52 protein-coding genes, 2 tRNA genes and 2 pseudogenes (2 of these 56 only partly in view) are annotated in these 56,710 nt (G+C 61.0%); 33 read left to right on the top strand and 23 right to left on the bottom strand.

Translation table 11 applies throughout. The features are described 5' to 3' along the window. From AC6I6U_RS32240 to AC6I6U_RS32230, 3 genes are all read left to right on the top strand, one after another. Positions 1-404 carry the final stretch of an MFS transporter gene (locus AC6I6U_RS32240; protein WP_497879959.1) on the top strand. Its footprint begins 910 nt before the window's first position, so only the last 404 of its 1,314 coding nucleotides appear in the window; its start codon lies off the left edge, out of view; the stop codon is at positions 402-404. 114 nt (positions 405-518) lie between these two features. After that, positions 519-803, top strand: coding sequence for a hypothetical protein (locus tag AC6I6U_RS32235; protein ID WP_497879958.1), 285 nt, complete (start codon positions 519-521; stop codon positions 801-803). 45 nt (positions 804-848) lie between these two features. Next, on the top strand, positions 849-1,547 hold the full coding sequence (locus AC6I6U_RS32230) for a metallophosphoesterase (protein WP_497879957.1): 699 nt from the start codon (positions 849-851) through the stop codon (positions 1,545-1,547). Here the strand turns inward: AC6I6U_RS32230 and AC6I6U_RS32225 are convergent. Next, positions 1,528-1,752, bottom strand: a complete 225-nt coding sequence (locus AC6I6U_RS32225; protein ID WP_497879956.1) for a DUF6555 family protein — start codon at positions 1,750-1,752, stop codon at positions 1,528-1,530. The two genes, AC6I6U_RS32230 and AC6I6U_RS32225, sit on opposite strands and share 20 nt — an antisense overlap. Before the next feature lie 174 nt (positions 1,753-1,926). On the opposite strand from AC6I6U_RS32225, the pseudogene AC6I6U_RS32220 reads away from it, so the two are divergent. Together AC6I6U_RS32220 and AC6I6U_RS32215 are read left to right on the top strand one after the other, a co-directional pair. Next, positions 1,927-2,703, top strand: a pseudogene (locus AC6I6U_RS32220) (PAS domain-containing protein); the annotation flags it as partial. 108 nt (positions 2,704-2,811) lie between these two features. Next, positions 2,812-3,243, top strand: coding sequence for a methyl-accepting chemotaxis protein (locus tag AC6I6U_RS32215; protein WP_497883154.1), 432 nt, complete (start codon positions 2,812-2,814; stop codon positions 3,241-3,243). A gap of 54 nt (positions 3,244-3,297) precedes the next feature. Here the strand turns inward: AC6I6U_RS32215 and AC6I6U_RS32210 are convergent, their stop codons facing one another. Next, positions 3,298-3,780 carry a RidA family protein gene (locus tag AC6I6U_RS32210; protein WP_497879955.1) on the bottom strand — a complete coding sequence of 161 codons (483 nt, stop codon included), beginning with the start codon at positions 3,778-3,780 and terminating at the stop codon, positions 3,298-3,300. A 177-nt stretch (positions 3,781-3,957) separates the two neighbouring features. On the opposite strand from AC6I6U_RS32210, the gene AC6I6U_RS32205 reads away from it, so the two are divergent. The 7 genes from AC6I6U_RS32205 (at position 3,958) to AC6I6U_RS32175 (ending at position 11,918) form a co-directional block, all read left to right on the top strand. Beyond that, positions 3,958-4,845, top strand: a complete 888-nt coding sequence (locus AC6I6U_RS32205) for a Dyp-type peroxidase (protein ID WP_497879954.1) — start codon at positions 3,958-3,960, stop codon at positions 4,843-4,845. Positions 4,846-5,081: 236 nt separating this feature from the next. Next, the gene (locus AC6I6U_RS32200) at positions 5,082-5,540 is read left to right on the top strand and encodes a carboxypeptidase regulatory-like domain-containing protein (RefSeq protein ID WP_497879953.1); all 459 of its coding nucleotides are present in this window, start codon (positions 5,082-5,084) and stop codon (positions 5,538-5,540) included. A 149-nt stretch (positions 5,541-5,689) separates the two neighbouring features. Then, positions 5,690-6,784, top strand: coding sequence for a D-alanine--D-alanine ligase (gene ddlA, locus AC6I6U_RS32195; RefSeq protein ID WP_497879952.1), 1,095 nt, complete (start codon positions 5,690-5,692; stop codon positions 6,782-6,784). Positions 6,785-6,979: 195 nt separating this feature from the next. After that, the gene (locus AC6I6U_RS32190) at positions 6,980-7,711 is read left to right on the top strand and encodes an AraC family transcriptional regulator (protein WP_497879951.1); all 732 of its coding nucleotides are present in this window, start codon (positions 6,980-6,982) and stop codon (positions 7,709-7,711) included. A gap of 85 nt (positions 7,712-7,796) precedes the next feature. Beyond that, positions 7,797-9,278 (top strand): efflux transporter outer membrane subunit, encoded by a 1,482-nt coding sequence (locus AC6I6U_RS32185; protein ID WP_497879950.1) that lies wholly within the window; start codon positions 7,797-7,799, stop codon positions 9,276-9,278. Beyond that, a complete protein-coding gene (locus AC6I6U_RS32180; protein WP_497879949.1) occupies positions 9,275-10,417 on the top strand; it encodes an HlyD family secretion protein in 1,143 nt (380 codons plus the stop codon). Before AC6I6U_RS32185 ends, AC6I6U_RS32180 begins: the two co-directional genes overlap by 4 nt. Further along, positions 10,407-11,918, top strand: coding sequence for a DHA2 family efflux MFS transporter permease subunit (locus AC6I6U_RS32175; RefSeq protein ID WP_497879948.1), 1,512 nt, complete (start codon positions 10,407-10,409; stop codon positions 11,916-11,918). Before AC6I6U_RS32180 ends, AC6I6U_RS32175 begins: the two co-directional genes overlap by 11 nt. Before the next feature lie 47 nt (positions 11,919-11,965). Here the strand turns inward: AC6I6U_RS32175 and AC6I6U_RS32170 are convergent, their stop codons facing one another. The 4 genes from AC6I6U_RS32170 to AC6I6U_RS32155 form a co-directional block, all read right to left on the bottom strand. Then, positions 11,966-12,373, bottom strand: a complete 408-nt coding sequence (locus tag AC6I6U_RS32170; protein WP_497879947.1) for a PIN-like domain-containing protein — start codon at positions 12,371-12,373, stop codon at positions 11,966-11,968. Beyond that, positions 12,370-12,957 carry a DUF433 domain-containing protein gene (locus AC6I6U_RS32165; protein WP_497883153.1) on the bottom strand — a complete coding sequence of 196 codons (588 nt, stop codon included), beginning with the start codon at positions 12,955-12,957 and terminating at the stop codon, positions 12,370-12,372. Before AC6I6U_RS32165 ends, AC6I6U_RS32170 begins: the two co-directional genes overlap by 4 nt. A gap of 315 nt (positions 12,958-13,272) precedes the next feature. Beyond that, positions 13,273-13,349 (bottom strand) — tRNA-Met (locus AC6I6U_RS32160). 115 nt (positions 13,350-13,464) lie between these two features. Beyond that, positions 13,465-14,676 (bottom strand): methyl-accepting chemotaxis protein, encoded by a 1,212-nt coding sequence (locus AC6I6U_RS32155; RefSeq protein WP_497883152.1) that lies wholly within the window; start codon positions 14,674-14,676, stop codon positions 13,465-13,467. A 1,183-nt stretch (positions 14,677-15,859) separates the two neighbouring features. Here AC6I6U_RS32155 and AC6I6U_RS32150 point away from each other — a divergent pair. From AC6I6U_RS32150 to AC6I6U_RS32140, 3 genes and pseudogenes are all read left to right on the top strand, one after another. Continuing rightward, positions 15,860-17,077, top strand: a complete 1,218-nt coding sequence (locus AC6I6U_RS32150; protein ID WP_497879946.1) for an MFS transporter — start codon at positions 15,860-15,862, stop codon at positions 17,075-17,077. A 148-nt stretch (positions 17,078-17,225) separates the two neighbouring features. After that, positions 17,226-18,326 (top strand): annotated as a pseudogene (locus tag AC6I6U_RS32145) (cache domain-containing protein); the annotation flags it as partial. Between the two features lie 87 nt (positions 18,327-18,413). After that, positions 18,414-19,181: a methyl-accepting chemotaxis protein gene (locus AC6I6U_RS32140; RefSeq protein ID WP_497883151.1), complete on the top strand. Its 768-nt coding sequence runs from the start codon at positions 18,414-18,416 to the stop codon at positions 19,179-19,181. A 97-nt stretch (positions 19,182-19,278) separates the two neighbouring features. Here the strand turns inward: AC6I6U_RS32140 and AC6I6U_RS32135 are convergent, their stop codons facing one another. Further along, positions 19,279-20,061: an SDR family NAD(P)-dependent oxidoreductase gene (locus tag AC6I6U_RS32135; RefSeq protein WP_497879945.1), complete on the bottom strand. Its 783-nt coding sequence runs from the start codon at positions 20,059-20,061 to the stop codon at positions 19,279-19,281. Between the two features lie 211 nt (positions 20,062-20,272). Here AC6I6U_RS32135 and AC6I6U_RS32130 point away from each other — a divergent pair, with 211 nt between their 5' ends. Continuing rightward, positions 20,273-21,421, top strand: a complete 1,149-nt coding sequence (locus tag AC6I6U_RS32130) for an aldose epimerase family protein (protein ID WP_497879944.1) — start codon at positions 20,273-20,275, stop codon at positions 21,419-21,421. A gap of 87 nt (positions 21,422-21,508) precedes the next feature. Here the strand turns inward: AC6I6U_RS32130 and araH are convergent, their stop codons facing one another. The 5 genes from araH to araD1 all read right to left on the bottom strand — a co-directional run bounded on the left by araH (position 21,509) and on the right by araD1 (position 27,102). Beyond that, a complete protein-coding gene (araH, locus tag AC6I6U_RS32125; RefSeq protein WP_497879943.1) occupies positions 21,509-22,477 on the bottom strand; it encodes an L-arabinose ABC transporter permease AraH in 969 nt (322 codons plus the stop codon). Positions 22,478-22,486: 9 nt separating this feature from the next. Then, positions 22,487-24,031, bottom strand: a complete 1,545-nt coding sequence (gene araG / locus AC6I6U_RS32120; RefSeq protein WP_497879942.1) for an L-arabinose ABC transporter ATP-binding protein AraG — start codon at positions 24,029-24,031, stop codon at positions 22,487-22,489. A 61-nt stretch (positions 24,032-24,092) separates the two neighbouring features. After that, positions 24,093-25,097: a substrate-binding domain-containing protein gene (locus tag AC6I6U_RS32115; protein ID WP_497879941.1), complete on the bottom strand. Its 1,005-nt coding sequence runs from the start codon at positions 25,095-25,097 to the stop codon at positions 24,093-24,095. Positions 25,098-25,172: 75 nt separating this feature from the next. After that, entirely contained in the window at positions 25,173-26,051 is an 879-nt protein-coding gene (locus tag AC6I6U_RS32110; protein WP_497879940.1) for an SMP-30/gluconolactonase/LRE family protein, read from the bottom strand. A 58-nt stretch (positions 26,052-26,109) separates the two neighbouring features. Next, positions 26,110-27,102 carry an AraD1 family protein gene (araD1, locus tag AC6I6U_RS32105; RefSeq protein ID WP_497879939.1) on the bottom strand — a complete coding sequence of 331 codons (993 nt, stop codon included), beginning with the start codon at positions 27,100-27,102 and terminating at the stop codon, positions 26,110-26,112. A 191-nt stretch (positions 27,103-27,293) separates the two neighbouring features. Between araD1 and AC6I6U_RS32100 the strand changes: the two genes are divergently transcribed. Further along, the gene (locus AC6I6U_RS32100) at positions 27,294-29,030 is read left to right on the top strand and encodes an IlvD/Edd family dehydratase (protein ID WP_497879938.1); all 1,737 of its coding nucleotides are present in this window, start codon (positions 27,294-27,296) and stop codon (positions 29,028-29,030) included. Positions 29,031-29,138: 108 nt separating this feature from the next. Next, positions 29,139-29,876, top strand: coding sequence for a FadR/GntR family transcriptional regulator (locus AC6I6U_RS32095; protein WP_497879937.1), 738 nt, complete (start codon positions 29,139-29,141; stop codon positions 29,874-29,876). A gap of 3 nt (positions 29,877-29,879) precedes the next feature. Here AC6I6U_RS32095 and AC6I6U_RS32090 read toward each other — a convergent pair whose 3' ends face one another. From AC6I6U_RS32090 to AC6I6U_RS32070, 5 genes are all read right to left on the bottom strand, one after another. Further along, positions 29,880-30,677 (bottom strand): IclR family transcriptional regulator, encoded by a 798-nt coding sequence (locus AC6I6U_RS32090; RefSeq protein WP_497879936.1) that lies wholly within the window; start codon positions 30,675-30,677, stop codon positions 29,880-29,882. An 80-nt stretch (positions 30,678-30,757) separates the two neighbouring features. Continuing rightward, on the bottom strand, positions 30,758-32,068 hold the full coding sequence (locus AC6I6U_RS32085) for an MFS transporter (protein WP_497879935.1): 1,311 nt from the start codon (positions 32,066-32,068) through the stop codon (positions 30,758-30,760). Between the two features lie 92 nt (positions 32,069-32,160). Continuing rightward, on the bottom strand, positions 32,161-33,309 hold the full coding sequence (dgoD, locus tag AC6I6U_RS32080; RefSeq protein ID WP_497879934.1) for a galactonate dehydratase: 1,149 nt from the start codon (positions 33,307-33,309) through the stop codon (positions 32,161-32,163). 48 nt (positions 33,310-33,357) lie between these two features. Next, positions 33,358-33,978, bottom strand: a complete 621-nt coding sequence (locus AC6I6U_RS32075) for a 2-dehydro-3-deoxy-6-phosphogalactonate aldolase (RefSeq protein WP_497879933.1) — start codon at positions 33,976-33,978, stop codon at positions 33,358-33,360. Positions 33,979-34,012: 34 nt separating this feature from the next. Then, positions 34,013-35,008, bottom strand: coding sequence for a 2-dehydro-3-deoxygalactonokinase (locus AC6I6U_RS32070; RefSeq protein WP_497879932.1), 996 nt, complete (start codon positions 35,006-35,008; stop codon positions 34,013-34,015). Positions 35,009-35,852: 844 nt separating this feature from the next. On the opposite strand from AC6I6U_RS32070, the gene AC6I6U_RS32065 reads away from it, so the two are divergent. The 15 genes from AC6I6U_RS32065 (at position 35,853) to cysC (ending at position 52,815) form a co-directional block, all read left to right on the top strand. After that, complete coding sequence (locus tag AC6I6U_RS32065) at positions 35,853-37,379, top strand: B12-binding domain-containing radical SAM protein (RefSeq protein WP_497879931.1); 1,527 nt, start codon at positions 35,853-35,855, stop codon at positions 37,377-37,379. Between the two features lie 3 nt (positions 37,380-37,382). After that, positions 37,383-38,375: a GHMP family kinase ATP-binding protein gene (locus AC6I6U_RS32060; RefSeq protein WP_497879930.1), complete on the top strand. Its 993-nt coding sequence runs from the start codon at positions 37,383-37,385 to the stop codon at positions 38,373-38,375. A gap of 2 nt (positions 38,376-38,377) precedes the next feature. Further along, positions 38,378-39,331 (top strand): GDP-L-fucose synthase family protein, encoded by a 954-nt coding sequence (locus tag AC6I6U_RS32055; RefSeq protein ID WP_497879929.1) that lies wholly within the window; start codon positions 38,378-38,380, stop codon positions 39,329-39,331. After that, the gene (locus tag AC6I6U_RS32050; RefSeq protein ID WP_497879928.1) at positions 39,324-40,157 is read left to right on the top strand and encodes a transketolase; all 834 of its coding nucleotides are present in this window, start codon (positions 39,324-39,326) and stop codon (positions 40,155-40,157) included. Before AC6I6U_RS32055 ends, AC6I6U_RS32050 begins: the two co-directional genes overlap by 8 nt. Then, complete coding sequence (locus tag AC6I6U_RS32045; protein WP_497879927.1) at positions 40,154-41,134, top strand: transketolase family protein; 981 nt, start codon at positions 40,154-40,156, stop codon at positions 41,132-41,134. Before AC6I6U_RS32050 ends, AC6I6U_RS32045 begins: the two co-directional genes overlap by 4 nt. A gap of 37 nt (positions 41,135-41,171) precedes the next feature. After that, on the top strand, positions 41,172-42,341 hold the full coding sequence (locus tag AC6I6U_RS32040) for a DegT/DnrJ/EryC1/StrS family aminotransferase (protein ID WP_497879926.1): 1,170 nt from the start codon (positions 41,172-41,174) through the stop codon (positions 42,339-42,341). Between the two features lie 3 nt (positions 42,342-42,344). Further along, entirely contained in the window at positions 42,345-43,070 is a 726-nt protein-coding gene (locus tag AC6I6U_RS32035; protein WP_497879925.1) for a sugar phosphate nucleotidyltransferase, read from the top strand. Positions 43,071-43,146: 76 nt separating this feature from the next. Further along, a complete protein-coding gene (locus AC6I6U_RS32030) occupies positions 43,147-44,085 on the top strand; it encodes an NAD-dependent epimerase/dehydratase family protein (RefSeq protein ID WP_497879924.1) in 939 nt (312 codons plus the stop codon). Between the two features lie 37 nt (positions 44,086-44,122). Further along, positions 44,123-44,932, top strand: coding sequence for an ABC transporter permease (locus AC6I6U_RS32025; protein ID WP_497879923.1), 810 nt, complete (start codon positions 44,123-44,125; stop codon positions 44,930-44,932). 5 nt (positions 44,933-44,937) lie between these two features. Beyond that, entirely contained in the window at positions 44,938-46,260 is a 1,323-nt protein-coding gene (locus tag AC6I6U_RS32020) for an ABC transporter ATP-binding protein (RefSeq protein ID WP_497879922.1), read from the top strand. Positions 46,261-46,474: 214 nt separating this feature from the next. Continuing rightward, on the top strand, positions 46,475-48,229 hold the full coding sequence (locus AC6I6U_RS32015) for a hypothetical protein (RefSeq protein ID WP_497879921.1): 1,755 nt from the start codon (positions 46,475-46,477) through the stop codon (positions 48,227-48,229). Further along, positions 48,226-50,154 (top strand): glycosyltransferase, encoded by a 1,929-nt coding sequence (locus tag AC6I6U_RS32010; RefSeq protein ID WP_497879920.1) that lies wholly within the window; start codon positions 48,226-48,228, stop codon positions 50,152-50,154. The genes AC6I6U_RS32015 and AC6I6U_RS32010 overlap by 4 nt, the downstream gene beginning before the upstream one ends. Positions 50,155-50,156: 2 nt before the next feature. Further along, on the top strand, positions 50,157-51,164 hold the full coding sequence (locus AC6I6U_RS32005) for a hypothetical protein (protein ID WP_497879919.1): 1,008 nt from the start codon (positions 50,157-50,159) through the stop codon (positions 51,162-51,164). 11 nt (positions 51,165-51,175) lie between these two features. Beyond that, a complete protein-coding gene (locus AC6I6U_RS32000) occupies positions 51,176-52,096 on the top strand; it encodes a glycosyltransferase family 2 protein (protein WP_497879918.1) in 921 nt (306 codons plus the stop codon). A 68-nt stretch (positions 52,097-52,164) separates the two neighbouring features. Beyond that, entirely contained in the window at positions 52,165-52,815 is a 651-nt protein-coding gene (gene cysC / locus AC6I6U_RS31995; protein ID WP_497879917.1) for an adenylyl-sulfate kinase, read from the top strand. Between the two features lie 74 nt (positions 52,816-52,889). Here cysC and ychF read toward each other — a convergent pair whose 3' ends face one another. The 6 genes from ychF to ispE all read right to left on the bottom strand — a co-directional run. Continuing rightward, on the bottom strand, positions 52,890-53,990 hold the full coding sequence (ychF, locus tag AC6I6U_RS31990) for a redox-regulated ATPase YchF (protein WP_497879916.1): 1,101 nt from the start codon (positions 53,988-53,990) through the stop codon (positions 52,890-52,892). 23 nt (positions 53,991-54,013) lie between these two features. Beyond that, positions 54,014-54,598, bottom strand: a complete 585-nt coding sequence (gene pth / locus AC6I6U_RS31985; protein ID WP_497879915.1) for an aminoacyl-tRNA hydrolase — start codon at positions 54,596-54,598, stop codon at positions 54,014-54,016. 171 nt (positions 54,599-54,769) lie between these two features. Continuing rightward, positions 54,770-55,363 (bottom strand): 50S ribosomal protein L25/general stress protein Ctc, encoded by a 594-nt coding sequence (locus AC6I6U_RS31980; RefSeq protein WP_497879914.1) that lies wholly within the window; start codon positions 55,361-55,363, stop codon positions 54,770-54,772. Positions 55,364-55,498: 135 nt separating this feature from the next. Next, a complete protein-coding gene (locus AC6I6U_RS31975) occupies positions 55,499-56,440 on the bottom strand; it encodes a ribose-phosphate pyrophosphokinase (protein ID WP_003171603.1) in 942 nt (313 codons plus the stop codon). Positions 56,441-56,486: 46 nt separating this feature from the next. Further along, positions 56,487-56,561, bottom strand: a tRNA-Gln gene (locus AC6I6U_RS31970). A 35-nt stretch (positions 56,562-56,596) separates the two neighbouring features. Then, positions 56,597-56,710: the final stretch of a 4-(cytidine 5'-diphospho)-2-C-methyl-D-erythritol kinase gene (gene ispE, locus AC6I6U_RS31965; RefSeq protein ID WP_497879913.1), read on the bottom strand. 738 nt of this gene lie beyond the right edge of the window; the window shows 114 of its 852 coding nt (coding positions 739-852); its start codon lies off the right edge, out of view — the gene reads right to left on this strand; the stop codon is at positions 56,597-56,599.

Here is a 56,710-nt window from a genome sequence, read left to right as displayed (position 1 = left end):
TGGCCGACCGCATCGGCGCCTGGCGTGCAGTGTTGTTCTACAGCCTGCTGCTGCCGGTGGGCATCGGCCTGCTTTATGCCTGTCTGATCAGTGGCGGGGCCTGGATCAGCCTGGCCTATGCAGTGGCCGGATTGGCCTGTGGCGTGGTCGGCGCGGTGCCGTCGGTGATGGTCAGGTTGTTCCCCAGCCGCATCCGCGTATCCGGTATTTCGTTCACCTATAATATTGCCTACGCTCTCTGGGCGAGCACCACGCCGTTGCTGCTGATCGGCCTGATGCCCTGGAGCCCCTGGGTTTGCGTGGGATATTGCCTGGTCATGGGTGCGGTGGGCTCGTTCACGGCGCTGTATTTTGGTGGGCGGATCGCGATGAGTGCCGATTCGCAGGCGTGTACCGGGCATTGAGGCCCGGTAGAAGACTCCCGGATTTTCGAGGGGGCGAGGTTCTGACATCCCGGACAGCACAACGCACGGAGTGGCGGCGTCGGTTCGGGCATTTTCCCCAAGAGGCATATCGAAATGGATTTTCGTGTCCTTCTGGCCGTCGGCATTGCCTGCGGCTGTTTCCTGGCGACCCCGGGCATTGGCCCGACCGATAGACCCCAGCATCGCCAGGTGTTGCGCCCCAGGATTGCGCAGACGATCACCCCCGTGACGCAGACGGGGTCCGTGCTTGAGTCCTCTTCCCTCAAGAGCGCGGTATTTCGTACGATTCATTACCAACGGCAAGTCGAAGGCGTACCTTTGGAGGGCGGCCTCGACGAACTGCCACTCAAGCGACATCTGCCGGTGTGGGTGTTCTGAGCCGCAGCTCGCGCAGGCCTGCATTGGGTAGAGGATCAACGGTTCATGGCTGGATTTGCACACTATCCGCTCAATACCCTGGGGCGGGACTTTGCCGTCGGTGATATCCACGGGCATTTCGGTCGGCTGCAGGCGATCTTGGACCAGGTGCAGTTCAACCCCGAGTGCGATCGTCTGTTCAGCGTCGGAGACCTGGTCGACCGTGGGCCACAGAGCGAGCAGGCCCTGGAGTGGTTGGAGCGGCCGTGGTTTGCCGCGGTGCAGGGCAATCACGAAGCGCTGGCGATCCAGCATGCGCAGGGCCTGACGCTGGACCGCGAGATGTACCGCGCCAGTGGCGGCGGATGGTTTCTCGACAGCAGCCCGAAGCAACAGCGTCTGTTTGCCGAGCGCTTTGCCCAACTGCCGATTGCCTTGGAGGTCGAGACCCGGCTTGGGCCGGTGGGGCTGGTTCATGCCGACAGTCCCTTCGAGACCTGGACAGCCCTGCGTGATTACCTGCTGGGGAACTCCCTGGTCGAGATCGCGGTGGAAGAGGTCTGTCTGTGGTCACGCCGCCGTGTGAGAAACCATGACGCCAGCGGTATTCGCGAGGTGCGGGCAGTGCTGGTCGGACACACCACGCAACGCCAGCCCACAGTGCTGGGCAATGTCTATCACATCGACACGGGCGGCTGGAGCGATGGTGGTTTCACGCTGGTGGAACTGGACAGCCTGGGTTTTATCAGGCCTGACGCCAACTGACCGCCTCGATGCCGAATTTCTCGGCCATTGGCTTGCTGGTCTTTTTCACCTGTTCGCGACCGAACCTGCCTATCCTGCCGACGCCAGCATCGCAGCTGGCCCAGTGCCAGGCCTCGGCATTGTCCATGCGCTCGCTGCGAATGACGAAGGACTTGGGGGTACCGTGAAGGGTGTAGTCGATTACGAATAGTTTTGCCGTGCTCATGGATCTGAAACTCCTCCCTGTTGTTCTGAAGTGATCCCCCTGTGCCGGAAAAATTCCATCGGTTAGCCGAGCGGTCTGGCGTGCTAAATAACTCGGAATAATCCTTCAGAAAAACTCTCGGTAGCCGATGAAAATTACAGATAGCGCTACTTCCCCTTGCCATCGGTGCACACCATGTTCAACAAACGCTTGAAGCAGGAGCTGTCGGCTCTTCGCGAAGAATTGTCCAGTCTCCAGCAGGTCAGGGAGAGTCTTGAACAGGAAATGCTCGTACTCACCCTGGACGCCGATGGCCGCATCCATTCCGTCAACCAGAATTTCATCAAGGAAATGCTCCACCAGAGCAGTGCGCTGGTCGGTCGGCATTTCGACGACTTCGTGCCGGCATACCTGAAAGGCTCGGACTTTCACCAGCGCTTCAAGAATGCCCTGGCCCGCGCCGAACATTTCAGTGGCGCCATCCGTCTGTTGCGCGGCAATGGCCAGGAAGCCTGGCTGCGTTCGATCATGCAGCCGATCCGTGGTGCCGATGGTCGAGTCAGGCATTTCTCGATCTATTCCAACGACCTGACTCGCACCATCGAAAGTTCTCGCGAACATGAGAACCTGATCGGTGCGTTGCTGCGGTCCACGGCAGTGATCGAATTCAACCTGGATGGGGAGGTACTGACCGCCAACGACCGTTTCCTCAATGGCATGGGCTACAGCCTGGCGCAGATCAAGGGCAAGCATCACAGCCTGTTCTGCGAACCGGGGGAGGCCAGGAGTCCCGAGTACCAGGCGTTCTGGAAACGTCTGAATGCCGGCGAGTTCATCGCCGGTCGCTTCAAGCGCGTGGACAGCCATGGCCGGGTGGTCTGGCTGGAGGCCTCCTACAATCCGGTACTCGATTCCAACGAGCGGCTTTACAAGGTGGTGAAGTTCGCCACGGTGATCACCGACCAGGTGAATCAGGAGCAGGCAGTGGCCGAGGCGGCGAATATCGCCTACAGCACGTCGCTGCAGACCGACGCCAGTGCCCAGCGCGGCACCACGGTGGTGACCCAGGCGGTCGACGTGATGCGCGACCTGGCCCAGCACATGCAACACGCCGGAGAGGGGATCGAGGCGCTCAACGCCCAGTCGCAAGTGATTGGCACCATCGTCAAGACCATCAGCGGCATCGCCGAACAGACCAACCTGCTGGCACTGAACGCGGCCATCGAGGCGGCGCGGGCCGGCGAGCAGGGGCGTGGTTTCGCGGTGGTGGCCGATGAGGTCCGTCAGTTGGCTTCGCGAACCAGCCAGGCGACCGACGAAATCGTCACGGTGGTGCGCCAGAACCAGGACATGGCCCGTGACGCGGTGTCGCTGATGAACAGTGGCAAGACCCAGGCCGAGGAAGGCCTGGCACTGGCGGCCGAGGCCGGTTCGGTGATCGTCGAGATCCAGGACGGCGCCCAGCGGGTGGTCAGCGCAGTCGGGCAGTTCGCCAACCAGTTGAGCACCTGATCAGGTGGGCTGGCGGCGCAAGAGCGGTCAGCCCGTGCGCCGTCCGTCGCGGGCTCAGGGTTTGAGCGCCACCACCATATCGATTTCTACCGAGGCATTCTTCGGCAACTGGAACACCCCGACCGAAGTCCGGGTATGCACCCCGGCTTCGCCGAAAATGCTGTACAGCACCTCCGAAGCCCCATCGGCGACTTCACTCTGCTGGGTGAAGTCCTCGGCGCTTTGCACGTAGACGCTGATCCGCAGGATCCTGCGGATGCGCTCCAGGTCGCCATCGAGCATCTGCCGCAGAATCGCCAGGGCGCGCATGGTGCTGATCCGGGCGCCGTGCCGGGCCTGTTCCAGGCTGGTCTGCGTGCCCACCCGACCGGTGACCATCACCGTGTTGTCGATACGCGGAATCTGCCCGCTGACATAGATCTCGAGGTCATTCTGCACCGCCGGCACATAGTTGCCGCCAATCTTCATTTCGCCTTCGAAACTGTGGCCGAGCTGATCGGCAACCTGGGCGAAGCGTTCGTTTCGGGACTGCGGCATCGTTGTCGTCCTGCTGAGGAGTGGGCGTAGTGGGGCCTGGTCAGCCTTGGCGTGCATCAGATCACACGGCTCTCAGGCGCTCAATCATCCGCGAGCACTCACACTCGACTCAGCGCTTCCACGCAAGCGCGGTCGCCATAACACAGGTAAACTTGCGCCTTTCCCAAAGGAGCTCCCATGAGTCACTACCAGCCCGGCATCCTCGCCAAGCCTGTGCCGCCTCAGGCACGCCATCTGTTTTTCGTCCTGGAGTCCGTCGAGGCGCTGCCGGCTGCGCTCGACAAGCTTTCGCAGCTGGTGGATGGGAAAAACGCCGTGGTCGGTTTTGGCGAGTCGCTGGTACAGGCGCTGGGGGCTCGTGTCGAGGGGCTGCGGGCGTTCCCGGTGATCAGTGGCGCGGCTGTGGATAACCCTTCCACCCAGCAGGCGCTGTGGTGCTGGCTACATGGCGAGGACCGGGGCGAGCTGCTGCATCGCAGCCGTGAACTGGAACTGGCGCTGGCTCCGGCACTGAAATGTGTGCAGATGACCGAGGCCTTCCGCTACAAGACCGGCCATGACCTGACCGGCTACGAGGATGGTACCGAGAACCCGGTGGACGAGGCTGCCGTCGTGGCGGGGATCGCCGCGGGGGATGTCGCCGGCCTGCGTGGCGGCAGCTTCGTCGCGATCCAGCAGTGGCAGCACGACCTGGATGGCTTTGCCGCCATGCCGTCCCATGAGCAGGACAACATCATGGGCCGTCGCAAGAGCGACAACGAGGAATTGGACGATGCGCCGGAGTCGGCCCACGTCAAGCGCACCGCTCAGGAAAGCTTCGCCCCCGAGGCGTTTGTCGTGCGCCGCTCCATGCCATGGGCGAACGAGCACGGGGCCGGCCTGATGTTCACTGCGTTCGGTTGCACCCTCGACGCCTTCGAGGCCCAGTTGCGGCGCATGAGCGGCGCGGAAGACGGCATTGTCGATGCCCTCTACCGTTTCAGCCGGCCGATCACCGGTGGCTACTACTGGTGCCCGCCATTGAAGGATGGGTATCTGGATCTGAGCATACTGCTGGCCGGTTAAACCGAGCGGTTCGCAGTTGTGTGAAAAAAACGCCTGGTGCCCAGCATCGGGCGTTTTTTTTGGCCCGCCGACTAGACTTGCAGGGTAACTGGCGCGCAGTTGAATCCGGTCGGCGATGCATTCGCACTCTTGGCCCGTCACCCGGTTGCATGCCTGGCCATGGCAAAAGGCGGCAATGCTCCGTTTGCCGAGTGCAAGAGTGCGGCTCGGGCCCCTCGGGGCCGGGAGTGTTTCTCATGTTGTCCATACGTTCCCCCTTGTTCGTGGCGCTGGCTGTCATGCTGCTGGCCACGGGAGCCATCCGCGCGCAGGCGGCCCCTGCCAGCAGCGAGCCGATCGACATGCAGGCGGTGCAACTGGCGCCCCAGCAGCAGAACGGCGTGGAATACCTTAGCGGTGGCATTGGCGAGGATGAGTTGAAAGCAATGGCCCAGACCCGCGGCTACAACCTGCATGTCGTTTCTTCCACAGGGCCGCAGGACAAGTACCTGGCCGATGTGAACATCACGATCAACAAGGCCAGTGGCGAGTCGGTGCTGAGTCTGGTCCAGGTTGGCCCGCTGGTCTACGTGAAGCTACCGATGGGGCACTATCAGGTCATCGGCAGCCATGACGGGCATGAAATCCGGCAGAATATCGTCATCGAGGGCAAGGGTACCCAGACGGTGAACGTGCATTGGAAGGATGCCTATTGAATGGCCGTCGCGACGCTTGCCAGCCGTGATGAAGGGCCGCACCGGCGAGCCGGATCGGTGATGGGGGGATGCGGATTTCACGGCTTGCGCATAGGCTGCGCACTGAGGGAGAGGTCTCCCGTAAACGCATTGGGAAACGAGGCTGGATGATGGGCAGGTTGCGAGTCGGGATTATTTTCGGTGGGCTGGGCGCGGAACACGAGGTGTCGCTGCAATCGGCGAAAAACGTGGTCGATGCGCTGGACCGCGAACGCTTCGAACCGGTGCTGGTCGGTATCGACAAGCAGGGGCGCTGGCACCTCAACGACAGCTCCAATTTCCTGCTCAATGCCGAGAACCCGGCGCTGATCGCGCTGAACCAGTCCAACCGCGAGCTGGCGGTGGTACCGGGCAGGGCCGGCCAGCCACTGGTCGAGACCGGCAGCCAGGCCTTGCTGGAGCAGGTCGACGTGATCTTCCCGATCGTCCACGGCACCCTTGGCGAAGACGGCTGCCTGCAGGGCCTGTTGCGCATGGCCGACCTGCCGTTTGTCGGCTCCGATGTGCTCGGTTCGGCCGTGTGCATGGACAAGGACATCAGCAAGCGCCTGCTGCGTGACGCCGGCCTGGCGGTGACCCCGTTCATCACCGTCAACCGTGTCACGGCTGCGCGGCTGGACTTTGACCAGGCCCAGGCGAAGCTTGGCCTGCCGATGTTCATCAAGCCGGCCAATCAGGGTTCCTCGGTGGGCGTAAGCAAGGTCGAGGATGCCGAGCAGTTCCAGGCGGCGATGGCGCTGGCCCTGGAGTTCGACGAGAAGGTGTTGGTGGAGTCGGCGGTCAGCGGTCGTGAGATCGAATGCGCGATCCTCGGAAACGACCATCCGATCGCCAGCGGTTGCGGTGAAATCGTCGTGCGCAGTGGTTTCTATTCCTACGACAGCAAGTACATCGACGCCCAGGCTGCTGAAGTCGTGGTGCCAGCGGCTATCAGCGAGCAGGCCAGCGAGCGTATTCGCAGCGTGGCGCTCGAAGCGTTCCAGGTACTCGGTTGCTCCGGCCTGGCCCGCGTCGATGTGTTCCTCAGCGACAACGGCGACGTCTTGATCAACGAGATCAACTCGCTGCCTGGCTTCACTCGCATCAGCATGTACCCCAAGCTCTGGCAGGCGGCAGGGATGACCTACAGTGAGCTGGTCAGCCGACTGATCGATCTGGCGCTGGAGCGGTACGCAACGCGACACGGGTTGAAGAACAGTCGTTGAAACGACGGGCGTGACGTGATCGCTTTCCTGGGCGTTTGTCGCCATGGGCAAGCGATCTCGCCATTGCGCGTTGTTTGAGCGATTTTGCCGCAGTTTTTCCTGAATGCCGGGGCATCTTGGCAATCGCCTGCCGTCGCGGTTGGATAGCATGGGTTCTATCGAATGGGCCTGGACGGCGTGGGCGAGAGGCGAAACATGCAGACCCTGATCAGCGATTATCAACACGGCGAGGTGGTGGGCAGCCATTGTCACAATGAAGCGCAACTGGTCTATGCGACCCGGGGCGTGATGTACGTGTGCACGGAGCAGGGCAGTTGGGCCATTCCCAGTGGCCATGCGCTGTGGGTTCCGGCCGGCGTCGCCCATGAGATTCGCATGAGCGGCGAGGTGCGCATGCGCACGCTGTTGATTGATCCGGCGCTGCATCCGGTGGTCGCGGCCCAATGCCAGGTGATCCAGGTGTCGAACCTGTTGCGCGAATTGATCCTCGCTTCGGCCCGAGGCGGTGCCGAGGAGCAGCGCTACCATCTTGGCGCGTTGATCCTGCTGGAATTGCAGTCTGCCCGGCAGGTCGACCTGTATATCCCGGCGCCCCGTGATGCCCGCCTGCGCGCCCTGTGCACGCGCTTCATCGACCAGCCCGCCCAAGAGTGGACGCTGGAACAATGCGGCGCCCAACTGAACATGAGCTCGCGGACCTTCGCCCGGTTGTTCCAGCGCGAGCTGGCGATGTCCTTCGGCGAGTGGCGAACCCGCGCGCGGCTGGTGCTCAGCCAGCAAAGCCTGGCCCAGGGCGCGTCGATCCTGGATGTGGCGCTCGAGTTCGGCTACCAGAGCGCCAGCGCCTTTGCCGCGGTGTTCAAGCGCGAGCTGGGGCATACGCCGCGGCAGTACCGCATGAATGAGCCGACGGGTTGTCCCGTTTGATGTCGTGGTTGTCCCGATCACGGGAGAAACGCACCTAGGCCGCCACTTACTCTGGGATTCACGATTCTGACTGTGAACTCCCTCGATGCACTCATTCCACTCCTGCCGCGCCAGGCCCATCGCCCTGTGCGCATTACTCGCCTCGTTGACCGCCTGCGGCGGCACTTCGGCACCTTCATCGTTGGCTCAGCCCGTGGCCGGCCAGCACGACAATCCCCTGGTCGCCTTGCCAACCGGTGCAAGCGACCAGCCGCTGCCCGAGCGCTGGTGGCAGTTGTATCAGGACCCGGTCCTCGACGGGCTGGTACGGCAGGCCCTGCTGCACAACCAGGATCTGGCCCAGGCGGATGCCAATGTCCGGGCCATGCTGGCAGGCATCGGCGAGCTCGACGCGCAGCGCTGGCCGTCGACGCAGACGAACCTCGCGGCGCAATACGGCAAGACCGCCAACGACCAGACCCTCGCCGAGGCCACGGACAGCCATGCACCGGCGCAGTGGGCGTTCGAGCCGGGCATCGAGCTGGCCTACCAGGTGGATATCTGGGGCCAGGTCCGCCGTTCCATCGAGCGGGCGCGGGTGCAGGCGGATGCAGCGAGTGATGCCCGTGATCTGCTGCGGATCAATGTGGCGGCGCAGACCAGCCGTGCCTATCTGGATCAGTGCACCTATGGCGCGCAGCTGGACGTGACCCACCATTCGTTGCAGACCGTGGAACACAGCCTGGAATTGACCGAGACCCAGCGCAGGGCCGGTATTGCCACCGAACTGGATACCCTGCGCCTGCGTAGCCTGCGTGATCGCTTGCGGGCCGAGTTGCCGCTGCTTGATGCCCGCCGGCGGGTGGCGGCCTATGAGTTGAAGATGCTTACCGGCCAGGCTTCTGGCAGTGACCCGCAGTGTGCCGCCATCCCCAGGTTGGCGGCGGCGTTGCCCACCGGCGATGGCTGGCACCTGCTGGAGCGTCGCCCGGACATCCGCCAGGCCCGGCGCAACCTCGAGGCGGCGGTATTGGCCAGCGATATCGCCAGGGCTGATCTCTATCCCAAGGTGAGTTTCGGCGCTTCCCTGACGTCATCGGCCCAGTCCCTGCACGAACTGGGCGACAGCCGTTCGGTGATGTTTGGCATCGGTCCGCTGATCAGCTGGGAGTTCCCCAATATCAAGGCCAACCGCGCGCGAGTCGACAAGGCCCAGGCGCTGGAGCAGGCGCAACTGGCCGGCTTTCGTGGTGCGGTCCTCGCGGCCCTTGCTGATGTGCGCCAGACCTTGGCGCTATTCGACGGCCAGCGCCAGCGGGCGGCGGCGTTGCAGGAAGCCTTGCAGGACAGCGAGCGCAGCTATGCCCTGGCCCAGACCAGTTACCGCGCCGGCACCGTCGATGGCCTGCAACTGCTCGACAGCGAGCGCGAGCTGATGCGCGTGCGCGCCCGCGAGGTCGAGGCGCGGGGCAACCTGGCGCGCAGCGAGATCAACCTTTTCCGCGCCCTGGGCGGCGGCTGGCAGCCGCTCGCCGTCAGTCACACCACCACGCAATCACCGAGTCTTGAAGCTGGAGTAGAACCATGAACGTTGCCGTCGATGAACAGACCCTCGCCCAGGGCGAGCAAGTGCGCAAAAAGGCCCGGCGGCGGCGCCTGATGCTGCTCGGCGCTGGCATCGCGGTGCTGGGGGGACTGGGGTTCGGGAGCTGGTGGGCGATCACCGGCCGCTACCTGGAAAGCACCGACGATGCCTATGTGCGGGCCGACTGGGTGGCGCTCAGTGCCCGGGTACCGGGGTATGTGGCCGAGGTGCTGGTGCAGGACGACCAGCCGGTGAAAGCCGGTGATGTCGTGGTGCGCCTGCAGGACCGCGATTACCAGGCCCGTCTGGCCCAGGCGCAGGCTGCCGTTGCCGAGGCACAGGCGGCCCTGGTCGCCGGCCGGGCGAGTCGCCAGGTCGCCGCCGAGCGCGTCGGTCTGCAACAGCAGGCCATCGCGGTGGCCGAAGCGCAGGTGCGCAGCGCTACGGCGGAAAGCCATCGCGCCGGACTGGATCAGCGTCGCTATCAGGGCCTGGCCCGGGATAACGCCGCCACCGTGCAGCGCCTGGAAAGTGCCACGGCCAGCGCCCAGCAGGCCCAGGCGGCAGTGCAGGGTGCCCAGGCCGGTCTGCGTCGACAACAGGCGCAGTTGGGCGAGGCCCGTGCCCGCCTGCAACTGGCCGACGCGCAGATCCAGCAGCAGCTTGCGGCACACGCCAGTGCTATCGCCCGTGCCACGCTGGCCGAACAGGATGCCGGGGATACCCTGGTCCGTTCACCCATCGATGGCGTGGTTGGCCAGCGCCGGGTCCGGGCCGGGCAGTACCTGGTCGCCGGGCAGCCGATGCTGGCGGTGGTCCCGGTGCGCCAGGCCTATGTGGTCGCCAACTACAAGGAAACCCAACTGGCGGACATGCGCCCCGGCCAACCGGTGGAAATCCACGTCGACAGCTTCTCCCAGCGACCCTTGCACGGCCGGGTCGTCAGCTTCTCGCCAGGCTCGGGCAATGTGTTCGCGCTGCTGCCTTCGGACAATGCGACGGGCAACTTCACCAAGATCGTCCAGCGTTTCCCCGTACGCATCCAGCTCGATGCCGGGAGCGAGGTGCTGCCGATCCTGCCCGGCATGTCGGTCACCGCCATCGTCGACACTCATCGCAGGGAGACGCGTGATGAGCACTGAGGCGTCGGTCCCGCTGCGAGCCTGGGTGGCGGTGCTGGGCGGGTTGCTGGGCTGTTTCATGGCCGGCATGAACGTCCACGTCACCAGCGCCGCCCTACCGGAAATCGAAGGTGCGCTGGGCGCCACTTTCGAGGAGGGCTCATGGATTTCCACCGCCTACCTGGTGGCGGAAATCATCATGATCCCGCTGACCGCCTGGCTGGTGGAAGTGTTCTCCCTGAGGCGGGTGATGTGGGCCGGTTCGCTGATCTTCCTGCTGGCTTCGATCGCCTGTTCCTGGGCGCCGAACCTGCCGGTGATGATCGCCATCCGCATCATCCAGGGCGCGGCCGGTGCGGTGCTGATTCCGTTGTCGTTCCAACTGATCATCACCGAGTTGCCGGCCAGCCGGATGGCCATGGGCATGGCGCTGTTCAGTCTGGCCAACAGCGTCGCCCAGGCGGCCGGGCCGTCTATCGGCGGTTGGCTGACGGATGCCTATTCGTGGCGCTGGATCTTCTACCTGCAACTGTTTCCCGGTATTGCCCTGTTGCTGGCGGTAGCCTGGGCGATCGAGGCCAAGCCGATGAACCTGGCGCTGTTGCGCCGGGGCGACTGGCTGGGGATCGGTGCCATGGTGGTGGGCCTGGGCGGGCTGCAGATCGTCCTGGAGGAGGGCGGGCGCAAGGACTGGTTCGGCTCCGGCGAAATCCGCTGGCTGTCACTGGCGGCAGGGGTTGCCTTGCTGGTGTTCGTGCTGTCGCAGCTGTATGGCCGGCGCGCCTTCATCAACCTGCGCCTGCTTGGGCACTACAACTTCGGCGTGGCCAGCGTGGCGATGTTCATTTTTGGCGGTGCGACGTTCGGATTGGTGTTCCTGGTGCCCAATTACCTTTCCCAGGTGCAGGGCTACAACGCCCATGAAATTGGCGTCAGCCTGATTGCCTACGGCGTGGTGCAGCTGCTGCTGGCGCCGTTGATGCCGCGGCTGATGGGCTGGTCGAGCCCGAAGATCATGGTGGCGACCGGGTTCCTGATCATGGCCCTGGGCTGTTGGCTGGGGGTGTTCCTGGATGCCGATAGTGCGGCGAACGTGATCATTCCTTCTACCGTGGTGCGAGGCATCGGCCAGCCATTCATCATGGTGGCCCTGTCGGTGCTGGCGGTGGCCGGGTTGGACAAGCGCCAGGCCGGTTCGGCCTCGGCGCTGTTTTCGATGCTGCGCAATCTCGGCGGTGCGGTGGGCACGGCGGCACTCACGCAAATCGTGGCGATGCGCGAACGCTTTCATTCCGAGCGTATCAGCGAAGGGGTGACCGCCTTTGCTCCAGTCGTCCAGGAGCGCCTGGGGCCGACGGTGGGCGACTGGCAGCCGGACCAGCAACAGGCATTGGCGTTGCTGAACAAGACGATGCAGCACCAGTCCTGGCTGATGGCCTATGGGGACGCCTTTTTTGTCGCCTGTGTGGCGTTGCTGGGTTGTGCCTGTGCGGCGTTGTTGATGCGGCGTCAGGGAAACTAGGGGTTGTAAGCGCCGTAGATACGACACGTAACCCACGCTGAGCCGGATTAGATCTTCAACTGCTCGAACTTTCCGGGTGCTGAGAACTTCCAGGCAACCTTGAACGCTGCGCCGCCGGATATCAGCTCTGCCTGCCGTATTATGGCAGGCCACCACCGAACGAGATTTTCAGCCTTGCTCCAGTAGGTCATTTGTCCCCACTGTTTTGCGAGGCAGAAGACCGGCAGCCCGCACTCTCTAAAGGCTTGTCTCTCCGCATTGCCTTTGGAAAATTTGTCTTGAGACACGACAGCCCAGCCACCTTCAGTGCTTAACTGCGTGATCCAGTGCATGTCACTGGTATTTGCCGGAAACTTGTCTCTCAGTGGAACTACCGCATGATTTTCAGCCCTGCAAAGCTCATGCAAGGCTCTGGCAATAGCAGGCGGAAGGTTGTGATCGATCAGGAAGTTCAAGCGGCAATCCCATGCTCGAAGGCCACTGCTGCATTGACTGCCGCAATCGGGATTTCAAAAGTCATAGAGACACGCTTTGTATTCTGTCCTTCAGCCAGATAAGCATGATAAATCGAAGCGGTGTCGACTCCGCTGGAGGATAGAACTGGCTTGCCAAAATTGCGATTGGGGTCAAGGACCACGGCCTTGCTTCGCTTGATGGGGTACCAGCGTTGTGCCTTCCCTTCACCGGTGTAATCAATCCCTTCATAGAGCGAGGGGCCAATTACCTGCCTGAATGCATACTGCCGCTTCGCAAGGTCAAGAATCGCCTCGTCACCCGTTTCATCGAAAACGGTCGCAAAGATACTCCTGCCATCGGTTTGGAAGCGCTTGCAGGTGAATGGGTAGGGTTGATTGAATATCTCCCTGGCTTGTCTTGATGCAGCGCGGATGGCCTGAAGACTTACGCCGTGTTTCCGAAAGGCATGCACAAACCTGATCTCCAGCAGATCGTGGAAGCCAAGTAGCTTTTGCTCGGAAAAATCCAGCTCCGGGATCCACAGGCCAGAATGCTCGATACCTTCCGACTTGTAACCAAACATCCACCTGCGGATGTCTTTGGCCGGTATGCCTGTGTATAGGCCAGCCTCTGCCGGGGTGTACACCCCCACCCCAATGAGGCGACTTGCTGCGTCTGCTGTTTTCATGCATCCCCCCATTGTTCGTTGGTTAACCAGAGGATCCATTCTGGTTATGAACGGGGTTTCATTCAACAGATCCCGGATGGGCAGCAGCCAGATAAGGTCACCATTTATGACAGCGGGAGTACCTTGCCGAAAACAACGAAGGGGTCAACGCCAGCACTTTTCGCCAGGCATAAAAAACGGCCTACCTTGCGGTAAGCCGTTTTTAGTACTTGGTGGCTACACAGGGACTTGAACCCCGGACCCCAGCATTATGAATGCTATGCTCTAACCAACTGAGCTATGTAGCCAAGTGGCGCGCATTATTCGCTGAGAACGATGATGTGTCAAGCAAATATCTGAAAATTTTCTCTACGCTATCAAAAACTTAACGCCCAACGATGAAATTCGTGGGCGTTGCTCGTTTCAACTCAGGCGGAAGCGTCCGGTGTTGTCGCTCAGGGCCCTGCTGCCTTCGCTCAGGGTATCCGCCGCGCGGTTCACTGCGCGTGCGCCTTCAAGCAGGCGTACCGCAGCCTGGTCGACCTGCTGGATGTTGCCGCTGACCTCGTCCGCGGTGCTGGCTTGTTCGTCCACGGCGGTGGCGATCTGGGCGAGGGTGTCGGTCACGCTCTGTACTGCGCTGGCGATTTCCACCAGGCGCTGGCCCAGGCCGGTCACCGATTCGGCATCGGTCTGCGCCTGGACGCAGGCAGCTTCCATCAGGGCCACGGCCTGGCTCACGGTGGCTCGCAGGCTGTCGACGGTGCTGGCGATCTGCGCAGTGGAACTTTGGGTACGCTGCGACAGGCTGCGCACTTCATCCGCGACCACGGCAAAACCTCGTCCCTGTTCGCCAGCCCGTGCCGCCTCGATGGCGGCGTTGAGGGCGAGCAGGTTGGTCTGCTCGGCCACGCCGCGGATGGTGTCGACCACCAGCTGGATCTGCTGGCCCTGTTCGCTGACCCGGCCCAGGGCGGTCGCGGTTTCGTTCAGGCGCTGGTTGAGCTGCTGGATGCTGGCGGTGGTGCGCTGGCTGTCGCGGCTGCTTTCCGAGGCGATGCGCCGGGTATTCTGGGCGCTGCCGGAGGCCTGTTCGCAGCTCTGGGCGACGCCCTGGGAGGTGGCCGCTAGCTGCGTGGCCGCCGCAGCGATCTGGCTGATCTGTTGCTGCTGCGCCTCGACCTCGTTGAGTGCACCACTGGAGTGGCTGTTGAGGGCACGCACGGCATCGCCCAATTGCAGGGTTTCGTGGTCGACGCCTTGCAGGCTGCTGCGCAGTTGCACCACGGCCACGTTCAATGCCGTGCTGATGGCCGCCAGTTCGTCACGCCCTTCGACCGGCACCTGCAGGCAGAGGTTGCCGTCACGCAGGGATTCGGCCAGCACGGTGATGCCGCTGGCACTGCGACGGATCGAGGCCTGCAGGCAGATGAACAGGTACAGCGCGGCCAGCAGCAGGCAACCGAAGATCGCCGCCACCAGGCTGAACTGGCGGGTGGCCGAGCCGTGGTAATAGTCCAGGCGGCTGTCGAGGGTGTTCAGCGAGTCCTGGCGCAGGCTGGCCAACTGGCTGAGCAGGGTATCCAGGGCTTTCTCGAAACCCTCGGGCTTGAGAGTGATGCTGCCGCCGAACATGCCGTCGTCCAGGGTCTTGAGGCCCTCGTCCAGGTGCTTGAGGCTTTCCTGGTAGCGTCCGGCCCAATCCTGCAGGGCCGGTGGCAGGCGGGTTTCCAGTTGGGCGCCGGTCTTGACCAGTTGGTCACGGGCATCGCCGATGCGGCTGCGCAGGTCCTTGAGTTGCAGGCGGCTCTGCAGGCTGAACTGGCCCGACACCACCGAGGCCTGGCCGACGCTGGCCAGGCGGCCGACCCGCTCGATCAGGTCGGGGGCGTATTGGGTGGAGATCTGCGTCAGCAGGTAGGTTTCCATCCAGGAGGCGAGGATCAGCCGGCTGTCCATGGCGATCTGCTCGCGCAGGCCTTGCAGCGCGCTCAGGGCGGCGGTGAAGCGGTCATAACCGTCCGGCCACCAGCCGACCTTGCTCAGGCTGGCGGAGTCGAGGCCGGACAGCGTGGCTTGCAGGGCCTGGTAACGTTTCAGGGTCTCGGTCCCGGCCCCCTCGTTCTGCAGGGTCTGGCCCAGTTGTTCGATAGCCTGGTTGATTTCCGGCTGGGCCTTGTCCAGCAGGGCCATGGCGGCGAGGGTGGCCGGGGTCGGTTGGCGATTGGTTTCCGTGGCTTTCCAGCGGGCGGCCCGGTCACGCTGGGCGGCGAGCAGGTTGTCGAGGTTGTCCAGGGCGAGCAATTGGCGAACGCCGGCGCGTTCCTCGCCGATCAGGGCGAGTTTGCCGCGGTAGTCCTGGCCGATCATGTACAGGCTGCCCATCAGCGGGACGATGAACAGCAGGAACAGCACCTGGAACTTGCGGGCAAAACCGAATCGTCCGAGCAGTCGCATTCCCGGTGATAAAAAAGCGTGCATTGCCGACCACTCCTCAAGGCATCCAGCACCATTACAGTGCGCTCATGACGGGTAGGTCATGACGGATACCGTCGTTAAAGATCTCGGAAGGTTCGCCAGTCAGGGCGTTATCGGCCGGCCGCTGTAGCGAATCTTCCCATTCTCGTGGCCCTTTGTAAGGAACCGCGCTGTAGGAATCAGGGCAGGCAAGATTCAGACCAGTAGCAAAGCGCTATCAGCGGTCATTTGTCGGGACAAGGTTGTTCGTTAGCTCAACAAGTATCTGGCCTTCTTGCACTGAAAAATGGCACATTGACGCACCTGCACCTGTGCACCCATCCGCGTCACGGAATACCTCATGGCACTCACTGAAACCTCTTCCGGCACGGCCATCGCGTCGGCGCCGGCGCCAGCCAGCCCGCTGGTGATGCGCATCATCGGCGCGGTGGCGCTGGCTCACCTGATCAACGACCTGATTCAGTCGGTCCTGCCGTCGATCTATCCACTGCTCAAGGACAGCTATGGGTTGACCTTCACCCAGGTCGGCCTGATCACCCTGACCTTCCAGGTCACTGCCTCGCTGCTGCAGCCGTGGGTCGGTTTCTACACCGACCGGCATCCCAAGCCGTTGCTGGCGCCGGCGGGGATGATCTGCACGCTGGTCGGGATCCTGATGCTGTCCCAGGTCGGCAGCTTCCCCCTGATCCTGCTGGCCTCGGCGCTGATCGGCGTGGGCTCCTCGACCTTCCACCCGGAGGCCTCGCGCGTGGCGCGGCTCGCCTCGGGCGGGCGCTACGGGTTGGCGCAATCGACCTTCCAGGTGGGCGGTAACGCCGGTTCGGCTTTCGGCCCGCTGCTGGCGGCGGCGATCATCATTCCGTTCGGCCAGGGTCACGTCGCCTGGTTCGGGCTGTTCGCCCTGTTTGCCCTGGGTGTGCTCTATGGCATCAGCCGCTGGTATCGCGCGCACCTGAACCTGTTCAAGCTCAAGCAGGGCCAGAAGGCCACGCACGGGCTGTCCAGGGGGCGGGTGCTGGGGGCATTGGTGGTGCTTGGCCTGTTGGTGTTCTCCAAATACTTCTACATGGCCAGTTTCACCAGCTACTTCACCTTTTACCTGATCGAGAAGTTCCAGCTGTCGGTGGCCAGTTCGCAGTTGCACCTGTTCCTGTTTCTCGGCGCGGTGGCGGCGGGGACCTTCGCCGGCGGCCCCATCGGCGACAAGATCGGGCGCAAGGCGGTGATCTGGTTCTCGATCCTCGGCGTGGCGCCGTTCACCCTGGCGCTGCCCTATGTCGACCTGTTCTGGACCACCGTCCTCAGCGTGGTGATCGGCTTCATCCTGGCTTCGGCATTCTCGGCGATCGTGGTGTTCGCCCAGGAACTGGTACCGGGTAACGTCGGCATGATCGCCGGGGTGTTCTTCGGCCTGATGTTCGGCTTCGGCGGCATCGGTGCAGCGCTGTTGGGACATTTGGCGGACATTCACGGCATCGAATACGTCTACACGATGTGTTCGTTCCTGCCATTGTTCGGCGTGCTGGCGGTGTTACTGCCGAAGACGAAAAGGGCTTGAGTCCACACAGGGCAGACCGGCTAACCAGGACAATTTGCGATTTTTTTGTGCACGATCAGGCGAAAGATTTTGACTCGCCAGCCGATACAGGCTTAATAGCAAAGGGCCATAAAACCTCTGGCCCGGCTATTTGCATCTCACTTCCCGGATGGTGATCGTCGCAATGAAAATAAAAAACAAACTCGTCCTGGCCTTTGTACTGGTCGCCTTCATCCCGGTCAGCCTGGTGGCGGTGATCTCGGTGGTGAACACCCGGACTGAGGCGGTCAATCAGTTCATCGATGGCAGCACTCGGGAAATACGCCAGATCGACGGCAATATCCGGCAGTTTTTCGATGGCACGCAGCAGAACGTCGATCAAATGGCCACCGATCCTCTATACACCTCGGTCGATAGCCTCAAGCACTACGAAACCGCCGATGCGGCCAGCCGGCCCCTGCCGCCGGCAGCCAAGCAGGTCATTGATGCTTTCGCGCGTTATGGCGCGACGCACCCGGCGGCCGCGATCCTCTCCATCGGCCTGGAAGACGGCACCTATGCGAAGTGGCCGGACGATCCGCAACTGGCCAATTACGATCCTCGTGTGCGCCCCTGGTACAAGGCCGCAATGGCCAGCCCCGGCAAGAGCGTGCGCACGCCTGCCTACTATTACGACAAGGACGCCGTGGCGCTGGTCGGCAGCGCCCGGGCGATGCTCGATGCCAACGGCAAGCCCAAGGGCGTATTTGTCGTCAGTGTTTCGCTGAAGAACCTCACCGAGCTGGTCAAGAGCATCAAGCTTGGCCAGAGCGGCTACGTGATGCTGATCGAAGACGGCGTCGTGCTGGTCGACCCGCGTGACGCCGCGCACAACTTCAAGCAGCTCAAGGATCTGGGCGAACCCTATGCCAAGCTGGCGGCGACCGGGGAGGGCTCTACCGAAGTGCAGATCGACGGGGTCAACTACATGGCCAATATCTGGACTTCACCCGGCCTCGGCTGGCGCTACGTCGGCCTGATCAAGTACGACGAAGTCATGGGCGGCGCGACGCGCATGACCTACGTGACGGCACTGATCGTGGTGGTGCTGGCAGTACTCTTCGCCCTGATCGCCGCCGCGTTCTCCAAGGTGATCGTCAAGCCGATCGGCCAGGTCAGTACCGGCTTGCAGTCGATTGCCGAAGGCGAGGGCGACCTGCGCCGTGACCTCGATGTCCAGGGCAAGGACGAAACCGCCGAACTGGCCGGCTGGTTCAACAAGTTCCTCGCGGCCATTCGCCAGTTGATCCAGCACATCGGCGCGGCCTCGACCAACCTGCAGGACGCCTCGCGGGTCAACAGCGAGGTGGCGGGTAACATGAACGATGCCGCCGGCCGCCAGCGCGAGGCGGTGGAACTGGTGTCCACGGCCTTCAATGAAATGGTCGCCACGGCCAACGAAGTGGCCCGCTCGTGCAGCACGGCGGCTACTTCCGCCGAGAGCGGCCATCGCCGCGTGGCCGAAGGCAAACAGCAGATCGAATTGACCACCGAGAACGTCAATCGCCTGGGCCGCCGCCTGACCGAGTCGTCCCAGGCCATGGTCGAACTGGAGGAGGGCAGTCGCAGTATCAACCAGATCCTCGGTACCATCCGCGCGATTGCCGAGCAGACCAACCTGCTGGCGCTGAACGCGGCGATCGAAGCGGCGCGGGCCGGTGACCAGGGCCGCGGTTTTGCGGTGGTCGCCGATGAAGTGCGGGCGCTGGCCAAGCGTACTTCTGATTCCACCGGCGAGATCGACCAGTTGCTCAATACCCTGGGCAGCAAGACCCAGGAGGTTTCGCAGAAGATGGAAAGTTGCCTGGACCTGTCGCGGGCCAGTGTTTCCTCCATCGAGAACGCCCGGGACAGCTTCGAAGGCATCCAGTTGTCGGTCAACGAAATCCGTGACCAGAACCTGCAGATCTCGGCAGCGGCGGAAGAGCAGCACAGCGTCGCCGAAGAGATCAACCGGCATATCCAGCAGATCTACGACGAGGCGCGGCTGGTCGAGAGCCTGGCCAACTCGGCGCGGGAAGACTCCGGACGGCTGTCGAATCTCTCGGATGAGTTGAACGGGTTGGTCGGGCGCTTCAAGTCATAGGGGCAGGGCACAGGGTTCGTCGCGAGGGTCGCGGCGGCCAATGGAAAGCACGAGGCCAGTGTCATGGAGCAACGACACCGGCCTTGTGCTTTCAGCGCTACACCCAACCACCATCGACGATGAAGTTCTGCGCCGAGCACATGGAGGACACCTCGGAAGCAAGGAAAAGCGCCATGTTCGCGATATGGAAGGGTTCCACACTACCGGGCAGGCATTGGCTACGCTTGATCAACTCCCTGGCGGCATCATCCACCCACAGCGCGAGTTGCTTTTCGGTCATCACCCAGCCTGGCACCAGGGTGTTCACCCTGATCCCCCAAGGCCCCAGCTCCCGTGCCAGGGCCCGGGTCATGCCATGGGTCGCCGCCTTGCTGGCGGCGTAGACCGGGTATCCGCTGGAGGCCATCATCCAGCCAATGGAGCCCAGATTGATGATCGCGCCTTCTCCAGCGCTCTTCATCATAGGCACCACCGCCCGGCTGGCGAAGAAGGCGTGCTTCAAGTTCACTGAAATCAGCTTTTCGAAGGTCGCCGAATCGACCTCATCCAGGGTGTGGCGCACATCGTTGGCGGCGTTGTTCACCAGGACAGTCACCGGCCCCAGTGTTTGCGCAAAGCCCTCGATCGCCACTTTGTAGGCGATCTCGTCAGTGATATCGCAGTGGGCGAACTCAACGACATGGCCCTCGGCGGACAGCCGTGCCACCAGGCGCTCACCTTGGCTCTTGGCCATATCCACAAACGCAACCCTGGCTCCCTGTCGTGCAAAGGCGCAGACCATGGCCTCGCCGATCCCTGAAGCACCACCGGAAATCAGTACGGTTTTATTTTTGAGATCCGGATACACGGCCTGCTGGCCGGCGGCTGTTTCATGACTCATGCGACGGTTACTCCACAGTAGCGACCCGGCTTGCGGCAGGTGGGCTCGGGGGACGCCCTGGTATCGAGGGGCCAACTTTGCCTGCCAGATCAATTAGTCTTATTTTATATTGAAAAAACCGCATTAAAGGCTATAAATCTAAAGCTGAAACAGCAAAATATCGCAAATTAGTAGAACTATTCAACTCAAAACAATAAATGGAGGTTCGACCATGTTGCACTCCCGACACCCGCTTTGCGGTCTCGGTCTTTCCCTGGTGATTGCCAGCCAGGGCGCCCAGGCAGCAGGCCTGTCCAGCGAACACAAGGCCTTTGGCAAGACCCATGATGGAACCGCCATCGAGCAGTATGTATTGCGCAACAGTCATGGCCTGCAAGCCACGGTCATTACTTACGGCGGCACCCTGCAATCGCTGAAAGTGCCGGATAAAAACGGCAAGTTCGAAGACGTGGTATTGGGCTTCGACGATGTCCAGGGCTACCAGAACGGCACCGCTTTCTTCGGCGCCACCATTGGTCGCTACGGCAACCGCCTGGCCAGTGGTGCGTTCGAACTGGATGGCAAGCGTTACCAGGTGCCGCTCAACGATGGCCCCAACTCGCTGCACGGCGGTGCGCAGGGTTTTGACAAGCGGGTCTGGAAAGCGCAGTCGGTCAAGGGCCAGGACTCGGTCGGCGTGAAGCTGAGCTACCTGTCGAAGGCGGGGGAAATGGGCTTTCCCGGTAACCTCAACGTCGAAGTCACCTACAGCCTCAACGACAACAACGAGCTGCGCATCGACTACAAGGCGACCACCGACCAGCCTACCGTGCTGAACCTTACCAACCACAGCTACTTCAACCTCGCCGGTGCCGGGAACGGTGATGTACTCAAGCAGCTCGCCACCTTGCACGCCAGCCATTACACCCCCGTCAACAGCACCCTGATTCCCACCGGTGAACTGGCGCCGGTAGCGGGAACCCCCTTGGACTTCCGGCAACCGACTGCCATCGGTCAACACATCAAGGATGACCACCCGCAGCTCAAATTCGCCGAGCCGAAACAGGGCGGTTTCGACCACAACTGGGTCCTGGATGCCAAGGGCGACGTGAGCAAACTCGCCGCCGACGTGCGCGACCCGCAATCCGGTCGCCGCTTGCAGCTCTACACCAGTGAACCCGGTGTGCAGTTCTACACCAGCAACTTCCTCGACGGCTCGGTCAAGGGCAAGTCTGGCAAGGTGTATCAGCATTGGGGGGCGTTCACCCTGGAAACCCAGCACTACCCCGACTCACCGAACCAGCCAGGCTTCCCGACGACACGACTGGACCCAGGCCAGACGTATACCCAGAACACCATCCTGAAGTTCTCGGCCAACTGAAGGTAATCCATAACCTGCAGGAGCTGTCGAGCCTTGGCGAGGCTCGACAGCTCCTGCATTGAACCAGGGTGCCCGGGGCAGCCGGAATCAGCGTTGCTTCAAGCGGTCGATCACCACCGCCAGCAGCAGGATGGAGCCGCGAATCACGTACTGGTAGAAGGTGTCGATGTTCTTCAGGTTCATCGCGTTCTCGATGATCGCCAGAATCAGTACCCCGGCAATCACATGCCGGATCATGCCGACCCCGCCGCTCAACGACACCCCGCCCAGCACGCAGGCAGAAATCACCGTCAGCTCGAAACCCTGGCCGATCATCGGCTGGCCCGAGGTCATGCGTGACGCCAGGACCACCCCGGCCAATGCGCCAATCAGCCCGTGTACGGCAAAGATCACGATTTTGGTCCGGTCGACATTGACCCCGGCCAGCAACGCCGCTTCCTGGTTGCCACCAATGGCCATGGTGTTGCGCCCGTAGGTGGTGTAGTTGAGCAGCCAGCCAAAAAACAGGAAGCAGCCGATGGTGATCAGGATCGGCACCGGCACGCCGAACAGTTGGCCATTGCCGTAGATGAAGAACTGATCCTGGGACACGCCGACCGCCTTGCCGTTGGCAAAGATATACGCCAGGCCGCGCACGATCTGCATGGTCGCCAAGGTGGTGATCAATGCGTTGACCCGCAGCTTGGCAATCACGATGCCGTTGATCAACCCGACCACCAGCCCCATCAGCAGCGCCGCGCCGATCCCGAGAAACACGCTGTCGGTGTCGCGCATCACCACGGCGGCAACGACCCCGGCACAGGCAATCACCGAACCCACCGACAAGTCGAAATGCCCGGAGGCCAGGCAATACAACATGGTGCACGCGGCGATGCCGGTGGTGGAAATCGCCAGGCCCAGGCCACGCATGTTCAGTGGCGAGAGGAAGTTGTCGATCAGCAGGGTGCAGAGCACGAAGATCCCCACCGCCGCCAGCAGCATGGCCCAGTTATCCAGCAGGCTGCGCAGGTCCAGGGGTTTGCGCGCCGCCGGCAACGTATTGTTTTGGCTTGTCATGGTCACCTCTCAATTCTCCAGGCCGTCGGCGCGTTGGCGCGGCAGGGCCATTTGCAGCAGGTTGGATTCATTGGCCTGTTCGCGGCTCTTTTCGCCGCGCATCGTGCCTTCGCAAAGCACCAGGATGCGATCGGAAATGCCCATCACTTCCATCAGGTCGCTGGACACCACGATCACCGCGACGCCGCTGGCGGCCAGGTCATGGATGATCTGGTAGATCTCGGCCTTCGCGCCGATATCGATGCCGCGTGTCGGCTCGTCGAGCAGCAGGACCTTCATCGGCATCGACAGCCAGCGGCCAAGAATGGCCTTCTGCTGGTTGCCTCCCGACAGGTACATGATTTTCTGCGCCGGACTGGGCGTCTTGACCTTCAGCGCCTTGATCTGCTTCTCGGCGTTGCCTTTCTCCCAACCGTCACGCAGCAGCCAGCCAAAGGCGGAATGGGCACTGCGTGCACTGATGTTGATGTTCTCGGCAACGCTGGAGAGCGGCATGATGCCCTCCTTCTTGCGGTCCTCGGGGCACAGCAGGACACCGGCAGCAATGGCGTCGCGCGGTGAGCGCAGTTGTAGTGCTTCATCGCACAGTTGCAGGCTTCCGGCAGTTGCCCGCTCGAGGCCGGCCAGCAGGCGCAGCAGCTCGGTTCGCCCGGCGCCGACCAGGCCGAACAGGCCGAGAATCTCGCCCTTGCAGGCCTCGAAGCTCACCGGTTCACGCAATCCGGGTCCCAGCAGGCCATCGACCTTGAGTGCCACTGCGCCCCGTGGACGAGGGCGATAGTCGTAGATGTCCTGGATGTCACGACCGACCATGCAGGTGACCAGTTGATCGTGGGTCAACGCGCTCATGTCCTCGAAGGTACGCACGTAGCGACCGTCCTTGAACACCGTCACCGCATCGCAGATACGGAACACTTCCTCCATGCGATGGGACACGTAGAGCACCACCTTGCCCTCGTCCCGCAGGCGCCCGATGATCGCCATCAGCCGCTCGATTTCCCGCGCCGACAGGCTGCTGGTGGGTTCGTCGAAGGCAATCACATGGGCACCGCGGGACAGGGCCTTGGCGATTTCCACCAGTTGCCGCTGCCCCAGGGACAGGCGGCCAAGCTTCTGTTGAGGGTCGATCTCGTCGGCCAGGCCCTTGAGGCAGGCCAGTGCCTGCTGGCGCAACTCATTGCGGTTGATCACCCCGAACCGGCTCGGCAAATGCCCGAGGAACAGATTCTCCGCCACGGTCATTTCCGGTACCAGGTGCAGCTCCTGGTGAATGACCGCCACACCGCTGGCAATACTGTCGGCGGCGCACTTGAAGGCCATGGTCTGCTCGCCGATCTGCAGATGGCCGCTGCTGGGGCTGTAGGCGCCGCCGAGGATCTTGAGCAAGGTCGACTTGCCGGCGCCGTTTTCTCCCATCAGGGCATGGACCTGCCCTGGGCGGGCAGTGAAGCTGATACCGTCCAGCGCCTTGACCCCGGGGAAGGTCTTGCCGATCCCGTTGAAACACAAATTGGCGCCGACACTGCGTTGTTGTCTGTTCAATTGCGCGTGCATAACCACCTCGTCACACCGACCAGGCAGCCCTGTCGCCAGGGCCGCCGAGCAAGACCGGTCGTCACTTCCAAAGACCGATCTTTTCCAGTTCCTGCTTGAAGTTGTCGCGCGTGATCAGCGTGACCTCATCCATCGCGGTGTACTTCGGCGGTTCCTTGCCGGTGGTGACCCACTCGAACATCATGCTCGCGGTGTTGTAGCCCTCAAGGTGAGGGCTGGGCAGCATCGAGCCGAAAAAGCCGCTGTTGGGCTTTTTCAATTCGCCGATGGCGTCGGTGCCATTGATCCCGACACCGATGACATTGGCCGCGGCAAAGCCGGCGCTCTCGGTAGCGCGCACGCCGCCCAGCACGGTGTTGTCGTTCATGCCGCCAATGATCAGGTTCTTCGCCGCAGCCGGCAGTTTCACCAGCGCCGAGCTGGTGGAGTCCATGCTGCCCGGCACGTCGAGGGTCTTGAGCGGGGTGAACAGAATGTGGTCTTTCGGCAGGCCGGCGGCCTCGAGGGATTTGACCGAGCCGTCGGTACGTTTTTTACCGGTGTCGAGTTCGTTGTAGGTGTTGATCACCGCGTAGGTGTCCTTCCAGTCCCAGCCGCGCTTCTGCGCCTCGGCAGCCATCGCCGCACCCTGCTTCTGGCCCACTTCGTACGCGGCCATGCCCAGGTAGGGCACGTCCTCCATGAACTTGCCGCTGGCGTCGACGAAGCGATCATCCACGGCGATCACCTTCAGGTCATTGGCCTTGGCTTTCGCCACGATGGCCGGCCCGAGGGAGACGTCCGGCGGACAGATCACAAAGCCCTTGGCGCCGTTGGCGGCCAGGCTGTCGATTGCCGATAGGGTTTTCTCGCCGTCCGGCACGGCGATCTTGATCAGGGTAAAGCCCTTGTCCTTGCTGGCCTTCTCGGCGAAAGCCCATTCGGTCTGGAACCAGGGCTCTTCCGCCTGCTTGACCAGGAAGCCGATTTTCACCGGCTCGGCGGCCTGCGACAGGCTGCTCAAGCCGAAGGCCGACACCGCCAGGGCGGCGCAGCACAGGGAACGGATACCGCGATGACGATTCATGAGGTGACTCCTTGTTTTTGTTGTGAGTACTGGTTTTGAACCGGTGCAGCCTGATACTTGAAAGCTGTCCTGAAGCTATCCTGCAAATCGATGACAATGTGTTCCGGGGATATCCACCTCGATAGCCAGCACCGCACCATCGAGCGGGTGATCGAGTGGGCTGGCGGCGCTGGTGATGTACAAGGTGCGAAGATCCGGGCCACCGAACACGCAACTGGTGGGGCGGCTGACGGGCAGTTCGATTACCCGGTCGACTTCGCCATTGGGGGCCAGCCGGAGCAGGCAACCACCGTCCCAACGGGCATTCCAGAAGTAGCCTTCGGCGTCCATCGCCGAACCGTCCGGCACGCCACGCGGGTGCGGCCCGAACCACTCTTGTGGCGAGCCGAGTTGGCCGTCGCTGCCGATCGAATACTGATACAACGTGCCGTCCAGGCTGTCGCCGAAATGCAGCAGGGAACCGTCCTTGCTCCAAAGCAGGGTATTGGGAATTCCCAGGTCGCGCGCGAGGGGCGTTACGCGCGCGTCTGCATCGATCCGGAACAGACCTCCACGGCGGTGCCGCACGGGAAGGTCCTCACCCTGTTCGCCGATATTGTTCTGCATGGTGCCCAGCCAGAGCCGACCCTGGGCATCGCAACGGGCCTCGTTGGCGCGGTTGCCCGGTTGCGGATCGGCGACACACAGCAGCGTCAGGCGCGGCGCCTGTGGCGTACTGCCAAGGTCCAGCCGATACACGCCACTGCTCAGGGTCACCAACGCATCGCCGCTTTCACAGGGAATGAACGCCGACACCGGTTCCGGCAGTTGCCAGGCCTGCAGGCCGGCGTCCGTTAGGCGCAGCGCCTGTCTGCCGACAATATCGGCCCAATACAAAGCCTGGGTGGGCGTGTCCCAGAACGGGCCCTCGCCCAGTTGCGCACGGTGTGCGGTCACTGCAGTCCACAACGACATGAAGCCTCCTGCTTGCTGTTGTTTTCAGGCGCCATTGAGCTGGACTTCAACTGCCCCCTTAAAGTGTGCCCACGGCTCCCGGAGCCAACACGGCGTCGACGACGGCAATGCCATTGATCAAGGGCGCGCCGAATTCCGCCTGGCTGATCTCGAACACATCACCCGGCTGCGTACGCACGCCGTCCGCGAAAGACAGGGTCGCGGTGCCGAAGAAATGAATGTGCACATCCCCAGGGCGCAGGAACTGACTGTACTTGAAATGGTGGTACTCAAGGTTTTCCAGGCTGTGGCACATGTTGGCCTCGCCACTGAGGAACTCGCTCTGCCAGATCACCTCGTCCTTGCGCAAAATGCGACTGCTGCCGACCAGGTGCTGGGGCAGCTCGCCGACCCGCAACTCGGGACCATAGCTGCAATTGCGCAATTTGGAGTGGGCCAGGTAGAGGTAGTTCTTGCGCTCCGTCACGTGATCGGAGAATTCGTTGCCTACGGCAAAGCCCAGGCGATAGGGCTTGCCATCAAAGCCAATGACATACAGGCCGCCGATTTCCGGCTCTTCGCCAGCGTCTTCGGCGAAGGGCGGCACGGCAAAGGGCTGGCCCGGACGCACGACAATGCTGCCGTCGCCCTTGTAGAACCATTCCGGTTGCACGCCGGCCTGGCCGGGCGAGGGCTTGCCGCCCTCAACGCCCCATTTGAACATCCGCAGGCTATCGGTCATCGCGCTGTCGTCGCCGGCCTGCTGATGCATCTTGTCCCGCGCTGCCGCACTGCCCAAATGAGTCAGGCCGGTGCCGCTGACCAGCATATGCGCCGGGTCAGGGTGATCCAGCGGTGGCAAGACCCTCAGCTCGGCCAGCAAAGCCGCGTAGTCGTGACTGGCCCCCAGGCCGAGGCTCTCTACCTGTCGCCGCAGATCGGTACCCGCTTCTATGGCCGCCAGTGCCAGCTCACGTACCGTGCGCGCGGATTGCACCTCGCGCACCCGGCCATCCTCGACCACTCCCACCCGGCGCTCGCCGTTGCCCAATTCGAACTGAACCAAACGCATGAAGCTTCTCCTGATTGCCTGTCAAGCACGAGTGCCACTGCGGGCACCAGCGCAAATCTTGAGCGCCATGCCTCAGTTGAAATCGACTATATAGTAATACTATTTACTCAACAACACTTCCAAACACGAGATTTTGCGCTTATTTTAGCCCTCGGGAAGAATAATATAGTCTTACGATAAGAGAGCTGACCATGTCTGATAAAAAACTCGACCTGCGCTCCGCCCACTGGTTTGGCACCGCCGACAAGAACGGCTTCATGTACCGCAGCTGGATGAAGAACCAGGGCATCGCCGACCATCAGTTCCATGGCAAGCCCATCATCGGGATCTGCAACACCTGGTCGGAGCTGACCCCGTGCAACGCGCACTTCCGCCAGATTGCCGAGCATGTCAAGCGTGGGGTGATCGAGGCCGGCGGTTTTCCCGTGGAGTTCCCGGTGTTCTCCAACGGTGAGTCGAACCTGCGCCCGACCGCCATGCTGACCCGCAACCTGGCGAGCATGGACGTCGAGGAGGCCATCCGCGGCAACCCGATCGACGGCGTGGTGTTGCTGACCGGTTGCGACAAGACCACCCCGGCCTTGCTGATGGGCGCCGCCAGTTGCGACGTGCCGGCCATCGTCGTCACCGGTGGGCCGATGCTCAACGGCAAGCACAAGGGCCAGGACATCGGCTCGGGCACCGTGGTCTGGCAACTGAGCGAACAGGTCAAGGCGGGCACCATCAGTCTCGACGACTTCCTTGCGGCCGAGGGCGGCATGTCGCGCTCGGCGGGCACCTGCAACACCATGGGCACTGCTTCGACGATGGCCTGCATGGCCGAGGCGCTGGGTACTTCCCTGCCTCACAATGCGGCGATTCCGGCGGTCGATGCGCGGCGTTATGTGCTGGCGCACATGTCCGGCATGCGTGCGGTGGAGATGGTCCGCGAAGATTTGAAGCTGTCGAAGATTCTCACCAAGCAAGCCTTCGAAAATGCCATCCGCGTCAACGCCGCCATCGGCGGCTCGACCAACGCGGTGATTCACCTGAAGGCCATCGCCGGGCGCATCGGCGTCGAGCTGGACCTGGATGACTGGACCCGCATCGGTCGCGGCATGCCGACCATCGTCGACCTGCAACCGTCCGGCCGTTTCCTGATGGAAGAGTTCTACTATGCCGGCGGGCTGCCAGCGGTCCTGCGCCGCCTCGGCGAAGCCAACCTGATTCCCCACCCCAACGCCCTGACCGTGAACGGCAAGTCGATCGGCGACAACACCAGGGAAGCACCGATCTACGGCCGGGACGAGGTGATTCGCCCGCTCTCCAATCCGCTTCGGGCGGACGGCGGCATCTGCGTCCTGCGTGGCAACCTGGCCCCGCTCGGTGCCGTGCTCAAGCCTTCGGCCGCCACCCCCGAACTGATGCAGCATCGCGGCCGGGCAGTGGTGTTCGAGAACTTCGACCAGTACAAGGCACGGATCAACGACCCGGAACTGGAAGTCGACGCCAACTCGGTCCTGGTGATGAAGAACTGCGGGCCCAAGGGTTATCCCGGCATGGCGGAAGTGGGCAACATGGGCTTGCCGGCCAAGTTGCTGGCCCAGGGCGTCACCGACATGGTGCGCATTTCCGATGCCCGCATGAGTGGCACGGCATACGGCACGGTGGTGCTGCATGTTGCGCCGGAGGCGGCGGCTGGTGGCCCACTGGCCTGTGTGAAGGAAGGCGACTGGATCGAACTCGATTGCGCCAACGGCCGCCTGCACCTGGACATTTCCGATGCCGAACTGGCGGCGCGCATGGCCGACCTGCAGGCACCGCGGCAAGCGATCCTCGGCGGCTATCGCCAGTTGTACATCGACCATGTGCTGCAGGCGGACCAGGGTTGCGACTTCGATTTCCTGGTGGGGTGCCGCGGCGCGGAAATCCCGCGCCATTCCCACTGATCGACGATATCGACTCATCGCCCGGTGCCCCAGGCTTGCAGTAGCACCTGATGGCGCCGGGAGCGATGTTATGATGCAACGTATTTTCATCAGAGCAACGTCCCGGTTATGGATCAGCAGTCACCCAAGCCCCGCAAGAGCACGCCGCGCAAGAGCATGCACACCCGGATCGTTCAGGACCTGGGCATGCAGATCGTCTCCGGACGCTTCAAGCCGGAAGAACGCCTGCCCATGGAAGCGACGCTCTGCGAGGAGTACCAGGTCAGTCGCTCGGTGCTGCGCGAAGCCACCCGGGTACTGAGTGCCAAGGGCCTGGTGTACTCCAAGCCACGGGTCGGCGCGGTGGTGCGTCCGCGCCTGAAATGGCACCTGCTCGACCCCGACGTGCTGACCTGGTTGATGCAGTCGACCCCCCACAGCGAGTTTTTCAATACCCTGGCGGGCGTGCGCCGGATCCTTGAACCGGAAATCGCCGCCATGGCCGCCACCACGGCGACCGACGAAGACATCGCCGTCATCGAAAAAGCCTACCAGGCCATGGAAACGGCGCAGACCCACGAACAGCTCCTGCAGGCCGACCTGGACTTTCACCGGGCAATCGCCGACGCCACTCGCAACGACCTGCTCGCCTACATGTGCAACATGCTGTCGTTGCCATTGCGCGAGTCCATCAGCATCACCAACCGGCGTCCCGATATCCAGGGCCTCAGCCTGCCCCGGCACAAGGCGATACTGACCGCCATCCAGAACCGTGACGCCCTTGGCGCACGGCATGCCTCGCTGGTGCAACTCGACGATACCCGGGTCGCCCTGGATACCGTGATGAACATCCTCACCCCTCTGTAGGGCTCAGGCCTTGCCGCCCAATTCCGCGGAGAGCCGGGCGGCGACCTGCCTGATCAGCGGGACCAGTTCGGCCATTTTCTCCAGCGGCATGTAGGGCACGGTACTGGCGATGCTGATCCCGGCGACGATCTGCTGGCTGGCGTCGCGTACTGGCGCTGCGACACAACGGATCGACGGTTCGTTGTCTTCGAGGTCGAAGGCGTAGCCACCCGCCACATACTCCCGCATGCGCTGCTCGAATTGTTCCCACGATTGCTCCGTGTGCGACGGCCATGACTGGTTCTTCCCGCCTACAGGCAAGCTGGCCTGATACAGGCGTTGCCACTCCTGCGGCGAACCATCGAGCAGCAGCGCCTTGCCGATCCCAGTTCGCGCCAACGGCATGCGGTGCCCGACCCGCGAGCGCATTTCCGGCCCATTGCGGCCGGGATTCTTGTGCAGATACAGCACGTCATCGTCTTCGCGGATCGCCAGGTGGATAGTATCGCCGGTCAATGCCGACAACTCATCCAGGTACGGCCCGGCCAGGGTCACCAGCGGCAGGGCCTCGCGCGCCTGGAAACCCAGCTCGATCAGCTTGGGCCCGAGCAGGTAGCCAATCTGCGGCACCACCCGCAGATAACGCTCATCCACCAGGCAACTGGCCAGTCGATGGGTGGTGCTGCGGGTAGTGCCGATCAGTCGGGCGATTTCCTTGAGATCGCGGGCGCCGCCGGCCACGGCCTGGACCACGGCAAGACCGCGCAGCAGCGTCTGGGTGCCCGTCGGGGCGGCGGCGTTTTTTGCGCTGTCTTCCTGCATATCCGGCCTTCAACAATGAGCGAGAGAACGGGCGGCATTATGGTCGCCCGGTCTGATGCTTGCCAGGGTCTGTACCAAACCTAAAGCTCGATCCGCGCGACCTTGCCGACCAGCACCACATAGGACAGCGCACCAATCAGCGCCAGCACTGCGATATAGGTGATCGCCGGGGCGAAGGAGTCACCGCTGACGAGAAAGCCGATCACGATCGGCGTGGCGATCGCCGCCAGGTTGCCGATGCAGTTGAACACCCCGCCAGTCAGCCCCAGCAGGCGGGCCGGCGCCAGGGTCGAAACCAGTGACCAACTGATCGACGCCATGCCGTTACCGAAAAACGCCAGCGCCAGGCAGGCAATCACCCACGGTGTCGATTCGACGAAGTTGGCCCCGATGATTGAAGTGGAAATCAGCAAGCCGCCGATGATCGGCAACTTGCGGGCCAGCCCGAGGGTCGCGCCACGGCGGATCAGCCAATCGGAGAACAGCCCCGAGCAGAGTACGCCGACGAACGCCGCGAGAAACGGCAACGACGCCAGCAGGCCGGACTTGATGAAGTCCATGCCACGGTATTTCACCAGATAGGTCGGGAACCAGGTCAGGAAAAACCACAACGTCGAATTGAGGCAGAACTGGCCGAGGTAGATGCCCCACAACTTGCGTTGGCTCAAGACGATGCCCAGGTCCTTCCAACTGAAAGGCGCCTTGCGCTTGGCGGTCTCGGCCTGGATATCCACCAGCCCGCCGCCCTCGCGGATCAGCTCGATTTCCGCCTGGTTGACCCCCTTGAACTCGCGTGGCTCGCGATACACCGCGTACCAGATGAATGCCCAGAGAATCCCTACCAGGCCGGTGCTGACAAACACCATGTGCCAGCCGTACTCATGTTGCAGCCAGGCCAGTACCGGTGTCAGGAAGGCCAGCCCGACGAACTGCCCGGAGGTGTAGAAACCGATGGCGGTCGCGCGCTCGCGCTCCGGGAACCAACTGGTCACCACCCGGCTGTTGATCGGATAGGCCGGTGCCTCCAGTGCGCCCACGGCCATGCGCAGGATGAACAGCGCGACAAAGCTGCCAGCGAAGCCGAGCATCAGCGTGGCTGCCGACCACAGCAGCAGCGCGAGGCTATAGAGAAGACGCGGCGGCACCCGGTCCACCAGCCAGCCGCCGGGGATCTGCATGGCGGCGTAGGTCCAGCCGAACGCCGAGAAGATCAACCCGACATGGACCGGATCGATCCCCAGCTCGCTGGTCAGTGCCGGCGCTGCAATCGACAGGTTGCTGCGGTCCAGGTAGTTGATCACCACGGTGATGAACAGCAGGACCATGATGAAAAAGCGCTTGCGGCTCGGCGTCAGCAACGCTGCCGAGCCGGTAAAGACTTCCTGTTGCATGGGGAGTGCCTCTTCTTATGTTTATTGAGGGCGTTCATTCACAACAATGCCGTTGTCCGGATACGGACCTTCCCTGATCGATCAGCCAGGCATCACCACTCGGCAAAGCTGCCATCGGCATGGCGCCAGATCGGGTTGCGCCAGCGGTGGCCGATGGCCGCGCGCTCGATCACGTACTCTTCGTTGATCTCGATGCCCAGCCCCGGGCCGTTCGGAATCCTTACAAAGCCCTGGTCGTAGTCGAACACCCGAGGGTCCTTGACGTAATCGAGCAGGTCGTTGCTTTCGTTGTAATGGATGCCCAGGCTTTGCTCCTGGATAAAGGCGTTGTAGCAGGCCGCATCCAGTTGCAGGCACGCCGCCAGGGCAATCGGACCGAGCGGGCAGTGCAGCGCCAGCGCCACGTCGTAGGCCTCGGCCATGTTGGCGATCTTGCGGGTTTCGGTGATGCCGCCGGCGTGTGAGGCATCCGGCTGGATGATGTCGACGTAGCCTTCGCTGAGCACCCGCTTGAAATCCCAGCGCGAGAACAGCCGCTCGCCCAGCGCGATCGGTGTACTGGTCAGCGGTGCCAGCTCCTTCAGGGCCTCGTAGTTCTCGCTGAGTACCGGTTCTTCGATGAACATCAGCTTGTAGGCGTCGAGTTCCTTCATCAGCACCTTGGCCATGGGCTTGTGAACCCGGCCATGGAAGTCCACGCCAATGCCGACATTCGGTCCCACCGCATCGCGTACGGCGGCGACGTTGGCCAGGGCCAGGTCGACCTTTTCGAAGCTGTCGACGAATTGCAGCTCTTCGGTGCCGTTCATCTTCACCGCGGTAAAGCCACGGCCAACGGCTTCCCTGGCCGCACGTGCGGTATCAGCCGGGCGGTCACCGCCGATCCACGAGTACACCCGGATCTTGTCGCGCACCTGACCACCCAGCAGGTCGCTGACCGACACCCCGAGGGCCTTGCCCTTGATGTCCCACAGCGCCTGGTCGATCCCGGCCAGGGCACTCATGTGCACCGCGCCGCCTCGGTAGAAACCGCCGCGGTAGAGAACGGTCCAGATATCCTCGATGTTGCGCGGGTCCTTGCCGATCAGGTAATCCGACAACTCATCGACCGCCGCCGCGACCGTGTGGGCCCGGCCCTCGACGACAGGTTCGCCCCAGCCGGTCACCCCTTCATCGGTTTCGACCTTGAGGAACAGCCAGCGCGGCGGAACGATAAAGGTCGTCAGCTTGGTGATTTTCATCGTTTTGTCTCTCTTGTTGGGATGAAGCGCACAGGGCGCCGGAAAGTCTTAACGCAATGCGTTCCATGCCTGCACATAAGCCTTGGCGCGCTGCGCTGTTTCATCGGCGCTCAGCCCTGGCTTGAACAACCCGGAGCCCAGGCCGAAACCGCTGACGCCGGCCTCGACGAACGGCCGCATGTTGTCCGGGGTAATGCCTCCGACCGGAATCAGCAACGTCCCCGCCGGCAGCACCGCTAGCCACGCCTTGACCACTGCCGGTCCCATTTGCTCGGCAGGGAACATCTTCAATACATCGGCCCCTTCGGCCAGCGCGGCAAAGGCCTCGGTCGGCGTGGCAACTCCCGGCGACAGATACAGTCCTGCCGCCTTCGCCGCGCGCAACACCTGGGGATCGCTGTGAGGCATGACGATCACCTGCCCGCCGGCGGCCTTCACTTGCTCGACCTGCTCCGGTTGCAACACCGTGCCGGCACCGACCAGGCAATCGGCCGGTAACAGGCCGCGCAGGATGCGGATGCTTTCATACGGTTCGGGCGAGTTGAGTGGCACTTCAATGACGCGAAAACCGGCCTGGTACAAAACCTCGCCAATGGCCGCCGCCTCTTGGGGACGCAGGCCGCGAAGGATCGCGATCAGGCCGTTCTTCGCCAGTGCTTGCTTGAGCATGTTGGACCTCTTGTCTGGTTGAACGCAGGCGTTTCTAGTTGGCCGCTGGCGCTTGGGCGATCAGTCCGGCTGCTTCGGCCAGGTGCCACAGACCGCGCTCGGTGGCCTGTTCGGCCAGGCTCACTTGGGCAAAACCGCAGCGATCGAGCGCGCGACGGTAGCGGGCACAGAGCTGGGCATTGCCGATCAGCATGATCGACGGCAAGTCGGTGCTGTTGCGCCGACGACGCTGGACCTCGGCGAGGCTGGTGAGCTCATGGCCAATCAACAGGCCCGACAGGTAGTCGGTCTGTTCGGCCGGGCTCAGTTCGCCCGTCAGGCCAAGCGTGCGCGCGCTGAACATGGTGGATAGCGGGCCATTTTCGCTGTCGGTGGACAGCGCCACCTGGACGCCGCGGTCGAATGCCGCGCTCTCGAACGGCGCGCCGCGCTGCTGGGTACGCCCCAGGATGCTGTGTTCACTGAGCACGGCGAACAGTTCGCCGGTCATGAAGGTGTCGAAGTGGACGATGCAACCCTCGGCCACCTCGACCCATTTCGAATGGCTGCCCGGCAAGCCGATCAACAGATGGTCGCTGGCGTTCGCCGGCAGGTCCTGCAGCACGCCGAGGACCTGGGTCTCTTCGCCACGCATTACATTCGGCAAGCGCGAGCGTTCGATCACGCCAGGCACGATATGCACATCGACACCGCGCAAACTGCGCACGCGGCTCAAGGAGTTGCCCAGTGTGGCGACATTTGCCGGGGTGTCACGGTAAGCGGCTTCGGACCAGCCCTGGGCGCTGCCGACCATGCCGCAGGCGATGACCGCCAGTGCGGGTTGAGCATCGAGCCAATCGCCACAGGCCTCGTCGAAGGCCAGCTCAAAGCCATCGGCGCATGGCTGGCCGGCGATCATTCGCGGCACATTGGGCAGTTGCATGATGCCCGACGACAGCGAACGCTGTTCGAGCACCTGGCCGCCCGCAGCGAGTTTATAGGCCCGAAGTGAGGTCGTTCCCCAATCGAGCGCGATCAATTGCGCCTGCATCGCGTCACCTGAAAGTTGTTTTTGGACAGTGAGTGCGTGGAGCTCATGAGGAAGACTATAAGCCTGCGGTGCCTTTAATCTCAATATATAAATTACAATCCCATATATAGGGATTTACAGCTTGATATCGAGTAGAAGTCGGCTGTCTGTAGGTGTGCTCGTGCTCGCGGTGGGGTTCCGTCTCCCCTGGCGGCCTCATTTAGGTCTCCCTCGGCTTTGCTTGAGGCGAAGGCCTGGTGCTCTGTGGCGGGGTCTGGTTGGAATAGTCGATCGGCTTTTTTTGCGCCTGAGCTTGGCGCTCTGTATCAAAATTAAAATATTCTAATCTATTGATTTGTAACAATTTAATCTGATTTAAATATTTTCTTGAGTCGCACGAAAGTGTTGTTTTTATCTTGATTTATGAGGTGGTCGGCGATTGGCGAATGAGTGTTAGGTGTGCCAGCGTTTCAACAAGGCGAGGGTAGTGGAAAAATGAGCTTTAGCTGAGGATGATTGGCTGAAGGGCTTTTCCACTGAGTGGCGGGTGTCTGTAGCTGTTTCCTGTTTGTTACGTGTTTTTTAAACAGCTGGAGAAACTAGCAACATATCGAGGTGCCATCATTTGCTCTGGTGGCGGTGAGCAAATTTTTATTGCTATCTTCGTAGGTTATTCCAATAATTTGATTTGGGTCAAGGACTTAATAGTGTAAGAAAAGGGCGTTGACTTCCTCGGAAATTGTGCTTTAATCGAGTGCTTTCATGCCGCAGGCATATGAGTCCCCGGTGTTGCAGTATTTGTTGGCGTCGTTATGTTTTTCATGGCTTGGAGCCTCGGACAGCAAGAAACGGAAGAAAAGCACCTATGGATGCACTATTTGTAACGCCTGACTCGTCGGCGAAGGCCTATCAGGGGCTGGCAAGCGTATATTCCGCGATAGAGCCGCCGACCTGGTCGTTGCTGTTGGCGGAGTCCTGCCGCAGCAAGGGGTTCGGCGTCGGCATCCTGGACTGTGATGCCGAAAAACTGAGCCTTGAACAGGCTGTCCTGCGGGTCGAATCTCATCGACCGAGGTTGGTCGTGTTCGTCGTCTACGGACAGAATCCCAATTCCGGCACGACCAGCATGATTGGTGCCCTGGAGTTGGCCGCCGCGCTCAAGGAACAGTCGCCCCTGTTCAAGATCTGCTTCGTCGGCTCGCACATCAGTGCCTTGCCCCGAGAGGTTCTGGCGCACGCTTGTGTCGACCTGGTGCTGCTCAACGAGGGTGTCTATGCCCTGCATTCACTGCTTGCAAGCAATCTGGGCGATGACCTGCCCACGATCAAGGGCATCGGCTACAAGCAGCGCGGCCCGGCCAATTTCCCCATGCCGGTGCTCAACCCTCCCGAGCGACTGGTGCCCCAGGAGCGCATGGACATCGACATGCCAGGGTATGCCTGGGATCTCCTGCCCTACAGGGAACGTCCCCTGGACCTCTATCGTGCACATTTCTGGCACGCCGGTTTCGATCATGCCCAGCGTACGCCTTTTGCGGCGATCTATACCTCGCTGGGCTGCAACTTCGGTTGCAACTTCTGCATGATCAACATCGTCAACCGGACGGACAACTCGGAAACTGCCGACGCCGCCAGCTTCCGCGGCATGCGCTTCTGGAGTCCGGCCTGGGTGATGCGCGAGATGGAAAAACTGGCAAAACTCGGCGTGCATACGCTGCGTATCAGCGACGAGATGTTTTTCCTCAATCGCAAATTCTACGAACCGGTCCTGCGCCAGGTGATCGAGCGCGAGTTCGATTTCAACATGTGGACCTATTCGCGTGTCGATACAGTACGACGTGACGCCCTGGAGTTGTTCAAGCAGGCCGGGGTCAATTGGCTTGCACTCGGCGTCGAGGCGGGCAACCAGATGGTCCGGCAGGAGGTCTCCAAGGGCTCTTTCAAGGAGGTCAACATTCGTGATGTCTGCGATGTGATCCGGCAGACCGACATCAATGTCATCAGCAATTTCATTTTCGGCTTTCCCGACGATACATTGGACACGATGCAGGAAACCCTGGATCTGGCCATCGAGTTGAACTGCGAGATGGCCAATATGTACCCGTGCCAGGCGCTGCCGGGCAGCCCGATGAACCGCATCGCTCGGGAAGAAGGCTGGAAGTTGCCGTCGAGCTATGAAGGGTATGCGTTTCTGTCCTATGAATGCGAGCCTTTACCCACGAAGCATCTGTCAGCTGCACAGGTACTGAAGTTCCGAGATGAGGCCTGGCAACGTTATTTCACCAATCCGACCTACTTGAGTCTTGTCGAGGACAAGTTCGGGCTCACGCAGCGCCTGAATATCGAAGACATGACTCGTATCAAATTGCGGCGGAAATTGCTGGGAGACTAGCCTGTGATCATCACGCGTACACCTTATCGTATTTCATTTTTCGGTGGTGGTACCGATTACCCAGGTTGGTTTCGTGAGCAGGGTGGCTCGGTAATCTCAACGTCGATCGACAAATATTGCTATATCACTTGCCGGCACCTGCCGCCGTTCTTCGATCACAAGTACCGGATCGTCTATTCGGTGATCGAAAATGCCATGGACCCGAGCGAAATCCAGCACCCCGCCGTGCGTGCCGTGCTCCAGCACATGGAGTGCGACCGTGGGTTGGAGATACACCATGATGGCGACCTTCCGGCGCGTTCCGGCCTGGGGTCCAGCTCATCGTTCACCGTGGGCTTGTTGCATGCACTGAAGGCTCTCGATGGGAAACAGATTTCCCAGGACTCCCTGGCGAAGCTGGCCATTCATGTGGAGCAGGATGTCATCAAGGAGAGTGTCGGCTCTCAGGACCAGATCGCCGCAGCCTATGGTGGTTTCAATCGCATCGATTTCCTGCGTGATGGCAACTTCAAGGTATCTCCGATCATCCTGCCCGAGTCGCGGCTGCGCCACCTGCAGAACCACCTCATGCTGTTCTTTACCGGATTCTCCCGGATTGCCGCGGAGATTGCGCAATCAAAGATCCAGAACATCTCCGTGCGTCATAGTGAGCTGACGCAGATCATGCAGATGGCCGACGAGTCCCTGTCGATTCTCCAGGCCACGAATTCGCTGGACGAGTTCGGCTCGCTGCTGCATGAGGGATGGATGCTGAAGAAGGGGCTGTCGGACCGGGTCAGCAACTCGGACCTGGACGCCATTTATGATGCTGCCCGTTCGGCGGGGGCGACGGGAGGGAAATTGTTGGGCGCGGGTGGAGGCGGTTTCATGCTGTTTTTTGTCAAGCCGGAACTGCAGTGGAAGGTTCGTGAGCGCTTGAAGAACCTGGTTCATGTGCCCTTCCAGTTCGAGAACTCCGGTAGCCGGGTCGTTCTTTATCAGCCCAACGGACTTTAAGCATGTCACAGTTTCTTTCAAGGCATTCGCGAATATACATCGCGGGGCATCGTGGAATGATTGGCTCTGCATTTGTCAGGCATTTCACTGCGGCCGGCTTCACCGATCTGATCCTGCGCGAACACGAGCAACTGGAACTCACCGACAAGTCGGCCGTCGAGGCGTTTTTTGCCGAGCAGCGTCCCGAGATTGTCATTCTCGCGGCGGGCAAGGTGGGCGGCATTGTCGATAACGTCAATTATCCAGCCGACTTCATCACCCGCAACCTGGAAATCCAGGCCAACGTCATCCAGAGCGCCCACACGCATGGGGTGCGACGCCTGGTGTTCTTCGGCTCGTCCTGCATGTACCCGCGCGAGTGCCCGCAGCCCATGACTGAGGATGCGCTGTTGAGCGGGAAGCCGGAGATGACCAGCATCGCCTATGCGATGGCCAAGCTGGCAGGGGTCCATATGTGCCTGGCGTATAACCGCCAGTACGGCGAGCAGCGCTTCATTCCGGTGATTCCGAACAGTGTCTACGGCGAGAACGACAACTTCGACCCCCAGGCCGGGCATGTGCTTTCGGCGTTGATCAGTCGTTTCCACGCGGCTCACAAGGCGCAGGAACCACTGACCACGTTGTGGGGTACGGGTACGCCGCGGCGCGAATTCCTTTGCGCCGATGATCTGGCTACGGCCTGTCAGGCACTGCTGGAGGCGGATCTTTCGACTGTCGAGCTGCCGATCAACGTCGGTTCAGGGCATGACCTGTCGATTCGGGAGTTGGCCCTGTTGATCGCGGATGTCGTCGGCTACCGTGGCGAAATCGCCTGGGACACCGAGCGGCCCGACGGCACCTTGCGCAAGTTGCTGGACAGTTCGCGCATTCTCGAACTGGGTTGGCGTCCCTCGATCTCGCTGGAGGCGGGTATCCGCCGAACCTATGCATCTTTTCTGGAGAGCAGCCATGCATGAACTAGAGCCCGCGCTCGCCACTTCCCTGGAAGAGAAAGCGCATTGGGTCTGGCGGGAAACCTTGAAGATTCATCGGCATACGCCGGAGACCCGGGTTGCCTCGTCGTTATCGCCGATCGAAATTTTCGTGGTGCTCTACTACGGAGGCTTCTTGCGGCAGAATCCGGCCGACCCCCTGTGGCCCGGTCGTGACCGCTGCATCATCAGCAAGGGCCACGGCTCGTTGTGCATGTATCCGATTCTTGCCGACCTCGGTTATTTTCCGGCTGCTGAACTGGAACGTGTCTGTCAGGAGGGCAGTTTCCTCGGTGGGATTCCCGACCCGGTGATTCCGGGTTACGAGACTGTCAATGGTTCTCTGGGGCATGGTGTCGGCGTAGGGGCCGGCATGGCCCTGGGCCTCAAACGGCGTGGCCGCGACCAGCAGGTTTATGTGGTCACCGGCGATGGAGAACTGCACGAGGGCTCGAACTGGGAAGCCTTCATGTTCGCTGCGCAGCACCAGTTGGATAATCTCACGGTGATCGTCGACAACAACCAGATCAGCATGCTCGGCCCCACGGACAGCATCGTTTCCCATCGGGACCTGTGTGCCAAGTTCACCGCCTTCGGCTGGCAGGTCCAGGTCGTGGAGGATGGTCACTCTCCACAGGCCATTGCCGATGCGCTGAATGCAGGCCGTGCCAGTACCGGGCAGCAGCCTCGCGCGATCATCGTCAATACCCGCAAGGGCCACCGGGTTCCGGGTCTGGAAAATGCGCCGTTGTCGCACATCACCGCAATTGCGCCGCAGTTGATTGATCAGTTGCTGGGAGTCGAATCATGAGTGACACGCTGCAGTCGATAAAGCCGCGGGCGATGCGTGACACGTTGCTTTCGTCCATCGTCGAGGCCATGGAGGCCGATGACGACATTTTCTTTGCCACCGCCGATTTCGGCTCACCGGTGCTCGACCAGATTCGAGAGCGTTTTCCACAGCGGTTCGTCAACGTCGGGATCGCCGAGCAGAACCTGATCAATGTGTCGGCGGGCCTGGCTCTTGAAGGGTTCAAGGTGTTTGCCTATGCGATTGCACCTTTTATCACCATGCGTTGCTTCGAGCAGATCCGGGTGAACCTGGCACTGCTTTCCACCGTGCGGCCCATGAACGTGAACCTGATCGGAGTGGGTGCCGGCTACAGCTATGTGGTTTCTGGCCCGACTCATCAGTGTTACGAGGATCTCACGCTGATGCGCAGCCTGCCGAACATGCAGGTGCTTTCGCCTGCCGACCAGGTGACCTCGGCCGCACTGGCGTCACGCTGTCTGGAGCGTCCGGGGATCAAGTACCTGCGCCTGGATGCCCAAGTGCTGCCGGTGGTCTACACGCAGGGTTCGCCTGACCTCGCGCGTGGTTTCCATGTTCATGGCGCAGGTGACGCGCTTTGCCTGGTCTCGACCGGCTACATGACGCAGACCGCCCTCAAGGCGGCCGAGCGCCTGGCTGCCGATGGGCTGCGGGTCACTGTGGTCGACCTGTTCGACCTGAGTGGTTTCGACGAGCAGGCGTTGATTGCTCTATTCGCCGGTTTTCGGGGTGTCGTTTCACTGGAGGAGGGGTTTGAGGGGCGCGGTGGCCTGGATGCCCTGCTTTTCAATCTGCTGGCCCGACGCCTTCCCGAAATCCGCCTGTTCAATGTGGGTGTGGCCTCCCAGTATCGGTTCGAGCTGGGTGAGCGGGCGGCCTTGCACGAACAGGTCGGTATCGGTGTCGACGCGGTGACCCACAAGGTCCGCGACTTTCACGGTTCATTCTCTCTTTGATTCCATGCCCAATAGCAAGACGGAGCAATTCCCGATCATGAAATACCCCTTGATGCGCAACAACATCCTGCGTGAAGACCTGGACGCGGTCATCGAGCATCTGCGCCAGGATGATCCCAAGCTTACCCACGGCGAGCATGTGAAAGCCTTCGAAGCGGAATGGTCGCAGTGGCTCGGGGTCAAGTACAGCGTGTTCGTCAACTCAGGTGCCTCGTCGAACCTGCTGACCATGGCGTTGCTGAAGCTGCGCTACCCGCAGGGTGGGGAGGTGATCGTGCCTTCCCTGACCTGGGTCTCCGATATCGCCAGCGTCCTGCAGAACGGGTTTACCCCGGTCTTCACCGATATCGACCCGCGTACCCTGTCCATGGATCCCAAGCAGATCCTGGATAAGCTGACCGAGCACACCCGTGCGGTGTTCCTGACCCACGTACAGGGCTTCGACGGTATCGACGACGAAGTGCTGGCAGAGCTGGACCGCCGGGGTATCCCCCTGATCGAGGACGTGTGCGAGTCGCACGGCGCCGAACATGATGGGCGGCGTCTGGGCAGCATCGGCTGGGTCTCGAACTTCTCGTTCTATTATGCCCACCACATGAGCACCATCGAGGGTGGGATGATTTGCACCAACGATCCGCTCGTCTACCAGCAGGCTCGGATGCTGCGCTCCCATGGCATGGTGCGCGAGGCCAACGACCCGCAGACACAAGCCGAATACCGGGCGGCCAACCCCGAGCTGAACCCTGACTTCATCTTCGCGTTTCCGGCGTTCAATACCCGTAATACCGAGATCGGCGGGATTCTCGGGCGCAAGCAACTGAAGCGCCTGTCAGCCAACGTCGAGCGTCGTACGCAGAACCTGCGTCGCTTTCTCGGCCAGATCGACTCGCAGAAGTACCGCACCGATTTCAAGCTGGAAGGTTCGAGCAACTACGCGTTCAACCTGGTCCTGCGTGAGGCCGATGACGATCTGGTCGAGCGGCTCATGGTCCACATGCGCGAGGGTGGTATCGAGTTCCGCCGGGGCAGCGCCGGTGGCGGCAACCAGTTGCGCCAGCCCTACCTGAAGGGGCTCGTGCCGGACGGCTACTATCGCGAGTTCCCCGAGACCGAGCACATCCATTTCTACGGTTTCTACATCGGCAATTTCCCCGACCTGCGCGACGAGGAAATCGATGAGTTGTGCCGCTACCTCAATGACGTCTAAGCCATGACGGTTCGTACCGCGATTATCCTTGCCGGCGGCCTGGGCACCCGGCTGCGCAGTGTCGTCTCCGACGTGCCCAAGCCGATGGCGCCAATCAATGGCCGGCCGTTTCTCGAGTACCTGCTGGATTATTGGATCGGGCAGGGTATCTCGCGTTTCATCCTGTCGGTGGGGTACCAGTGCACGGTCATTACCGAGCATTTCGGCGGTCGCTATCGTACCGCCGAGATCGAGTATGCGATCGAGCATGAGCGCCTGGGGACCGGTGGTGGGCTGTTGCTGGCGGCGGCCATGCTCAAGGACGAGGACGCGTTCGTATTGCTCAATGGCGATACGTTTTTTGCCGTCGACCTCGCCGCGCTCGACAGCTTTGCCCGCAAGGCCGGCTCGGACTGGGCGCTGTCGCTTTTCCGCGCCGAGGAGGCGAACCGCTACATGGGCCTCGAACTGACCGACGAGCAGCGGATTCTCTCGTTGGCATCCCAGCGCGGGTTACCGGGCTGCCTCGCCAATGGGGGGGTGTACTGGGTTCGTCGGGACAGTCTCTTCGGCTTGCCATTCATGGCCGGCAATAGCGTATCGCTGGAAGACGAGCTGTTGCCGGCATTGCTGGGGCGTGGGGCCTGTGTGTCCGGGTTCGCCGCCGAGGGCTCGTTTATCGATATTGGCATTCCCCACGATTACCAGCGTGCCGGACAAGTGCTGATAGTCCCGGAGGGCCGCGGTTGACGTACTCGGGCCCTGGGCATGGGCATGGTTGCCACTTTATCTACATTTCCTACTCACTCGAAAAAGGAAGCAGACGATGAGTCTCAATATTCTCGTAACCGGCGGTGCCGGCTATCTGGGTTCCACACTTGTTCCCGCCCTGTTGGCGGCTGGCCACAAGGTCACGGTTCTGGACAACTTTCTGTTCAAGCAGGCGAGCCTGAATCATGTTTGCCACGATCCGAACTTCACGGTGGTGAGGGGAGACATCCGTCTCGAAAGCGTCATGGCCCCCCTGTTGAGCAAGGCCGATGTGGTCATCCCCCTGGCGGCTCTGGTGGGGGCTCCGATATGCAGTGCCGACCCGGTGGGCGCTTCGAGCATCAACCATGACGCGATCAAGCTGATGCTACGCCTGATGTCGCCGCAACAGATCGTCCTCATGCCGACAACCAACAGTGCCTATGGTACCGGTGATGCCGACAACTACTGCAACGAGGACTCGCCGCTGCGGCCGATTTCCCAGTACGCCAAGGAAAAGGTCGAAGTCGAGAAGCACCTGATGCAGCGTGAGAACGCGATCAGCTTCCGCCTGGCAACCGTCTTTGGCATGTCGCCACGGATGCGTACCGACCTTCTGGTCAACGACTTCACCTATCGCGCGGTATACGATCGCTTCGTCGTGCTGTTCGAGAGCTCTTTCAAACGCAATTACATTCACGTGAGGGATGTGGCGCGAGTCTTCCTGCATGGCCTGGAGAACTTTTCGTCCATGAAGGGTGAGGTCTACAACGTCGGCTTGTCGGATGCGAATATCTCCAAGCGGGAGCTGTGCGAGCGAATCCAGGCCCATATTCCCGATTTCGTGTTTCTCGAGGCGCCCGTGGGCAAGGACCAGGACCAGCGCAACTACGTGGTGTCCAATGCCAAGGTGGAAGCGACCGGCTACCGTCCCACCATGTCGCTGGACGACGGCATCCGGGACCTGATCAAGGGCTTCACCATGATCAAGAACTCGGTCTACGGTAACGTCTGACCCTGTCGTCATCCAGGTTGAATGAAAGGATCCCCGTTTGCTCAAGAACCCTTCGCGACAACATCTACTGCGCAATGTGATTCGCCATCGCTCCATGATCCAGGCGCTGGCGATCCGCGATCTGCAGAACCGTTATGCGGGAACCCTGGGTGGGATGTTGTGGGCTTTCATGCACCCGCTGGCTGTCGTCGTGGTGTTCTATTTCGTCTTCGCGGTGGGCTTTCGTGCCCAGGGGCCGGTGGGGACTCCCTTTGTCCTGTGGTTCGTCTGTGGTCTGGTACCCTGGTTCTTCTTCAGCGAAGCACTGCAGGCCATTACCCACTCGATCACCCGTAACGACCATCTGGTGAAGAAGACTGTCTTTCCGACAGAAGTCTTGCCGGTAGTCCACCTGGTGTCCGGGCTTGTCCCCCATGGGGTATTCCTGGGGGTGCTGGCAGGAATGATGCTGTTCTACGACGTGACGTTCGCCTGGGAGCGCCTGTTGTTCGTCTATTTCCTGTTCTGCATGAGTGTCCTGTTGCTGGGACTTGGCTGGTTGTTGGCGGCCTTGCAGGTGTTCTATCGGGATATTGGCCAGGCGCTGACGATCCTGCTCAACCTGTGGTTCTGGAGTACCCCGATCGTGTGGTCGCTGGAGATCATGCCGCCTGCCATCAGGGAGTGGGCGGTCTACAACCCGATCTACTACATCGTCCAGGGCTATCGTGGGCTGCTGATATTTCAAACCGTCTCCTGGCCGCCGATGAGCCAGACACTGGTTTTCTGGGGCGTGAGCCTTGGGCTGTTTTTTCTCGGATCAGCCATTTTTCGCCGGCTGAAGCCGGAATTCGCGGATGTTCTCTAATTACCATGCAGAACGAAATCGCCATCTCCGTGACGGATGTCTCGAAGAAGTTCAGATTGTTCGCTTCACCCCGTGAGCGCCTCATCGAGGCGCTACATCCGTTTCGCAAGCAATATCACCGGGAGTTCTGGGCACTGCGCGGGATCTCCTTCGATGTGATGAAGGGCGAGATCATCGGGGTGCTCGGGCGTAACGGTTCGGGCAAGTCGACGCTGTTGCAGATCATCTGCGAGGTCATGCAGGCGACCACCGGCAGTGTGCAGATCAATGGCAAGGTGTCTGCGCTGCTGGAGTTGGGGGCAGGCTTCAACCCCGAGTTCAGTGGCCGTGAAAATGTGATTCTCAATGGCGCCATCATGGGGTTTTCCCGCAGTGAGATGATCGAAAGGATGCCTGCCATCGAGGCGTTCGCCGAGATTGGCGAGCACTTCGATCAGCCGGTGAAAACCTACTCGTCAGGGATGTTCGTACGGGTGGCCTTTGCGGCGGCGATCCATGTCGACCCGGAGATCCTGATCATCGACGAGGCGCTGAGTGTTGGCGATGCGATGTTTCAGCATCGCTGTTTCCAGCGTATCCGCGAGTTCGTCGAGCAGGGCAAGACCATTTTGTTCGTGTCCCACAGCGTCGACACCATGCTTCGCCTGTGCAAGCGCGGGCTGGTGATCGACCATGGCAACCTGTGTTATGACGGCCCGATTGTGGCGGCGGTGAACCTGTACCAGAACCTGTTGTTCGGGACACAGGTGGAGGCCCCCACGAGTATCGACGAGCCGGAGTCGTCCCATGTAGAACAGGCCCGGCTACTGACTACCGGACGTACGGATGTTGTCTCTGGTCGGCCATTCTACAATGCCCATGAGACGCGGCTTGGCAGTACCCAGGTGCAGATCATCGACATCGAAATTTTGGCCGACGGGCGTTGCGACCCTCCACGGATTCCCGCGAACCAGCCTGTGGAGTTGCTGGTGAAGCTGCTTTTCCATGAAGCAATGGAGGGGGTTTCGGCAGGCTTTGCCATCGTATCACTTGATGGTACCTACGTTTTCGGAACCAACCAGTACATGCAGGGTGCACCATTGTTATCGGCGGACGCTGGTGAATGCCTGGTGGTCAGATTCGATTGGCACGCCCGTCTGGTCGGAGGGGAGTATTTTCTGAATGTCGGCTGCACGCAGATCACCGCGCAATCCGACCGTTTCCTGGACGTCAGACGTTCAGTGATTCGGCTCACTGTTGCCGGAACGCCGGGCATTACAGGCTTCGCCGACTTGCAGGTCAAGCATGAAGTCCTGTCGTTGTCCGGTATGGAAAAGGCCAGCTCATGAGTTCGAGGCGACTTCTTGTCCTCGTTTATCCGCGACGTGTTTTTGCACTGTTGCTCAAGGGTATTGGCACCACAAACATCGTCGCCTATGCCGGTCGCCACTACAGCCTGCGACAGGCATCGGGCACATTGGGTTTTGCCAGTGATATCGGGCATTTGCCGGGTATCCAGGTCGATGAGCGACTGGCGAACCTGCTTGCACGGATCAGATATTCATGAACAACCTGCAATTTTGCGCTCCGAAGCCCGAGGCTTTCCTGGAGTTGCTGACTCCGTCCTGTTCGAATCAGGACCTGATCGTTCGGCTGATCGGCGAAAATACCCTGGCCCGGGCGGTTGCTGACGCTGCACAGGCCCGGGGCGTCCGGTTGTTACGCGATTTGCCGCGGGAGGATGAACCCTCCAGCCGGCCGCAATGGATCATTTTCACTGAAACTGACGGTGAGCGCCTGGCTGACCAACTGCTCGCCTGTGTCGGCTTGCGTGATGTTTCCGTGCTCGCCCCGATCACCGACCACCATTTCAGTCGACGTCCGTTGTTCCTGGTTTCCATCCCGAAGTCGGGGACTCACCTCCTCTATGAGCTGGCCCGGGCGCTGGGGTATCGGGAAGGCGTGGTTATGCCGGAGTTTCCCAAGCCACAAACCTGGTACTGCGTCGAATACAGCAACTCGCATACGGTCGCGGCGGATTTCTTTGTCGATGGTGTACGGCGTTCCAGCTTCGGCAACCGTCACCATGCGTTCCTGTCGTCGCCAGCGTTGTTCATGTACCGGCACCCCCTGGATATCCTGGTGTCCGAGGCCAACTACTATGATCGTGAGGGCAAGACCACCTTTGCGGGCTGGCTGAGTGGTCTCGATGTGGCAGGGCGGATAACCCGCCTGCTGGATGACAACTGGTTGCTGGGTTCGCTTCGACAGCGGGTTGGCGGTTTTCTACCCTGGCTGGATTTCCCCAATGTGGCCTCGCTTTCCTTCGAAGAGCTGATAGGTAGCGCTGGTGGAGGGCGGGAGGCGGATCAACTGCGCCTCATCTGGTCTATCCAGCTCAAGCTCCAGGCCCCAGGCTCGCCCGCCGCCATTGCCGCGACGTTGTTCAACCCGGCATCCGCGACGTTCCGCTCGGGGCAGATCGGTGGATTTCGGCAAGCGATGGCCGAGGTGGATATCGCCCGTTTCGTCGAACATAACCAGGACCTGTTGGCTACCCTGGGATACCCCATCGATGGCAGCATCGACTTGCCGGCCAACCGCTGCAAGCGCCAGTCTGCGCCGCTACGCTATGCGGCAGAGACGTTCGACGAGACGCCCATCCTGCTGGAAGGGGATTTTTTCGGATGCAATCTGGTGCGTTTTCGCAAGCGCCTGTATGCGCTGCCGCTGCAGGTGGGGGCTGTCGACCTGCGTGTGTGTTCCGAGGCGCAACTGGGAGCCTTGCCTTCGGCGACGTCGGTGGGGGAGCTCAAGGCCCTGGTGCTTCTGGGCCAGAGCGCTGTCGAGGAGCGCAAGGCCATTCTGCATGAGGTATCCCGCATCTTGGTTGGCCGTCCTGTCGAACCTGAAGAGGGACCGGCGTTGGTGACGACCTATAACGGTTTCAATGTATTCAGGATCCAGCAACACTTCGTTGGACTGCGCCAGGCTGCGGGTCCCATGGATCTTTCCGGCAGCTTGCACACCCTGCTCGAGCGTTATCCGGGCAGCGACCTGCTGATCGCCAGAACGCTGGATGAGTTGGCCGAGCATATCGATGGCTTGTCCATGGTGATGCGCTGGTATGCCCCGCAGAAAGAATGCGTGACTGTACTGGATGGACAATTACAGAAGGCCAGCGATGAGCTGGCGTACCAGTTGGAGCGTGCCAACGCACGCATAGATGCCATGGAACGGATGTTGCACCGCCTGGAGCAACCTTGGTGGCAGCGTCTCTGGAGACTGGTCACCCATAAGCCAGGAGGGCAATCATGAATCAATTGGCAGTGGCTGTTCCCTGGAACCTGAGTCACTACATTCCCTGGCGTGGATGCCACCCATCGTATCGCGCCTTGTTCGAGTCGATGCCCGACGGCGTGAAGGCCAATGTCCTGGACAACGTTGCCGTGCGACATCAACTGGAGCAATCCGAGCCGGTTCGCCAGCGGTTGTTGGCGGCGCTGGCGAGTCAGCCTGGCGATCAATGGCCCGAGCCCTACATGTGTTGCTTCAGCCCTGAAAACCGCCTACTGACTCAGGCATTACCGGGTGACATCGAGTTCTTCCACTCCATTGCATTTCCCAGCCTGACCCGCCCCTTTGTTCTGCATTGCGAGTCCTTGCGCGGGCTTTTTGCGCCGTGGACAAGATCGCAATCGAGCATCAGCGAGCAATTGCCGATTATTCGCGAGCATTACCGTGCATTGCTGGGCAGCCCCTTGTGCCTGGGTATTTTTTCCCCACAGCCGGATACGCTCGTGGCACTGGATGATTTCCTTGGGTTGCCGCAGTTGCAATCCCGGTTGTTCCCCTCTCGTATCGGTTTGCCCGTATCCATGGTCGAGGCTCGCGGGACGCTTCCCGGGAAACCCTCGATAGCGCATCCGAGGTTTGTGTTCGTGTCGGTTCCGGACCACGAGAGCGACTTCTTCACCTGTGGCGGGCACCGTGTCCTGCGCTTCTGGAAGGCGTTCTGTGCCGCTGGTCGCAACGGTCTGCTCAGCATGGCCTGTGAGCGTCCCGACTCCGAGGCCCTGATGGCCATGGGGGTGGATCTGGCATTTGTCGAGCGCGAGACCGGTCGCAGCATTCTGTGGGCCAGTTCCTCCCAGGCAGATGTGGAGGCCCTTATGGCGGGGTCGCACGTTCTCCTGCAGCCGACCGACGTGCTGTCTGGGTTCGATATTCTCCAGGCGATGAGCCTGGGCTGCGTGCCTGTCGTCTCTGCGCTTCGTGGGATTGGCACGTACTTGCAGGATGGCCAGGACGGAATGATCCTCGGAACGGAGTCACAGGTTCCAGAACCCTGGCTGTTTGCTGCTCGCAAGGAGCATGAGGACGTTTCGCTGGTCGATGAACTGCTTGCTCGAATTCCCGACGTGCTGTTGCCGGAGACTTACCTGGCGTTGCAAAGGCGTGGCCATCAGCGAGCAATTACCGAGCTCTCCGGGACGTCGTTTGTCGAGACATTCTGGACACAGGTCCGCCAGCTTTACAGGGACAGTTTGATGGCTGCTCCTGCAACACCCGCCCCGGTGCCGCCACTCATTGACGGAGGCCTGCTTGATAACGTGGGCCTGAAGCGGGCGTTCAGCCAGGACGCGCGCCCGAGGTTGAGGATCAATACCGGAGGACGCAGTGTCTGGTCCGTGGGTGGGTGCTTCGTACTCATGGAAGGCAAGTCAGACTTGCATACTCCTGATTGGTCGATATTGACCCAGTACACCCGGACCCAGGCGCAGCCTGCCGTCTGGGCCAACAGCCTGCTCGAGTTGACGGGAGCCTATCTGCCGCAGGAGGGGAGGGTGGATCAACCCGAGCCTTCGGCACTGGTGAAGCTGTTGTCGAGATGGCTGATGCCCTTTCCCCGGCTGCATAGCCAGTGTTCGCAGTGGTTGCGTCGATATCGTCGCGCGCAGCAGTCACGAACGGCCACCGTTCCAAATCCGCAGGCGAGGTCGGCAGAGCAGCCTCATCTGGTCGTGGAGGGTTTCCATGGCTACAACATCATTCGTTACGGAAAGCGTTTTCACGCCATTCTGCAAAGTGAGGGGGCATTCGAGCCCGAACATCTGGAAACCTCTCGCTATAGCCGTCACCACAGTGGAGTGGATTTGCAGGCTGTCGAGCAGTTGGTGATCGCCAGCCTGCCTGCTGGTGTAGAAAGCGCGGATCAGTCGTCCATGGCACACAGGAGGTGAACATGACGCCGTTTCATGGCAGGCCACCGGTTCATCTGTGGGTCTACAACCATTCGTTCTACGGTATCAGCGACCAGGTCGATTTCCTGGTCATGGCACTGCAGCAGCAGGGGTATCCGGTCAGCGTGGGCAAGCGCCCCAGCGAAAGTCGCCTGAACATCGTCATCGAGAACTTTTCAGAAAGCACCCGGGACACCCTCATCGATTTCTGCGAGGCCCGCGGCAAGCGGGTCGCGGTCATCATGACCGAGCACCTGGATTTCATTGATGACCAGATACTGATCCATGGTGATCCGCTCTGGAACAACAATGACTACATGCATCCGGCCGTACAGGTGGCTCGTATCCAGCACCTGTTCGAATGTCTGCCACATATCTGTGCTTTCCTGATGCTGGGGGACCTGCCCGAACTGATCAACATGGACAAGTTGCTGCCCGGTGTTCCGGTGAGGGCCATTGGCTTCCCTTCGCTCCCCAAGGTCGCTCCCGATTCGGCAGGTTCCGCTCAAAGCGATCTCTTGTTCACTGGGGCTGTCACGGACTATCGGGGGCGTATGCTGGAAAGGTTGCGTAGCGAGGGTTTTTCGATCGCTTGTCCGGAGCGTTTCGTTTCCCGTAGCCAGCGCGACGCCCTGAACCGTTCGGCGCAGCTGGTTCTCAATATTCCCCAGCGCCTGGATTGGCGCTGGTTGTCACTGATGCGCATCATCGCGGCCCTCAGGGTGGGGAAGGTGACGGTTTCCCTGGGCACGGCCGATACCTCACAGATCGCCGCGTGCTGCCCCCAGATAAACCTCGAGCAACCCGATTGGCTCGACGTGCTGCGTGGTTATGTAGAAGGCACGGATGCCCTGTATGTACGCATGCATGCGGAGTATGAGGCCATGGCGGCGAGGTTCATGCAGGAGCACCCATTTCCGCATGATCTCTTCGACTACTGGCAAATGATTGATCGTGTGCCTTATTCCGGAAATGGAGATGAAAGATGGACGCAGAGTTATCCACAATAAGGCGTACCGTCATGCCTGCCACCCTGGAGGCTTCCGTACCCGAGACGCAGGAACCGTTGATTTCCCTGCTGTTGCCAACCCGTGGGCGTCCGGAACTGGTCGAGCGGTTCTTCGCGAGCGTGGTGGCTACCGCAGAGTGCCTTGCGGCAGTGGAGGTCATCCTTTATGTGGATGAGGACGACCTTGGAAGCCACCAGCTACAGTGTGATGCTGTACATACGGTGCGACTGATTGGTCCCAACCTTTCCATGGGGGCGTATAACACTGCCTGTCTTCAGGCGTCGCGCGGGCAGATCATCGTGTTGGTCAACGATGACATGGTCATGCGTACCCCCGGCTGGGATCGGGAGCTGAGGGCCCTGGACCGGCGCTTCGCGGACCGGGTCTACCTTGGCTACTGTAATGACCTGCTGAAAAAGGGCGGCCTGGCCACGTTTCCCATCCTTTCGCGCAGTACCTGCGAATTACTGGTTGACCCTTATCCGCAAGCCTATGCGGGTGCGTTCATCGATTTTCATCTGTTCGATATCTTCAAGCGCATCCAGCATGAGGGGTTCGATCGCGTCGTCTATCTGGACGACGTGGTCTTCGAACACCTGCATTATCGAACGGGCAAGGCTGATTTCGACGAAACCTACAGCAAGCGTGGGCGTTTCAAGGATGATCCCATTTTCATTACGCTGGGCGACAATCGACGTGATGCCGCCAGCCGTGTTGTCCGGGCGCTGCGCGGGGAGCCGGTGGGCGAAGCGGTGCTTCGTTCCGCGTCGGGCGAAGGCCCGCCGAAGGAGCGGGGAGCGCTGTTCTTTTATTTCAGGCGAATCTTTCTTGATCGCCAACTGCCGTTTCGCTGGCGTACCTACCTATGGGTCTGGTTCACCCTACGCCACTCGGCGGCACATGGTTTGTTGAAGCCCTTTGTCAAAGGGTGAGCTTTTTTGTATTCCGATATGGAAGAGGTGCAGCGCACCTGTCGTGTTCAACGCTGGAGAAGCAACTGATGAGCAGTGACGAAACCAGACATCTGCCAGACCCGGTGGAGCGTGATCTTTACTGGCAGTCGATCGAGATCGACAAGAATGCCCATGCCGCTCTCATGGGGCAAAAGCCCGTTGTATTGTGGTTTACCGGGCTCTCCGCTGCAGGCAAGACCACTGTCGCCAACCTGGTGGAAAAGCGTCTTCATGCGTTGGGGCGGCACAGTTATCTGCTCGATGGCGATAATGTGCGCCAGGGCCTGAATGCCGACCTGGGGTTCAGCGATGAAGACCGTGTGGAGAATATCCGCCGCGTTGCCCATGTCGCGAAATTGATGGTGGATGCGGGGTTGATCACCCTGGTGTCGTTCATTTCACCCTTTCGCGTCGAGCGGGCAATGGCGCGGGCCTTGTTCGAGGACCATGAGTTCTACGAAATATTCATCGACACACCGCTGGCGGTTGCCGAAGAACGCGACCCCAAGGGGCTTTACAAGAAGGCGCGTAGTGGTCAGCTCAAGAACTTCACTGGCATCGACTCCGTCTACGAGGTGCCTGAGGCTCCGGATATTCATATTGAAACGGTGCGCCTGAGCGCGCAGGAAGCGGCTACTCATGTGGTGGATTACCTGATCCGCCAGGGGTGCCTCGCTTCCAGCCAGGCGGTCGCCTAGTCGTAGCGCCATGCGCCGGAAACGAAAACGCCGCGATCAACGCGGCGTTTTTGTTCTGCATGACGTGCCGTGGGCTACACGTTGAAGCGGAAGTGCATCACGTCGCCATCCTTGACGATGTAGTCCTTGCCTTCCAGGCGCCATTTGCCAGCTTCCTTGGTACCCGCTTCGCCCTTGTACTGGATGAAGTCGTTGTAGGCGATCACTTCGGCGCGGATGAAGCCTTTTTCGAAGTCGGTGTGGATCACGCCGGCGGCTTGCGGTGCGGTCGCACCAACACGGACGGTCCAGGCGCGGACTTCCTCGACACCGGCGGTGAAGTAGGTCTGCAGGTTGAGCATTTCGTAACCGGCACGGATCACACGGTTCAGGCCTGGTTCTTCGAGGCCAAGGGCTTCGAGGAACATGTCCTTCTCTTCACCGTCGTCCAGTTCGGCGATTTCCGCTTCGATCTTGTTGCATACCGGTACCACGACCGCACCTTCTTCGGCGGCGATGGCTTTTACCACGTCCAGCAGCGGGTTGTTGTCGAAGCCGTCTTCGGCAACGTTGGCGATGTACATCACCGGCTTGGTGGTCAGCAGGTGGAAGCCACGGATCACGGCTTTCTCGTCCGTGCTCATGTTCTTCATCAGGCTGCGCGCCGGCTTGCCTTCGGTGAAGTGGGCGATCAGCTGTTCCAGCAGGCCCTTCTGGACCACGGCTTCCTTGTCGCCGCCCTTGGCGTTGCGCGCGACTTTCTGCAGTTGCTTCTCGCAGCTTTCGAGGTCGGCGAAGATCAGTTCCAGGTCGATGATCTCGATGTCGCGCTTGGGGTCGACGCTGTTGGCGACGTGAATCACGTTCTCGTCTTCGAAGCAGCGGACCACGTGGGCGATGGCATCGGTTTCACGGATGTTGGCCAGGAACTTGTTGCCTAGGCCTTCGCCTTTCGATGCGCCAGCCACCAGGCCGGCGATGTCGACGAATTCCATGGTGGTCGGCAGGATGCGCTTGGGATTGACGATCTCGGCCAGGGCCGCCAGGCGCGAGTCTGGCATCGGCACGATGCCGCTGTTCGGCTCGATGGTGCAGAAGGGGAAGTTTTCCGCCGCGATGCCGGATTTGGTCAGGGCGTTGAACAGGGTGGATTTGCCGACGTTGGGCAAGCCGACGATGCCGCAGTTGAATCCCATGGTGTTTCCCCTCGGATAAAGAGTCAGGCCTTCTGGGTGTGCAGGTTTTTCATCGCGCGGTTCCATTCACCGACGAGGATATCCGGCAGCACGCCGAGGGCAAAATCGATGCTGGCATCGAGTTTTTCCTGTTCGGCGCGTGGCGCACGACCCAGGACGAAATTTGAAACCATGCTTGCAACGCCGGGGTGGCCAATGCCGAGCCGCAGGCGGTGAAAGTTATTCTGGTTGCCGAGCTGCGCGATGATGTCGCGCAGGCCGTTATGACCGCCGTGCCCGCCGCCTTGCTTGAGCTTGGCAACACCGGGTGGCAGGTCGAGTTCGTCGTGCGCCACAAGGATTTCTTCGGGCTTGATGCGGAAGAATCCAGCCAATGCCGATACGGCCTGGCCGCTACGGTTCATGTAGGTGGTGGGAATCAGCAGACGAACATCCTGACCCTGGTGACTGAAGCGCCCGGTCAGGCCGAAATACTTGCGATCGGCCACGAGGCTGATGCCTTGTGCCGAAGCGATACGCTCAACAAAAAGGGCCCCCGCGTTATGCCGGGTCTGTTCGTATTCGGTGCCTGGATTACCCAGGCCAACGATCAGTTTGATGGCAGTCACGACAGGGGCCCTTCTATGGAATGGTGGATAACAACGCCGCAACCTGTGGAGCCTGCGGTGAAAGTGGACGAAAAATGCTCATTTACCATGATGTAAACTCCGCATTCTCGCCCGCTTTCTCGCTACGTTCCAGTCCGCGATGTTTCCAGTCACTCCGGCGTCAGAGTGAAATTACTCTGCAGCGCCTTCTTCTGGTGCAACACGTGGAGCGTGAACGTTGGCAACAGCCTTGTCGTCACCGTGTGCCAGAGCTACGAACTCAACACCTTTAGGTGCTTTCAGGTCGGACAGGTGAATGATCGAACCGACTTCGGCGTTGGCCAGGTCGACTTCGATGAATTCAGGCAGGTCCTTGGCTTCGCAGGAAACTTCGATCTCGTTCACAACGTGGGAGATCTCGCCGCCTTTCTTCACTGGAGCAGCTTCGTTGATGAAGTGCACAGGAACGGTAGCGGTCAGTTTCTTGCCGGCAACAACGCGAACGAAGTCGGCGTGCAGGATGAACTGCTTGGCTGGGTGACGTTGCAGGGCTTTAACGATCACGTTCTGCTTGGTGCCACCAACGTTCAGCTCGATCACGTGGCTGAAAGCAGCCTCGTCTTCGAACAGCTTGGCGATTTCTTTCGCCAGGATGGTGATGGACTCAGGAGCCTTGTCGCCACCGTAGACAACGGCAGGAACCTGGCTGGCGAGACGACGCAGGCGGCGGCTCGCACCTTTCCCCAGGTCGTTACGCGCTTCGGCGTTCAGGGTGAAATCAGTCATTTTGTATCTCCAAAATAGCCATCTTCCGGGCACGTCTGCGACCGACGTGAGCGGCATGGGCAAAAAAGCCCCGCCCCAACATGGGTGTTGGGGCGGGGCGCTTTACGTCAACGAGTGTTCTTCCGGGCTGGGCCCTTAGCGGAACATCGCGCTGATCGATTCTTCATTGCTGATGCGGCGAACCGCTTCGGCGACTACCGGTGCGATATCCAACTGGCGGATACGTGCACAGGCTTGTGCTGCAGCGGACAGCGGGATGGTGTTGGTCACCACCAGCTCGTCCAGCACGGAATTTTCAATGTTCTCGATCGCCCGACCCGACAGCACAGGGTGTGTGCAGTAGGCAAAGACCTTGGCAGCGCCATGTTCCTTGAGGGCTTTCGCCGCGTGGCACAGGGTGCCGGCGGTGTCGACCATGTCGTCGACGAGAATGCAGGTGCGGCCTTCGACATCACCGATGATGTGCATCACTTCGGAGTGGTTGGCCTTCTCACGACGTTTGTCGATGATGCCCAGATCCACGCCCAGCGACTTGGCAACGGCACGTGCACGCACGACGCCACCAATGTCCGGAGACACGATCATCAGGTTTTCGAAACGCTGGTCTTCGATGTCATCCACCAATACAGGGGAGCCGTAGATGTTATCTACCGGGATATCGAAGAAACCCTGGATCTGGTCAGCGTGCAGGTCAACCGTGAGCACACGGTCGATGCCTACCACGGTGAGCATGTCAGCGACGACTTTCGCGCTGATAGCCACACGTGCGGAGCGCGGACGGCGATCCTGACGGGCGTAACCAAAGTAGGGGATCACCGCAGTGATTCGGGTGGCTGAGGAACGGCGGAAGGCATCTGCCATCACGACGAGTTCCATCAGGTTATCGTTGGTCGGTGCGCAAGTCGGCTGAATGATGAAGACGTCTTTACCGCGGACGTTTTCATTGATCTCAGCGGTAATCTCGCCGTCGGAGAATTTTCCGACAGAGATGTCACCGAGAGGGATATGCAGCTGACGTACGACACGCCGAGCGAGATCGGGGTTGGCATTCCCCGTAAAGACCATCATCTTGGACACGCGCAGTACCTGAAGGCTGAGGGTAACCTGGATGAGTATTAGAAAATGGCAGGGGCGGCTGGATTCGAACCAACGCATGGCAGGATCAAAACCTGCTGCCTTACCGCTTGGCGACGCCCCTGTATCTGTTGCTACGAGTACCTGGTACTCGAATTCCTAGCGCAGACCTTGCAACTTTCGGTGCAACATCGAGATGTTGCTGCCTTTCGCTACAAACCCTGTATGGGTCTCTGCAAGAAGGGCCGAGACTTTATCAGCTTCAGCTTTGTT

Source organism: Pseudomonas sp. UTLPPB19802 (assembly GCF_059730225.1).
This window is presented reverse-complemented; position numbering and strand designations above follow the sequence as displayed.

What these genes read in the sequence shown, in the direction of transcription:
- AC6I6U_RS32235 (WP_497879958.1), top strand. Translation starts at nt 519, where the DNA reads ATGGATTTTCGTGTCCTTCTGGCCGTCGGCATTGCCTGCGGCTGTTTC.
- AC6I6U_RS32230 (WP_497879957.1), top strand. Translation starts at nt 849, where the DNA reads ATGGCTGGATTTGCACACTATCCGCTCAATACCCTGGGGCGGGACTTT.
- AC6I6U_RS32225 (WP_497879956.1), bottom strand. Translation starts at nt 1,752, where the DNA reads ATGAGCACGGCAAAACTATTCGTAATCGACTACACCCTTCACGGTACC.
- AC6I6U_RS32215 (WP_497883154.1), top strand. Translation starts at nt 2,812, where the DNA reads ATGCGCGACCTGGCCCAGCACATGCAACACGCCGGAGAGGGGATCGAG.
- AC6I6U_RS32210 (WP_497879955.1), bottom strand. Translation starts at nt 3,780, where the DNA reads ATGCCGCAGTCCCGAAACGAACGCTTCGCCCAGGTTGCCGATCAGCTC.
- AC6I6U_RS32205 (WP_497879954.1), top strand. Translation starts at nt 3,958, where the DNA reads ATGAGTCACTACCAGCCCGGCATCCTCGCCAAGCCTGTGCCGCCTCAG.
- AC6I6U_RS32200 (WP_497879953.1), top strand. Translation starts at nt 5,082, where the DNA reads ATGTTGTCCATACGTTCCCCCTTGTTCGTGGCGCTGGCTGTCATGCTG.
- ddlA (WP_497879952.1), top strand. Translation starts at nt 5,690, where the DNA reads ATGGGCAGGTTGCGAGTCGGGATTATTTTCGGTGGGCTGGGCGCGGAA.
- AC6I6U_RS32190 (WP_497879951.1), top strand. Translation starts at nt 6,980, where the DNA reads ATGCAGACCCTGATCAGCGATTATCAACACGGCGAGGTGGTGGGCAGC.
- AC6I6U_RS32185 (WP_497879950.1), top strand. Translation starts at nt 7,797, where the DNA reads ATGCACTCATTCCACTCCTGCCGCGCCAGGCCCATCGCCCTGTGCGCA.
- AC6I6U_RS32180 (WP_497879949.1), top strand. Translation starts at nt 9,275, where the DNA reads ATGAACGTTGCCGTCGATGAACAGACCCTCGCCCAGGGCGAGCAAGTG.
- AC6I6U_RS32175 (WP_497879948.1), top strand. Translation starts at nt 10,407, where the DNA reads ATGAGCACTGAGGCGTCGGTCCCGCTGCGAGCCTGGGTGGCGGTGCTG.
- AC6I6U_RS32165 (WP_497883153.1), bottom strand. Translation starts at nt 12,957, where the DNA reads ATGTTTGGTTACAAGTCGGAAGGTATCGAGCATTCTGGCCTGTGGATC.
- AC6I6U_RS32155 (WP_497883152.1), bottom strand. Translation starts at nt 14,676, where the DNA reads ATGTTCGGCGGCAGCATCACTCTCAAGCCCGAGGGTTTCGAGAAAGCC.
- AC6I6U_RS32150 (WP_497879946.1), top strand. Translation starts at nt 15,860, where the DNA reads ATGGCACTCACTGAAACCTCTTCCGGCACGGCCATCGCGTCGGCGCCG.
- AC6I6U_RS32140 (WP_497883151.1), top strand. Translation starts at nt 18,414, where the DNA reads ATGAACGATGCCGCCGGCCGCCAGCGCGAGGCGGTGGAACTGGTGTCC.
- AC6I6U_RS32135 (WP_497879945.1), bottom strand. Translation starts at nt 20,061, where the DNA reads ATGAGTCATGAAACAGCCGCCGGCCAGCAGGCCGTGTATCCGGATCTC.
- AC6I6U_RS32130 (WP_497879944.1), top strand. Translation starts at nt 20,273, where the DNA reads ATGTTGCACTCCCGACACCCGCTTTGCGGTCTCGGTCTTTCCCTGGTG.
- araH (WP_497879943.1), bottom strand. Translation starts at nt 22,477, where the DNA reads ATGACAAGCCAAAACAATACGTTGCCGGCGGCGCGCAAACCCCTGGAC.
- araG (WP_497879942.1), bottom strand. Translation starts at nt 24,031, where the DNA reads ATGCACGCGCAATTGAACAGACAACAACGCAGTGTCGGCGCCAATTTG.
- AC6I6U_RS32115 (WP_497879941.1), bottom strand. Translation starts at nt 25,097, where the DNA reads ATGAATCGTCATCGCGGTATCCGTTCCCTGTGCTGCGCCGCCCTGGCG.
- AC6I6U_RS32110 (WP_497879940.1), bottom strand. Translation starts at nt 26,051, where the DNA reads ATGTCGTTGTGGACTGCAGTGACCGCACACCGTGCGCAACTGGGCGAG.
- araD1 (WP_497879939.1), bottom strand. Translation starts at nt 27,102, where the DNA reads ATGCGTTTGGTTCAGTTCGAATTGGGCAACGGCGAGCGCCGGGTGGGA.
- AC6I6U_RS32100 (WP_497879938.1), top strand. Translation starts at nt 27,294, where the DNA reads ATGTCTGATAAAAAACTCGACCTGCGCTCCGCCCACTGGTTTGGCACC.
- AC6I6U_RS32095 (WP_497879937.1), top strand. Translation starts at nt 29,139, where the DNA reads ATGGATCAGCAGTCACCCAAGCCCCGCAAGAGCACGCCGCGCAAGAGC.
- AC6I6U_RS32090 (WP_497879936.1), bottom strand. Translation starts at nt 30,677, where the DNA reads ATGCAGGAAGACAGCGCAAAAAACGCCGCCGCCCCGACGGGCACCCAG.
- AC6I6U_RS32085 (WP_497879935.1), bottom strand. Translation starts at nt 32,068, where the DNA reads ATGCAACAGGAAGTCTTTACCGGCTCGGCAGCGTTGCTGACGCCGAGC.
- dgoD (WP_497879934.1), bottom strand. Translation starts at nt 33,309, where the DNA reads ATGAAAATCACCAAGCTGACGACCTTTATCGTTCCGCCGCGCTGGCTG.
- AC6I6U_RS32075 (WP_497879933.1), bottom strand. Translation starts at nt 33,978, where the DNA reads ATGCTCAAGCAAGCACTGGCGAAGAACGGCCTGATCGCGATCCTTCGC.
- AC6I6U_RS32070 (WP_497879932.1), bottom strand. Translation starts at nt 35,008, where the DNA reads ATGCAGGCGCAATTGATCGCGCTCGATTGGGGAACGACCTCACTTCGG.
- AC6I6U_RS32065 (WP_497879931.1), top strand. Translation starts at nt 35,853, where the DNA reads ATGGATGCACTATTTGTAACGCCTGACTCGTCGGCGAAGGCCTATCAG.
- AC6I6U_RS32055 (WP_497879929.1), top strand. Translation starts at nt 38,378, where the DNA reads ATGTCACAGTTTCTTTCAAGGCATTCGCGAATATACATCGCGGGGCAT.
- AC6I6U_RS32050 (WP_497879928.1), top strand. Translation starts at nt 39,324, where the DNA reads ATGCATGAACTAGAGCCCGCGCTCGCCACTTCCCTGGAAGAGAAAGCG.
- AC6I6U_RS32045 (WP_497879927.1), top strand. Translation starts at nt 40,154, where the DNA reads ATGAGTGACACGCTGCAGTCGATAAAGCCGCGGGCGATGCGTGACACG.
- AC6I6U_RS32040 (WP_497879926.1), top strand. Translation starts at nt 41,172, where the DNA reads ATGAAATACCCCTTGATGCGCAACAACATCCTGCGTGAAGACCTGGAC.
- AC6I6U_RS32035 (WP_497879925.1), top strand. Translation starts at nt 42,345, where the DNA reads ATGACGGTTCGTACCGCGATTATCCTTGCCGGCGGCCTGGGCACCCGG.
- AC6I6U_RS32030 (WP_497879924.1), top strand. Translation starts at nt 43,147, where the DNA reads ATGAGTCTCAATATTCTCGTAACCGGCGGTGCCGGCTATCTGGGTTCC.
- AC6I6U_RS32020 (WP_497879922.1), top strand. Translation starts at nt 44,938, where the DNA reads ATGCAGAACGAAATCGCCATCTCCGTGACGGATGTCTCGAAGAAGTTC.
- AC6I6U_RS32015 (WP_497879921.1), top strand. Translation starts at nt 46,475, where the DNA reads ATGAACAACCTGCAATTTTGCGCTCCGAAGCCCGAGGCTTTCCTGGAG.
- AC6I6U_RS32010 (WP_497879920.1), top strand. Translation starts at nt 48,226, where the DNA reads ATGAATCAATTGGCAGTGGCTGTTCCCTGGAACCTGAGTCACTACATT.
- AC6I6U_RS32005 (WP_497879919.1), top strand. Translation starts at nt 50,157, where the DNA reads ATGACGCCGTTTCATGGCAGGCCACCGGTTCATCTGTGGGTCTACAAC.
- AC6I6U_RS32000 (WP_497879918.1), top strand. Translation starts at nt 51,176, where the DNA reads ATGCCTGCCACCCTGGAGGCTTCCGTACCCGAGACGCAGGAACCGTTG.
- cysC (WP_497879917.1), top strand. Translation starts at nt 52,165, where the DNA reads ATGAGCAGTGACGAAACCAGACATCTGCCAGACCCGGTGGAGCGTGAT.
- ychF (WP_497879916.1), bottom strand. Translation starts at nt 53,990, where the DNA reads ATGGGATTCAACTGCGGCATCGTCGGCTTGCCCAACGTCGGCAAATCC.
- AC6I6U_RS31980 (WP_497879914.1), bottom strand. Translation starts at nt 55,363, where the DNA reads ATGACTGATTTCACCCTGAACGCCGAAGCGCGTAACGACCTGGGGAAA.